This is a genomic window from Bartonella sp. A05, from assembly GCF_026930145.1.
Lineage (GTDB): Bacteria > Pseudomonadota > Alphaproteobacteria > Rhizobiales > Rhizobiaceae > Bartonella.
Genome location: NZ_JANHOJ010000002.1, coordinates 230,685 through 280,613, shown reverse-complemented (window position 1 = coordinate 280,613; position 49,929 = coordinate 230,685). Strand labels below are relative to the sequence as shown.

Genomic DNA, 49,929 nt, shown 5'->3' with positions numbered 1-49,929 from the left:
AGTTTTTTAATAAATTTGGCGGTGTTATTAAGAGTGTTGACAATAAAGTCACGCAAGTTGAGGGTGACGTTAAGGATCTTAATGGTAAAGTTACGAAAGTTGAAAGTGAAGTTCAGGGTATTCTCACTAACTCTATTAATGTCGTTATGAACTCGACTATTCAAGCAATTAAGCAAGATGCTTTATTATGGGATGAGGGGCAACGCGCCTTTGTTGCTGTTCATGGTTCAGTCGATAACAAAGGCAAGATTACGTCTATTCTAGATGGCCGTATAGCTTCTGATTCAAGTGATGTCATTACTGGTTCTCAGCTTTATTCAATGGGTACTGATCTTGCGCAATATTTTGGCGGTGGTGCAAAATATGAGGAAGGCAAATGGATCGCTCCGACATTTAAAGTTTTTCAAGTTAATGCTGATGGTATGATGGGTGAGAAGAAAGGCTATGATAATGTTGCTGCTGCTTTTGATAGTGTTAATAGCAGTCTGTCAGATCTCAATGACCGTATTATTGATGTCAAAAACACGGTAGAGAAGAAGGTAGATTTCGAGATTTTAGGTTGGAATGAGAAAAATAATGCTTATGATGCTTATTATAAGGGGAAAGCCAGTAAGATTGTCAATGTAGCACGTGGTACAACCGAAGAAAATGCTACTGATGTTGTCAATGGTGGTCAGCTTTGGGAAATTGACAAGCATATTTCTGATATCGAAAATAAGATTGATAATATAAATACCTTATTGAACGGTATTGATGGTGCTGTTAATAAACCTAATAATATGCCTGAGGAATTTGTTAACTACGATAAAAATACTGACAATACAAAGAATAATCATATAACTTTAAAGGGAGGCAATGAAAGTGATCCTGTAGTTATTGATAATCTTGCTAATGGCCATATTGAAAAAGATTCGAAAGAAGCAGTGAATGGTGGCCAGTTGCATGATTACACCCAACAGCAGTTGGATGCTGCTCTCAAAGAGGTGAATACCAAAATAGATAATACTTTTTCAAATGCTATCGGCTATAATAAAGGATATGTTAATGAACAATTTAACATTTTAAATTATAATATTGAGGATACACGAAAAGAAGCAAGGCAAGCAGCAGCTATTGGTTTGGCGGTATCTAATTTACGTTATGGTGATATCCCTGGGAAGTTAAGTCTTGCAGTGGGTAGTGGTTTATGGCGTAGCCAATCTGCAATTGCTTTTGGTGCTGGTTATACATCTGAAAATGGGAACATCCGTTCTAATGTGTCTATAACGAGTGCTGGAGGTTATGTGGGTGTGGGTGCAGGAATTAGCGTTATACTGAATTTATGATGAAAAACTGGAATATTTTTAAATATCTTTTATTTACCCTTGTTTTATTAGGTAAGAGTGAGGGTTTGGCTACTGAAAAAGACAGGGATTACACGGTGCATCCGCCGAAATTATCTGTTCCTGGTGGGGAAGCTGGTGAGACGCGCCGAGTTATTACGCAATTTCATAATTGGACTTTGATTTGCGATGAAAATCGAACGCTTAAGCAAGGTATATGTAATGTAACGCAGGCTATCCATGACGGAGATGATAATACAATCTTTAGCTGGTCTCTTGTGAGTACAAAAAATGGCCAACCGGTTATGCTCTTACGGACTTTGCCAGACGCTGATACCGATGTTCCTATCCAAGTTTTTGTAGATGGTTTAAAGAAGCCTGTTCTTATCCGTTATACGCAGTGCAATCACGCGGTTTGTTTAGCGCAAACGCCCGTAGGACCGATCTTCAGTAAGCAAATAGAGCAGAATAAAAATGTCCGCATTTCCTATAAAATTAAAGAGGGGGAAATATTTTCTTTTACTACACCATTTAAAGGGCTAAATGAAGCACTGACTTCCTTACAGAGATAGGTCAAAATTTATTAATACGTAAATTGCAAGAATGATCTGGATTCGCAGGGGTATTATTTAATCAGTCATTGTATTTCATTTTTTTCTTTGAATATTTAAGTTATGCTAGCTCTCGAAAAAAGAATGATACTTTTTAGAAGAAGTATTTTCTCATGTTCAATAAATTTCAAATTTTTACATGAGCTTAAAGGAGGTTATTTTCCCTTTCTTATTCATGAGAGCTAAAGTTATTTATATTGAGTTTCAATACACCAATTGTAGTTGATATATTTTCATCTTTTTATCTTTGTATATAAGACTTTATTGTTTATTAATTAAGAGTTTACTTTAATTATATTCTTATTTTTTTAGCATTTATCTTTGTATAACACTGTCCAGATAGTGAAAAATTAATATATTTTCTTGCTATTGGTCATGTGATGCTGCACTGTTATGTTGAGCTTTAATAATTAATAGAATAATTCTCGCGTTTACTTATTAGGGGGGAAACGCTTATAAGGATGAGGGAAAATGATCCCGTTAGATTATGGTTCAAACGAGCCAAAACGAGGGGAAGAGTACGATTTTAATACAGAGAAATCGTGCAGTCATCGCGGAGGGAAACACAATAATCATTCTATGTTGTTACAGACAGAGATGTATTCTGTTTCTGTTGGTAAGAGAAAACATCTACATAGAAAGCATTGGAAGCAGAAACAAGAATTTTTCCAATCGAATATAGCGTGTGAATTGTATGGTCAAGAGATTTTAAATATCAAACCCAAAAAAACAAAAACACTTTTTCTTTCACGTTTTTCTCAATTAAAGCCCTCACCTCTTTATGCGGCACTTGATTTAGGAACCAATAATTGTCGTCTTCTTATCGCCTCTCCTAGTAGGCCTGGATCGTTTCGCATTGTTGATGCTTTTTCGCGTATTGTCAGGTTGGGAGAAGGGTTGGAAAGTAGTGGCTTCCTTAGTACAGCAGCTATGAATCGTACAATTGAAGCTTTAAAGATTTGTCGTTGGAAGTTAGATCAAAAGCGTATTAAGCGTTATCGCTTTGTTGCAACGGAGGCTTGTCGCGCTGCTAAAAATGGTGAATATTTTATTCAGCGTGTTTTGAATGAAACGGGTCTTAAGTTAGAAATTGTTAGTCGAGAAACAGAAGCACGTTTTGCTGTTTCAGGGTGCGGTACGTTAGTTGAGCCGAATACCGATGCAATTGTGCTTTTTGATATTGGTGGTGGGTCATCGGAAATTGTGCTTCTTGATGTTTCCCAAAAGCGTTCTTTGCGTTTGGCTGAACAAATCACAGCTTGGACATCTCTTCCAGTTGGTGTTGTTACGCTTGCGGAACGTTTCGGGGGGAGGGATATTAGTTTAGATGATTTTGAAAAGATGAAAAGTTATGTGCGGGGGTTTTTAAATAATTTTTCAGATCGTTACAAATTAGGAGCGTTAGCTCAGGGATCGAAATTTTATCTTTTAGGGACTTCAGGAACGGCAACAACTTTAGCAGGGATATATCTTAATTTACAGCGTTACGATCGTCGTCTCATTGATGGTATTTGGTTGGATAATGCAGACATTACCCTTGTGACGAAGCGCTTATTGTCTTGGGATATAATAAAACGAGCAATGAACCCTTGTATTGGGCAAGAGAGAGCGGATCTTGTTTTAGCTGGTTGTGCTATTTTGGATGTTATTCGAGAAGTTTGGCCCAGTCAACGATTGAGGGTTGCTGATCGTGGGGTAAGGGAAGGCATTTTAACAGAGTTGATGTTGCGCGACGGTGTCTGGCGTTATCGTAAAAATAGAGATTTCAGACGCTAGCATCTATCACGACATGGAGGTGATAAGCAATTATGAAAAAAACGACGACAACATCAACAGGGGGACGTGGTGGCTCAGGGTCGCATGCATTATCTCAGAGAGTAAGGAAGAAAGCAGGGACCATTAAGGCGTCATCACGGCGATGGTTAGAAAGACATTTGAATGATCCTTATGTCCATCAGTCGAAAGTGGATGGTTATCGTTCTCGTTCTGCCTATAAATTGATCGAAATGGATGAGCGTTATAAGATATTAAAAAAAGGCCAAAAAATAATTGATTTAGGAGCAGCCCCAGGGGGATGGTGTCAAGTGGCAGCAAGTAAAGTTGGATCAAGTGATCAAAAGCCAAGCGTGGTTGGTATTGATTATTTGCATATGGATCCATTGCCTGGAGTTTTGATGCTGGAAATGGATTTTTTGCATGAAAATGCACCACAGAAATTGATTGATGCATTAGGAACACAACCAGATGTCATTCTTTCGGATATGGCAGCGCCAACAACGGGTCATCGCCAGACAGACCACTTGCGGACGATTCATTTGTGTGAAGCTGCTGCTGATTTTGCTATTTCGGTTCTCAAGCCTGGTGGACATTTTTTAGCAAAGGTTTTTCAAGGAGGAGCAGAAAATATTCTTCTTACGACCTTGAAACAGAATTTTAAAACGGTTCATCACGTAAAACCCCCTGCAAGTCGCGCAGAGTCCGTAGAACTTTATCTTTTAGCGCTTACATTTAAAGGAAAATCTAAGGCAGAACAATATCTTGTTCTGTAAAGGAGTTTAAAATTTTTTTTGAATGTCAGAATGTTCGAGACCGTTTTTAGGGATAGGATATATCGTTTTTCTTTTGTTAATGATGAAAAACTGGTAAAATCAATCTATTTTCTATAGAAGTGGGAATTCATTGATTCCTCTGTGAGCATTTCCATGAAGTTTCTTGATCAGGCTAAAGTTTATATTCGCTCTGGTAATGGTGGGGCAGGAGCAGTATCATTTCGTCGTGAAAAATTTATAGAATTTGGAGGCCCCGATGGAGGCAACGGAGGACGTGGTGGTGATGTTTGGGCTATCGTTGTTGATGGGCTTAATACGCTGATCGATTATCGTTATCAGCAGCATTTTAGAGCCAAAACAGGTGGTCATGGTAAGGGGCGTAATATGACGGGTGAAAAGGGGGCAGATGTTGTCCTTAGAGTACCGGTCGGAACGCAGATTTTTGAAGAAGATAATGAAACGTTGGTTTGTGATTTAACAGAAGTTGGTCAACGGTATCGCCTTGCCAAAGGAGGCAATGGTGGATTTGGTAATCTTCACTTTGTGACTTCTACGAATCGTGCACCTCGTCGTGCCAATCCGGGTTTGAATGGAGAAGAGCGTGCGATTTGGTTACGCTTGAAGCTGATTGCTGATGGGGGGTTGATTGGTTTGCCGAATGCTGGAAAGTCAACCTTTTTAGCGTCAGTAACGGCTGCAAAACCGAAAATTGCTTGTTATCCTTTTACGACTTTGCATCCTAATCTTGGTGTTGCACGTATTGATGCGCGTGAATTTGTTTTGGCAGATATTCCCGGTTTGATTGAAGGTGCTCATGAAGGCGTTGGGATAGGAGATCGTTTTTTAGGGCATGTAGAGCGTTGTCGTGTTTTACTTCATTTAATTTCCGCTCAAGAAGAAGATGTTATTAAAGCATATCGGGTTGTTCGTCATGAACTTGAAGCATATGGACATAATTTGAGTGATAAGACTGAAATTGTGGCCTTAAGCCAGATCGATACTCTTACTCTTGAGGAACGTAAAGTTAAACAAGAGGCTTTGCAAAGTGCAGTTGGCCGATCTGTTATGATGTTTTCTGCAGTCAGTCACGAAGGTTTGGAAAATGTGTTGCGAGCTATAGCGCAGGTTATTGAAATGGCACGCGCAGATGATATGCTTGAGGATGAGCAGGACTGATTGAAATGACAGTTAGATTGCAAGAACTTGCACAATATAAACGCATTGTGATTAAAGTTGGTTCTGCACTTTTGGTTGATTCGCAAACAGGTTTGCGCGTTGGATGGTTGCAAAGTTTGGCTAGTGATATTGCACAGTTGCGCCAAAAAGGAGTTGAGATTTTATTGGTATCTTCTGGGGCGGTTGCTTTAGGGAGAACATTGCTTCATCTTCCGAGTGGTACTTTAAAATTAGAAGAGAGTCAGGCGTGTGCTGCTTTAGGTCAAATTGAACTTGCCAAAGCTTATGGTGATGTTCTTGCTCAACGTGGATTGAGAACGGGGCAGATTTTGCTTACATTGTTTGATACGGAAGAACGTCGTCGTTATCTCAACGCGCGTGCTACGATTAATACGCTTTTGCGTTTTGGAGCAGTGCCTGTTATCAATGAAAATGATACCGTAGCAACAAGCGAAATTCGTTATGGTGATAATGATCGCTTAGCGGCGCGTGTTGCAACTATGATGGGTTCGGATCTTTTGATCCTTTTATCCGATATTGATGGTCTTTATACGAAATCACCCCATTTGGATCCAAAGGCTGAATTTGTTCCTTTTATCGAGTCCATTACGGGTGATATTGAAAAAATGGCAGGTTTTGCAGCTTCAGAGTTGTCACGAGGTGGGATGAAGACAAAACTTGATGCGGGAAAAATAGCAAATTCTGCCGGAACGGCTATGGTCATTACTTCAGGAAAGCGTATGAATCCTCTTGCGGCGATTGATCGTGGTGAACGCAGTAGTTTTTTTGCTGCCAGTAAAAAACCAGTAAGTGCTTGGAAAACGTGGATTTCTGGCCATTTAGATCCTTCAGGTATTTTGATGATTGATGAGGGGGCAGTTAAGGCGCTTGAATCTGGAAAGTCATTATTAGCAGCAGGTGTTATAGCGGTCGAAGGGATATTTCAGCGTGGAGATACGGTTGCAATTGTTGATAAACAAGGAGTCGAGATTGCGCGTGGCCTTGTAAGCTATGGTAAAGCTGAAGCGGTCATCATTATGGGGCGTAAAAGCGAAGAGATACAAGATATTCTTGGATACGCGCCGCGCTCTGCTATGGTACATCGCAATGATATGGTTTTACGCTGCTTGACCGATCAGTCTTAAAAAAGCTATTCTTTACGTTCTTTATTTCTTTTTTGGATTAATCATCGCATGACTTTGGAAGAACAAATGAAAGCCATGGGGCAAAGAGCGCGGATTGCTGCTTCAGAGCTTGCAATTATTTCTGCGGAACAGAAGAAAAATGCGTTAGAAATGATAGCTCTGAGTCTAGAGGATCAATCAACGGAGATTTTGCATGCGAATGATCAGGACTTGGCCCTTGCTGCTCAAAATAATTTGAAGTCGGCGATGATTGATCGGTTAAAGTTAGACCCATTACGTTTGCGTGCCATTATCGATAGCGTTCGTCAGATTGCTTGTTTGCCTGATCCTGTTGGGCAAGTGATAAGTGAGTGGAGACGTCCAAATGGTCTACATATAAGGCGTGTACGAACACCTCTTGGTGTGATTGGTATCATTTATGAAAGTCGACCAAATGTTACGATTGATGCGAGTGCTTTGTGTTTGAAATCTGGGAATGCGGCAATTTTGCGTGGTGGTTCGGATAGTTTTCATTCTGCGTATGCTCTGTATTCTGCATTTATCAAAGGACTGGAGCGGGCTGGTTTACCGCGAGATGTTGTCCAAATGGTTGAAACCACAGATCGTGGAGCTGTTGGCGAAATGCTCAAGGGATTGGATGGAGCTATTGATGTTATTATTCCCCGTGGTGGGAAAAGCCTTGTTGCGCGTGTTCAATCGGATGCACGTGTTCCTGTTTTTGCGCATTTAGAAGGGCTATGTCATATTTATATCGATCAATCGGCAGATTTAGAGATGGCACGTAAGGTTGTTTTGAACGCGAAATTGCGGCGTACTGGTGTGTGTGGAGCTGTAGAGACCGTTTTAATTGATCGTCGGGCATTAAAGAAGTTTCTTCCTGTTTTGATTTCTTTACAGGAGCAGGGGTGTGAAATTCGTGCAACAGAAGATATTGTTTTGCTTATGCCATCGGTTCAATTAGCCTCTGAAGACGATTGGTCACATGAATATCTTGATGCAATTCTTTCTGTTAAAACGGTTGATGATGTTGAGGGAGCCATTGCGCATATTAAGCGTTATTCATCAGGACATACTGAATCAATTATCGCTGAGGATATGAAGGTGGTGGAGATATTTTTTAATCATTTGGATTCGGCTATTTTACTGCATAACGCATCCACACAATTTGCCGATGGAGGTGAATTTGGTTTTGGAGCAGAAATTGGTATCGCAACAGGGAAAATACATGCACGTGGGCCAATCGGCGTTGAACAGCTGACATCATTTCAATATCATATTCGAGGAAATGGGCAGGTTCGACCTTGAAACAGTCGTTTTTTCAATTGGAAAATCGGATGCCGCATGTTGAAAAGTCCAATATTGTTGGTCTTTTTGGCGGTTCATTCAATCCTCCGCACGAGGGGCATCTTCTTGTCTCAAAGAGTGCAATTCAGCGTTTGTGTCTTAATCAATTATGGTGGATGGTTACTCCAGGTAATCCTTTAAAAGATTGCACAGAATTACCACCTTTACATGAAAGGATGCGATTAAGTATTGAGCTTATTCATCATCCAAAGATTCGTGTAACAGGTTTTGAGCGCGCTATGGAGAGCACAACGTCGGTAGAAACGGTTTTTCATATTCTAACACGCTATAGCGGAGTGCGTTTTGTGTGGGTTATGGGTGCAGATAGTCTAGCAACGTTTCATTATTGGCATCGGTGGCATGATCTTGTCTCCATGCTTCCGATTGCTGTTGTTGACCGCCCTTTTACAGGTTTTTCAGCACTCTCCTCTCCTATGGCACGAACTTATCGTTCTTTTCGATTGGATGAGAGAAAAAGTAAAATGTTGCCTTTTATGGATCCACCGGTTTGGACTTATTTGCATGGACCTTTGTCGTTTCAGTCTTCAACGAAGCTTCGTTTAAAGAAGAATGATTTTTCTTGAATATTGGATAATATTTTGCAACTTTACTTTTTAGAATAGCTTCTCTTTTTTTGTATTTCGAACAATAAGAAAGGATATCAATCTGGAAAATACTTCACAAAAGTGCGATCGTAATATCGTTTTAGTAGAAAAGGAATCCTTTTCTGTGGCGGATAGTCTTAATATTATTCTCAATAGTTTAGAAGAAACAAAAGCGGAAGATATTGTATCTATTGATCTTCAGGGAAAATCATTTTTGGTTGATTACATGATTATTGCTTCAGCCCGTTCGCAGCGTCATGTATCGGCGATCGCCGATACTTTGTTATACACTTGGAAAGATAGTGGACATGGTAAAGCAAGGGTAGAAGGGCTTGTTGGGGGTGATTGGGTGTTGATTGATACAGGCGATATCATTGTGCATCTGTTTCGTCCAGAAATTCGTGCTTTTTATAATTTAGAAAAAATATGGCTTGTTTCAGATTGAGATAATATAATCTGACTTGTGTTGGGAGGCAATTGAGATGCAAATCTCTTATTTAGCTTGTTTTTACAAGAACTAGAGCTGTGAGATTTTATTTTGTAGAGCAACAAATATATCAAATAGATGAATTTGGGAGATGCTGCGTTTGTTCGTGGAAAATTTTGTAAAAATTTGCTTTAAAAGTATTGATTTATTGTCTTTAATGAGCATGAAAAATCGTTTTTATTGTCTGTCGTCATTGAAAATTTGAAGATCCATTGTAGGATGCGATGGTCGCGTTAAATTGCGTATTTCGTATAAAAAAAGCTTGATAGGGCTGTCATTTTTTCGTCATTATCTTGCCCGTTGATTGATTCTTTCATGTGGTTTTTAGCATCTATTTGTGCACTTATTAATATTGTTTTAGATGATACCGTTTAAAGCATTCTGAGTTGAGGTGTTTGGGTTTTATAGTGAGACAAATGAAGTGGTTTCATTTATATAAGAGACATATGATGTCTGTGGTTCTGATGTTGAGCATGGGGGTTTGCTCGTCGGTATCATATGCGAGAGATATGAATAATCGTGAAGCAATGCATAAAGCGTTAACAGAAATTCGTCAGAATATTTCTGTATCCCGTGAGCAGGCTTCTTTTCTTGCTCGTCAAGTTGATAGTTTAAAAAAAGACCAACGTACTTTGACTGATGAATTAATCAAAGTAGCTAAAGCAGAACGTGACGTTGCAAATTATATTGCTGACAGAGAAAAAAAACTTAAGAAACTTATAGCACAGCAAGTGCAAGTACGCCAAAATTTAAAAAGCCGTTGTGTTGAGTTTTCAGAAGTGTTAGCTGTTTTAGAAAAGATGGGTTTGAATCCACCACCCGCTCTCATGGTTCGGCCTGATGATGTTTTGACTTCTATTCGCAGTTCTGTTTTGTTGGGGGCTATTATTCCTGAGATGCAAGAAAGAACTCTTTCTTTGATGGCGAATCTTAGAAAATTGACTAGTTTAAGCAATTCAATTACTGCGGAGTATACGGCTCTAAAAATTGAAGTGCAAGATCAAGCTAAACAACGAAAACATTTAGAGCTTTTACTAAACGAAAAAGCAAAATTACAAAAACGATCAGAAGAAGAACTTATAGAGCAGAGGCAAAGGAATATTGCTCTTGCTAAAAAAGCTCAATCGTTGGAAGAATTAATTTTGGAGCTTGATCATCAATCACGGTCTTATTCTCCAACGCAGCTGCAGAAGAATTTACAATTGTTTGAGCAGTTCGATTTTGAAAGTCGAAAAGGTCATTTGTTTTTACCTGTTGTGGGTAAAAGAATTAAAAGATTGAATAATAGTTCGCATGCTACACGTTTTGGTGAAATGATTGAAACAGAACCAGAAGCGGTGGTGACAGCACCAGCTGATGCTGTTGTTGCTTTTGCCGGCTTATTTCGTTCTTATGGGCAGTTAGTTATTCTCAATGTTGGACGTGGTTATCATATCATTCTTATTGGCATGGCTAAGGTTAATGTAACTCAGGGACAGATTGTTCTGTCAGGCGAGCCTCTTGGTACAATGGGGGCACAGTCTATTGCGAACACTGTTGCATTGGATATAGGCAAAAGTACTCCAGTGCTTTACATTGAATTTAGAAAGTGGGGGAAATCTGTGAATCCAACCCTTTGGTGGCGAACTGAAAAAACAAAAAGGAACCAAAATGATTCGTAAAGTTACTTTTTTGGTCGCTGGGGTATTGCTCGGCACCAGTACAATAATGGTGGCACGGTCTGTTGCTGCAAATGATGAAGGAGATATTTATAAGCAGATGTCCATATTTGGCGATGTTTTCGAACGCGTGCGTGAAAAATATGTGACAGTTCCAGATGATAAAAAGCTTATTGAAAATGCTATTAATGGCATGCTCTCATCATTAGACCCACATTCATCTTATATGGATCCAGAAGAAGCCAAGAGTATGCGTGCTTCTACGAAGGGAAAATTCGGCGGTCTTGGTATAGAGGTGACCATGGAGAACAACTTTGTTAAAGTTATTTCCCCTATGGATGATACACCTGCTTCAAAAGCAGGTATTTTGGCAGGGGATTTAATTTCAAAAATTAATGGCGTACAAATAAATGGTCAAACATTGAATGATGCCGTTAACAAGATGCGGGGTGAAATTGGAACACCAGTTACGTTGACAATTATTCGTTCTGGTGTTGATGAGCCATTTGAGGTTAAGGTTATTCGTGATATCATCAAGGTGAAGGCGGTTAAGCATCGCGTTGAAAGTGATATTGGTTATTTAAAACTCATCCAATTTTCTGAGCAGACTTTTAGTGATCTTCAATCGGCAATTCGAGATATTCAGACTAAAATTTCTAAAGATATTCTGAAGGGCTATGTTCTTGATTTGCGGCTTAATCCTGGTGGTTTACTGGATCAAGCTGTTAATGTTTCAAGCGCTTTTCTGGAAAAAGGAGAGATTGTATCGACACGTGGTCGCCAAAAAGAAGATGTGACACGATTTGATGCTAAGCCGGGAGATCTGATCAAAGGAAAGCCTCTTATTGTACTCATTAATGGTGGTTCTGCAAGTGCTGCTGAAATTGTCGCAGGTGCTTTACAAGATCATCGACGTGCTACAATTGTAGGCACACAATCCTTCGGGAAGGGATCTGTTCAAACGATTATTCCTTTAGATGACAAGGGTGCTTTGCGTTTAACGACAGCACTTTATTACACGCCGGCTGGCACATCAATTCAAGGTACTGGGATCACACCAGATATCATTGTAGAACAACCCTTACCTGAGAAATATAATGGTCACGATGTTAAAGTTGGTGAATCTGAGTTAAAAGGACATATCAAAGGAAACCAGGAAAGCGATAAAGGTTCTGGCTCAGCTGCTTTTGTTCCAAAAGATCCTAAGGATGATATTCAATTGAAAGTAGCCTATCAGCTATTACGAGGTGAAATGGAGAATGCGGCATTTCCACCAGATCCTAATAAAAATTTTTTGAAGTAAGAAGACGTTTTTGTAAGCTTATAATTTTTCATAGGATATGGCTCTTTAGGGAGTAATTACATGAATACAATCGTTGATTTTAATGCTCTTCCTTATCGGAAAGGCGTCGGAATCCTTGTATTTAACCATGAAGGCAAAGTTTGGATTGGACGTCGTCTGATAACAGATATTCATGACAACGTTGAGATATCTAAGCGCTGGCAGCTCCCTCAAGGGGGGATTGATAAGGGAGAAAAGCCATTAGATGCAGCACGGCGCGAACTTTATGAAGAAACAGGCATCCGATCAGTAAAGTTGATTAAGGAAGCACAAGAATGGTTTCATTATGATTTTCCACAAGAACTTGTTGGATATGTTTTAAACAATAAGTATCGTGGACAAATACAAAAATGGTTTGCTTTTCAGTTTGTAGGAGAGCTTTCTGAGATCGCAATTAATCCTCCACCAGGTGATAATATAGCAGAATTTGATCAGTGGAAATGGGTTGATCTGGAAACACTACCTTCACTTGTTATTTCTTTTAAAAAACATGTTTATATGAAAGTTGTTCGTGAATTTCAAAATAGTCTTAGGTATTTATGAAAATTACATTATTGTAAAAGATAATTTTTTTACTAGAATGCTTTATATTGTGCATCGTTGTTAGAAAAAAGTGATTCCATTTTATTTAAAGAACTAGGATATCAAATGAAAAAAATAGTAAATTTCTTTGTAATTTTTGCTTTCTTAAGCATTTCTTCTACAGCATTTGCACAGAATGCAAAACCCAATGCGGCCTCATTGCCAAATGGTGCTTCTTCTCTAACCGAGACTTATGGTTTGTGGCGTGTTCACTGTGGCTTACAGGAGGGGAAAAAGGTTTGCTCTATGAGCCGTCAGGAAGTGAATGATCAAAATCGTATTGTTGTTGCTGCGGAAATTAAACTCAATTCTGATGGTAGCGTTTCTGGTGATTTGCTCGTTCCTTTTGGCATTTTGGTTTCTAAGCCTGTTCATTTACAAGTCGATGATGGGAAGGCTGTTATTGAAACCGCTATTCGAACCTGTTATCCAGGAGGTTGTTTGGTTCCAATAGCATTTGATAAGAATTTTATAGCAGCTTTGCGTGCTGGTAAGCATTTAAAATTAGCTATGACGGTTGCTGTTTCAGGTGAACCAGCTCTAAATGATTTGTTTGTTCAGCTGAATGGTTTTAGCAATGCACTTAATCGTTTGGCTGCCTTGCAGAAATAATTTTTAAAGCAAGAGAAAAGCGGCTTCTCAAAAGCCGCTTTTAATTTAGTGCATTTTTGCAAAAAGTGATCATTGCGATAGCTAGAGAGTTGCGTGAGAGATATGCTCTCAGGCTTTTTAAGCTCTTTTTTCTTTTCGGTTCTTTTCCTCTGTTTTCTAGCGCGTTCCTTCTTTTGATATTTATCGTTAGTCTGCATTATTACGATACTGTAGCTTAAGGTTCAAATGCTTGTATTTTTTCTTGCTCGTAAAAAATAAGTTTTAATGCATAAGAGTATAAAGTCGTTTTTCAATAGGTTTGTTTTCATAAATACTTTATATACAATTTTCCATTCTGTTGATTGCTAAAGGAATAAAGAATGATCTATGCATTGTTTCGAATAATTGATTTTATGTTCGATATTTATATTTATATTTTGATCGCTAGTGCTGTGTTTTCTTGGCTGTATACATTTAATGTTGTGAATACTCGTAATCGTCTTGTTGCTGAGATAGGGAATTTTCTCTATCGCGCTACGGAGCCAGTTCTCGGTCGTATCCGGCGTTTTCTGCCCAATCTTGGTGCGATAGATATTTCACCTATTGTTGTATTTCTGATTATTTATTTTATTCGTATATTTATGTGGCGTGCTTATGAAGGTTTCTTGTTCTAAAAATAAACATATGATATCTGGTGATACGTGATGTTTCATTAAAAGGCGAAACATAATGTTTTATCAGATTGATGCCAATGGGTTACTGCTATTTGTACATCTTTCTCCCAAGGCTTCAGAAGACAGCATTATTGGAGTTAAAAGCAGAGACGACGGAAAGCAGCATTTGGCTATACGTCTTCGTGTGGTTCCTGAAGATGGAAAGGCAAATAAAGCATTAATTAAATTTTTGGCAAAACAATGGAAAATACCCTCTTCTTGTATTTCTCTGAGAAGTGGTGCAACATCACGCTATAAACAGCTCTATTTTTCAGGATATTTAAAAGATCTGGAGCAGATATTGTTGGCCTTAAGAGATCGTACCTCTATACAACACTATGCTCATCTCCAATCTTAAACCATTGCAAAATTAAGCATCTTCCTTCTTACTTCTACAAACTGGAAATTAATTCCTTAATCCCTTTCAGCATATCTATCAGTCATTCATAAGCTGTAATAACTAAAATGCTGATGCTCAGTAGCCTATAAACCATACGTATGATATATATACTTAACCCTTTTTAGCTTTTGCTAAGTACTTCAATGATAGTCAAAATCTTTACTATTTTGCATCTTTAATTCTTTATTTAATTCATAAAAATGTGAGGTCTAATAAAATTGGTTCACACATCATTTACGCCCCTCGCTTTCGCTATAGGGGTATACATACCCTCTTGGGCTTCCACTCTGTAAAACTTTTATTCTTACAGTATCTTATCTAATCTTTTAAAGATTTGGATTAGGTTTTGTTTAAGAGTTGGAACGAGGTTGTGTTCCATTTTTTTTCAGTTCGATTTCTAAGCGATTTTTAATTATTCGTTCATGAATGATAGCAGTCCTGATATAAGAAAAAGATAAAAGCCTATTTATTTAAGAAGCAGATTATTCTCCTCAATAGGCTTTGTTTACGTAAAGTATTATTTTTTTCCACGCTCAATAGCTTGCTTAATCAATTCACGTGCAATATCGTTATCACGCCAACCTTCAATTTTAACCCATTTCCCGGGTTCAAGATCTTTGTAATGTTCGAAGAAATGTTCAATTTGCTTTAATGTAATTTCAGGAAGATCCGTATAATTATGAATGCTGACATATCGTTTCGTTAATTTTGGAGTAGGGATAGCGATAATTTTTTCATCTTTACCACCGTCGTCTTCCATAACTAAAACACCGATTGGACAAACATTAATGACGCAACCGGGGATGAGCGGACGGGTATTACAGATAAGAACATCAATCGGGTCACCATCTTCTGACAATGTATGGGGAACGAAACCATAATTTCCAGGATAGACCATTGGCGTATGGAGAAAACGATCAACAAATAACGCTCCGGATTTTTTATCCATCTCATATTTTATGGGATGGCCACCAATAGAGACCTCGATGATGACATTGATGTCCTCTGGTGGATTATTGCCAATAGGTATTTCTTTAATATTCATGTAAATATCCTTTCCGAAATAAAGTTAGGCCAAATACGACGGAATATTTGGCCAAAGAAATCATCATCAGATTAACATTGATGAACGTGTTTTTTCAAACCGCTTGCGTTCATTTGGATCGAGATAGAGTTTACGTAGACGAATATTTTTAGGCGTTACTTCCACAAGTTCATCATCTTGTATCCAGGAGAGGGCACGTTCTAAGGTCATTTTGATGGGAGGAGTCAATTTAACGGCTTCATCTTTTCCAGCAGCACGCATATTGGTTAGTTTTTTTCCTTTTAAAACATTGACCTCTAGGTCATTATCGCGTGAATGGATGCCAACAATCATCCCCTGATAGACTTTAACGCCCGCATCGATCACCATAGGTCCACGATCTTCAAGATTGAAAAGTGCGTAAGCGACGGCTTCGCCATTATCATTTGAAATCATAACACCGTTGGTACGGCCGCCAATTTCTCCTTTATAGGGCTCATAAGCGTGGAAGAGACGATTCAATATTGCTGTGCCTCGTGTATCGGTTAAAAGCTCGGATTGGTAACCGATAAGCCCTCGCGTTGGTGCGTAGAAAACAAGGCGTACACGATTACCACCAGAGGGGCGGAGTTCCACCATTTCACCTTTGCGTTCTGACATTTTTTGAACAACGGTTCCAGAATATTCTTCATCAACATCGATTACAACTTCTTCGATTGGTTCAAGAGTTGTTCCGTTTTCATCTTTATGCATCACCACGCGTGGACGAGAAACACTCAACTCAAAACCTTCACGGCGCATATTTTCAATCAGAACTGCAAGCTGTAATTCTCCTCGTCCTGAAACATAGAAGGAATCTTTATCTGCTGACTCTTCAATTTTAAGAGCGACATTGCCTTCTGCTTCTTTCAACAAACGATCGCGAATAACACGGCTTGTTACTTTATCTCCTTCCGTTCCTGCAAGAGGGCTATCATTTACGAGAAAGCTCATAGTAACAGTGGGAGGATCAATGGGTTGTGCTGTGAGCGGTTCATTGACCGAAGGATCACAGAAAGTATCCGCAACGGTGCCTTTTTGTAGACCTGCAATTGCGACAATATCACCGGCACTACTTTCTTCAATGGGTTGCCGTTCTAGTCCACGGAATGCCAAAATTTTTGAAATACGTCCCGTTTCTAAAAGTTTTCCATCTTGTCCAAGAACTTTGACACTTTGATTGGGTTTTATAGATCCTGAATGGATACGACCTGTGATGATCCGCCCCAAAAACGGATCGGCTTCAAGAATAGTTCCGATCATACGGAATGGTCCTTCAACAACAGCTGGTGCAGGGACATGGCGGAGCACGAGATCAAATAAAGAACTTAGCCCTTGATCTTTTGGGCCTTCAGGGGATTCTGCCATCCATCCATCGCGACCTGATCCGTAAAGAATGGGAAAATCAAGCTGTTCATCGGTTGCATCAAGAGCGGCAAAAAGGTCAAAGACTTCGTTGATAACTTCATCTGCACGTGCATCAGGCCGGTCAATTTTATTAATGGCAACGATAGGACGTAGTCCTACTTTCAACGCTTTACCAACCACAAATTTGGTTTGTGGCATGGGGCCTTCAGCTGCATCAACAAGAACAATTGCTCCATCGACCATATTAAGAATGCGTTCAACTTCTCCACCAAAGTCAGCATGCCCGGGAGTATCAACAATGTTAATTCTCGTATCTTTCCAAACAACGGATGTTGCTTTTGCTAGAATTGTAATACCGCGTTCCTTTTCGATATCGTTTGAATCCATCATACGCTCGCTTGTGCGTTGATTATCGCGGAAGTTTCCTGATTGTTTGAGCAGCCCGTCTACTAGTGTTGTTTTGCCATGGTCAACGTGGGCAATAATGGCAATATTACGCAATTGCATAAATTTTTTCTTTTCGTTTAATGGAATCTCATGTGAGGCAAAGCTTTCATATTCTTCACCTTACGGTTCAAAGTCTTTTACGGTTTTTTATAAAAAAACTTTCATACGAAAAGCCTTTTACAGGTTTTTTTATAATTTGGGAAGGGGAAGAACTTTTTTTATAAAGAAGATATTTTTAAATTTTTTGCATTTGCTACAATTTTATTTTTTAGAAGTTTTGAAATGCGTTGTTTCTTTGAAATATAAGCTTATTACGGAGAATTTATTTTATTGTAGGGTATCATTTTGTATTGCTTGTATACTTCATATCAGAGTGTGCACTGAAAGAAATAAATCATGCAATCTGATTTCTGCATAGAAGAGATCAGGTTGCATTGAATGTATTTTTTGCGCATTAAAGGAGTGTTCCTGATAAAATGAGTGAAGCAACAGAAAAATAAATCACAATGCCCATGACATCCACTAAGGTTGCTACAAAGGGAGCTGATGCACTCGCTGGATCAAAATTCAGACGTTTAAGGATAAAGGGCAGCATAGAGCCTGCCAAAGAACCGAACATAACGATTCCTACCAACGCTGTTCCCACTGTTATAGCAATAAAAAACCAATGTTCACCATAGTCATAGATACCGAGCTGTTGCCAGAAAACAATGCGCATAATTCCTATGATTCCAAGTAAGAGGCCAAGAGATATTCCTGTTGGGATTTCACGAACGATGACTTTCCACCAATCTTTAAGTGTCAGCTCACGTAAAGCTAATGCGCGAATAATAAGGGATGTTGCTTGCGAACCGGAATTTCCTCCTGAACTCATAATAAGAGGGATGAATAATGTAAGGGCGATGGCTTTTTCGAGTTCTGTTTCAAAATATTGCATAGCGCTGGCTGTCAACATTTCGCCGATGAACAGTAAGGCGAGCCAGCCACCGCGTTTTTTCATCATTCCAAAAAAATTGATTTGCATATATGGCTTATTGAGGGCTTCCATACCCCCAAATTTATAGGCATCCTCACTCATTTCATCGACCATGGCATCGAGCACATCGTCAACTGTTACAATTCCAATGACATGATTGCTGTCATCAATAACTGGCACAGAGAGCAGATCATGGCGCTGAAAAAGGCGTGCAATATCTTCATGATCTGTGAAAGGGGATATGGTAACGGGTGTCTCATGTGTTGAGACATCTAGAATTTTATCGTCAGGTGAGGCGAGAATAAGGTTACGGAGTGAAACAGCTTTAAGAAGTGTACTTGTTTTAGGATCAATAACATAACTTGTGTAAACGGTTTCGCGTGTTCGTTCGACTTCGCGAATGTGATCTAGCGTTTTTTTGACAGTCCAGTTTGCTGGGATCGCTATAAATTCTGTTGTCATTAATGCACCAGCTGTGTGATCGGGATAACTGGTAAGTTTTTTTAGTTCGGTTCGTGTTAAGGGTTTGAGCAGGGCGTAAAGCCGTGTGCGTGTTTCTTGATCCATTTCTTGAAAGACATCCGCAGCGGCATCTGCGGACATACCATCAAGAATTTCGACAGAACGATGGATAGGAAGAAGCTCAAGAATAGCTGCTGGTTGTTCAAGTTCTGGCTTGTCAAAGAGTTCAATCGCGTACTCAAGTGGCAAAAGACTGAGAATGGTTACGCGTTCCATAATATCGAGATCATTGAGTACGTCAATTGAGTCCGCAAAATGACGATTTTTTAGTTCTTCAGCTATCGCTTCAGTAGATAAATTTGTGAAGTCGAAGGTTGTTTTGATTTCAGTCATGATGCAGCACCTTCTAAAGGACTAGGAAATTATGGATCCAGATATATGGATAAAATAAATCGGATAGGGGGTCACTTAAAATTTATAGAAAACTTAAAACAAATTCTTCTCAATTATATTTCTAATTGTTAATATTTTAAATAAAATCAAGGATAGATTACGAGCTATAAACAATTTCATTGGTTAAATAAATAGAGCTGTTTATCTTTGGTTTATCCTACTAGACTAATTTTTTGTTTTTAATTGTTTGTATCAAATATGGATTTAAAAAACTGCTTTGAGACACACGAGGTTATTTTAAAGTCTTATTAAACCGTATATCATCAATTTGTATTGAGAGGGGGTTGTTTCCTCTTAAAACTATAATGGAGACATAGAATATTATGACAAAATCAGCGGTGTTGGATTGGCAAGGCTTGTCAGGGTTTCCTGATTTTTCTTCAATAAGTGATGACGATTTTAAACCTGCTTTCGAACAAGCTCTTCAAGAAGCCGAAGCAGAAATCGAAGCAATTGCAGCTGTTGAAGAACAGCCAACGATTGACAACTTTTTACAGCCTCTTGAGCTTGTGGGCAAGGCACTCGATCGTGTGTGTTCAATATTTTTCTTGCTTACGGGTGTACAGAGCAATGCATTGATTCAGCAATTGGAACAAGAATTTGTTGTGAAGCTATCGCGTTATTCTTCAAAAATTATAATGGATACGCGGATATTTATGAAAATGGATGCGCTCTATACACAAGCGCAGCAGGGTGTATATGACAGTGAAACGACGCGTGTACTTGAATTGTGGTGGAAAAGGTTTGTTTGCAATGGTGCAAAGCTGGATGAAGTAGGCAAAAAACGTCTTATTGAAATCAATGAAAAGCTTTCTTTTTTAGGGGCTACTTTTGGTCAGAATGTCTTAAAAGATGAGGCTGAGTGGGTTTTGTTTTTAGAGCAAATGGATTTATCTGGTTTGCCGGATGATCTCATTGCTTCAATGAAGGAAACTGCCTGTGAAAAGGGACATAATGGAACCTATGCATTGACATTAGCGCGCTCGATTGTTGAACCCTTTTTGAAGTTCTCTCATCGTCGCGATTTGCGTGAGAGAGCATTTCAAGCTTGGGCTAAACGCGGTGAAAATAACAATGATAATGATAATCGAGCAATTATTGTGGAGGTTATCAAGCTTCGGAATGAAAAAGCTCAATTGCTGGGTTATCAATCCTTTGCAGATTTGAAGCTAGATAATACTATGGCTAAGAGCGTTGAGGCTGTTATGAATTTGCTTATGCCTGTATGGGAAAGAGCGAGAACCAAGGCTGCTAACGAACAGACTGAATTACAAAATTTTGCAGAACATCAAGGAAGAAATGAACCCTTAGCAGCTTGGGATTGGCGTTATTATGCTGAAAAATTACGTGCAGAGAAATTCTTTTTCGACGAATCCGAGATCAAACATTATTTCCAGCTTGATCGCATGATTGAAGCCGCTTTTGCGGTGGCAGAGAAACTCTTTGGGATTTCATTTGAAGAAAAAACCGCTTTGACACTTTGGCATCCTGATGCACGTTTGTGGGAAGTTAAAAAATCTGATGGAAGCTTGCTTGGGCATTTTATTGGCGACTATTTCGCACGTTCTTCAAAGCGGTCTGGCGCATGGATGAGCTGTCTACAATCTCAGCATAAGTTGGGGAATGGACAACATCCCATCATTTACAATATTTGTAATTTTGCAAAACCACCCAAAGGGGAGGTTGCTCTTTTATCTCTTGATGATGCACGTACACTTTTTCATGAATTTGGGCATGCATTGCATGGTTTGCTTTCTGATGTAACATGGCCATCTATTTCAGGAACATCCGTTTCGCGTGATTTTGTTGAACTTCCTTCTCAACTCTACGAACATTGGTTAACTGTACCAGAGGTCTTAAAATCTTATGCTACACATGTGAAAACAGGAGAGCCTATGCCGCAATCTCTGGTAGACAAGATCTTATCAGCACGGACATTTAATGCTGGTTTTTCTGCTGTTGAATTTACTTCATCGGCTTTAGTGGATATGGCTTTTCATAAAGGTATAACAGTGGCTGACCTAACAAAATTTGAGCAGGAGGAGTTAGATAAGTTGAAGATGCCAGAAACAATTATTATGCGTCATCGTCCTTCGCATTTTTTGCATGTGTTTTCGGGTGATGGCTATGCGGCGGGGTATTATTCTTATCTATGGTCAGAGGTGCTTGATGCTGATGCTTTTCAGGCTTTTGAAGAAACGGGTGATGTTTTTGATCGAGAGCTTGCGGATCGGTTGAAGTATTTTATCTACTCCGCTGGAGGGAGTCGTGATCCAGAAGAACTTTATAAAGCATTCCGGGGGCGGTTGCCCTCCCCTGAAGCAATGATTCAAAAACGTGGATTGTAAAGTATAAGCGGTATGGATGATACTGTGCCGCTTTTTAACAATTAGACTTTATCTTTTGCAAAGATGTTATGGATAAGAAAAATTATCGGCTCTATTAATTTGGTGGCCATTTTTGCGCAACCACGGTTTTTGTATTAGACTCTGATCTATTTTGTAAAGTAAATGAGTATCGTGTTTCGCCATATCAGCAAGTTTCATTGGTGGTTGGCGTTCAATATTATATGGTTTTTGTGATATATTTTGGGTTCTGACATTGGTTGGACGTATATTTTCATAGGAAAATATGGAAGCGTTTAGAATGGTGTCTAATGGTGTGCTTAAATAGAAAACAAGTTTTTGTTTTCCTTGAGGGGTAAAGTTAATGCCGTCATCGGTGCGTAATCTGACGGTTTCTTTATTTAAATTATAACCTGAAAGAGAAAATTGGCCTTGTGCGGAAATAAATCCATCCCAAATATCGACGAAATATCCTCCTGCTGCTTCTGTTTCTTGCTTATAGAGTTTATTAAAGATTTGCATTTGTTGTGTTAAGCTTTGATTTTTCAAAGCAGGTTGTCCCATCCATATCCATGGTTTTCTGGTATGATGAAGAATTTTAACAATTTCGATAATTCTTTGCTTATAGATGCTTATCCATTCTGGCTGAACAGGACTTAATAGGCCGTTCGATGTTGCAATTGGTTGATTATCATTTGCGCCTATCATGATAACAATGGCGTCAGGTTCATTCTGATCGATGATTTTAGGCAGATCATTTTTCCAAGAATAGTAATCAGTTCTAACTAAGCCAGATGCAGGTACTGCATTGTTTATAATGTCTATATCAGTCTTATCAGTAACACGTTTTTTAAGTTCAACAGCAACGATAGAAGCTACAAAATCTCCTATGATGAGAACTCGTTTTACATTTTCTTTTTTTTGTAGAGTTTTCTGCGCTACAGTCTTTTTTTGTGGCTGATATATTGTGTGGTCTATAATTTGCGGTTGTTGCTGTGGTTTCTCCTGTTTTTTATTGAACAAAAATTCAAAAAAGTTTTGTGCCTGGCTTGGTGGTGGTGGTATAACAATAAAGGCAAGAGTAGAAAAAAGCAGGCAAATCAAATACATTAGGTGAAAACGGTTCATGGAATTTACTCCAGATTATTGTTTTCTCAAAAGTGAAAGAACTTCAGGGGTTGGGTATCCATTTGCTTCTAAGCCATGACGAAGCTGAAAAGCTCGAATTGCTTTTTGGGAAGCGGAGCCAATTTTGCCATCAATTTCGCCTTTATAATGACCAAGTGCCGTTAAACGTGATTGTAATTCTATACGCTCTTGGAAAGTAATAGGTTTAAATGGTCGATTCCAGTTTTGAACCAATTCGGGATGTCCAGAAAGACGATCAGATAGAAGAGCAACAGCGAAAGCATAGCGATCTGCATTATTATAACGTTTAAGAACAAAGAAATTTTTTGTTACCAAAAATATAGGTCCATTTGGCCCATCGGGAAACTTTAATATTGCTTGTTCAGATGAAAAAGGAAAAGGTTTACCACGTGCATGTTGCACACCCAGTTCTGTCCATTGTTTAAAGGAAAGCCATTCTTTAGGGAGTTTTTTCCCCTGTGGTAATTTGACTTCAAATCCCCAAGGAAGATTAGATTTCCAACCATTCATGTGGAGCAGGTTAGCTGCTGTAGCGAGCGCATCTGGAATTGATGTCCAAATATCGCGGAATCCATCTCCATCTATATCAACAGCATAGGCAAGATAACTACTCGGAATAAATTGCGTATGCCCTAATGCACCGGCCCAAGATCCGATGAGTTGCGAGCGATGAATTTTACCATTTTGTAGAATTTTCATGGCTGCAATAAGTTGTGTGTGCGCATATTTTTGACGTTTCGGATCAGCATAGGCTAAGGTTGCTAGTGAGCGGATAATGTCGCGCATCATACTTTTATTGGTTAGGATTTTTCCATAGTTGCTTTCCATTGACCAAATAGCAAGAAGGATATTGCGGTTAACACCGAAACGTTTTTCAATTTTGTGTAGCCATTCTTCCCAGTTTTTATGTTGGCGTTGTCCTTCCATAATTGCGATATCATGAACCCGATTGTCAAAATAGTGCCATGCTGGATCAACAAATTCTGGTTGATATGCTGCTCTTTCTAAAACTTCTGGGTCAATTTCGTTGATGGTTTTAAAAGCTATGTCAAATGTAGAAGATGAAATATCGTTGGCTAAGGCTATTTTTTTAAATTCATTAATCCAGCGTTTAAAGCCATCATCGGCGTGTGCAAGCGAGATAAAAAGCATTGAAGAAACAGAAAGAATAGATACTACGCCAATAATAACTATTCTCCAGTTTATTCTTTTTTTGAAAGGGGAGAATACATTAAAGTCCATTTTTTTCATTTTTTGATTTCCATCAATGTTCAAGTGCTTGGATGTTCAATAATTTTACCTTTGTATTTGGTTTAGCAGAGTTTGTTATCAAGTTAGATAGAAAGGTTGGATTGTTTGCAATGGAGAAGTATTCTGACCAATGTATATTTTATTGCATCCTTTTCTTGTCTGTTATAATAGCAATTGAGATCATAAGATATTTTTCTAACTTTTAAGTAAAGAAATATGATCAATTGGGCTAGAAGGTCTCATAGAGTTTGTGGGGGTAGTAAGAGTGCATAAAATCCGTAAAGCAGTATTTCCTGTAGCAGGCCTTGGTACTCGTTTTCTTCCAGCCACAAAAACAGTTCCAAAAGAAATGCTGACTGTTGTTGATAAGCCTGTTATTCAATATGTTGTCGATGAGGCACGTGAAGCAGGCATTGAACACTTTATTTTTGTCACTGGACGTAATAAAGCGGTGATTGAAGATTATTTTGATGCTCAGATTGAGCTATATACAACACTTGCTGAACATGGCAAAAAAGAAGAACTTGAGCATTTACAAGATTTGCAGCCTCAACCAGGTATGACTTCTTTCACGCGGCAACAGCAACCTTTGGGGCTGGGACATGCTCTTTGGTGTGCGCGTGAGTTAGTGGGAAGGGAGCCTTTTGCTTTATTATTACCAGATATGTTGATGCAAGCTGAAAAAAGTTGCCTTTCTGAGATGATTACTCTTTATGAAAAAACAGGTGGGGGAAATATTATTGCGGTTCAGGAATGTAATCCGGAAGAGGTTCATAAATACGGTATCATTGGAAAAGGAAAACAGGTTGCAAATGGTTTTGAAATCATAAAAATGGTAGAGAAACCAACAAAAGACACTGCTCCATCTAATCTATACATCAATGGACGTTATATTTTACAGCCAGAAATATTTGATATTCTTTCCAAACAAGAACGAGGAGCTGGGAATGAAATTCAGTTGACAGATGCAATGATGCAGCTTTCAAATAAGCAGGATTTTTTTGGTTTTCAGTTACGAGGACACACTTTTGATTGTGGTTCTAAAGCTGGTTTTATTGAAGCTAATGTTGCATTCGCTCTTGCGCGTGCCGATATGAAGCAGCAGGTTTCTGTTTCATTGAAAAACTTACTTGAAACTATTGAAGTCGAGAGATAATATAAATCTATCGTGTAATTTTATTGACCAAGTTTTGTTCTGATGATTCAGTTTTCTAATCTGTTAGGTGCGGTCTTACGTTAGCAGTAAGAGCTATTATTAGCAAAAAAAGAGGTTGAAGGTCTTGAACACCTCTTCTTATGTATTTTTCATTCTCTTTTAGTTTGTGCAGCCGTTCAAATCATTAAGAATGCTATAGGTCATCTAGCGATTACTGGTTTTGGTAAAGGAGCGCTTATATAAAGGTACAAAAATTACTGCACCTTTAGCTTCGATTAGAGCGGCGGCCTTTTTTGTGTATGCTGTAAAAGCTAATCATGGTCATTTTTGTATGATGAGTTCTGATGATGTCATTGCTGTCTATGTTTTATAGAACAGAGGCTTTGAGACCTTATTTATAAGTGTTGCGTTGAAGGAAAAATTGCAACCCCGAACGTGATGTACAGAAAAGTTGTGTTTTATTATTTGATGTCGTACAATGTACCAGAGATATTGTTCCACGGAGAATTGAGCGCATCTCAATTTCTACATGGTGATCATCGGTATAACGGTAAGAACCTTCGGATAGTCTTTCATTTGTATCCGCTGCTCGCGTTTCAAAAATGCCATTGCGGAAAGAAGAAATAATACCGTTTTCATCAACCCATTCACCATCAATTTTAATCGATGTATTTTGTACCGGTAGGTATTGTTCACTATATTGCGAAAATTCACACGCGACTAATGCTATCGCGACGACTATAAAACACAAACTACGGCAGGTATTTCTCATTTATTCACTCTATCTGTTTTTCTGTACTGTCCAATTTTAACTTTGTTCGGTTTCGCCATTAGTCAATATAAAACTTTTGATGAAAATCAACGCAAAATCAAAAAATTATAAAAAAATGCCTTAATGTTGTATTTTAATAACAATCAGACAGAGGCAGTTTTTCATGCACAAGAGGTAAAATGTATTCTTATGGTTTGCAATGCCACCCATATTTGCAGTGATACCCATATTAATGGTGCCGACATTTGTGTGCTTAGTAGTCTCAAAGGAGATTATTGACATTATGATTGGTCCCATTCTTGTTGCAGGTGAAGACCACGGTAGGCGTGTAGAGCTTACGGATACGCTTCGAGGTCTTGGTTACCGAGTTATTGAAGCAGAAAATGGTTTACGTACGATTGATCTTTTACATAGACGTAAAAGTATTGTGCTTGCGTTGCTTGATGTTGTCATGAGCGATTTTAGTGTGAGTGATGTAATCAAAACGATTAAATCTGCAGGTGTCTCTGCCCCTATTATTGTTATTGCAAAGCAAGATAATCAAGATTTGCTTCAAAGGGCTTTAAAAGCTGGAGCTATTGATTATTGGGTTTATCCAGTTACACCACTGCGATTGAGAGTTACCCTGAATAATCTCGCTCGTATTTCAGCATTGGAGCGTGAGGTTCATTATATCCGGCGACATAGTGAAAATCATTTACGATTTGCTGATCTTTATATGAAAAGCCGAGCAATGCAGGTGGTTTTAGAGCAATCAAAAAAAGCCGCGACTTCCTTACAGAATCTTTTGATAGAAGGTGAAGTAGGAACGGGTCGTGAGACGTTAGCGCGTATTATTCACCATGAAGGTTTGTTATCAGAAGGTCCTTTTATCCGCTTTCAGTGCTTGGCTAGTGTTGATCCAGAAGAAGAAAACCGCTTGTGGTTTGAAAAATTTTTGCCATTGGTTTCTTCTCTTGACAAGGGCACACTTTGCCTTTGTGATATTGATCGACTTGAGCCTCTACAACAAAAGCGTTTTGCGCATTATCTTGAAGAGAGAGCAAAGGCTACAAAGGAATCGAAACCGTCTTTTCGTATCATTGCCATTTCGACATCGCGGCTTGCCGATTTAGTTGAGGACAACTTTTTTTTGCGCAGTTTATTTGAGCAGTTTTCCCAATTGTCCATCAATGCTCCATCTTTGCGAGACTTGAGAGATGATCTCCCAGAGATTTCACAATGTTTGATTGACCGCATCATTACTGAAACAGGGCGATCACATGTGCATGGTTTGTCAGGTTCAGCTATTGCATTGCTTATGCAATATGATTGGCCTGGTAATCGTAGCGAACTTGAGAATTTGTTGTTTCGTGCGGTTTTACTTAGTGAGGGGCCATTGTTAACTGTTCGGGATTTTTCACAATTAATGGGGCATCCATTCGTTGGTAAAACAAATGTTATCTATAGTGATGTTCAAGAGAACTATGAAACACAATCTATACAATTTTTAAATGCTGATGGTCATGTTCGTATGTTCTCTGATATAGAGCGTGATATTATTGAAAAAGCGGTTAAGCATTATAAGGGACATATGAGTGAGGTGTCTCGGCGTCTTCATATAGGGCGTTCTACGCTTTATCGCAAAATAGCCGAATTAAAGGCGGTAAATATTCCAGACCGGAAGTGAAAAATCTGCGACAGATCCACATTCATAAGAAATATGCTTCTCAGAGAAGGAGAATAGCTTTTGATCCATCACTTAAGGGATTTCAATTTCAAAGAGAATATTGTTTGTTATAGCATTTAAGCGTTTTTGGTTATTTTTTCAGGTGATATTTTTTTACATTCAATGTGTGTAATATTTTCTGATGGTACGTCACTCAGCTCTATTCTCTTGTGAGGATTTTGGCTCTTTGATTTAGATTGTACTGACATATGATAGGAATAACACTCACATTCTTTATCATCAGATTCAGAATTCTAGATATATGAATGCTATGTTTATGGTTTTTTAAGTGAAAGGTAGCTTTCTGTTTTTTATGTAATTTGGAATGGTGAGACCATTGATTTTAATAGCGTGGTTCGTATTTATGGGAAGTGTGATGGTTTAAAATAGAAAGTTTATCTTTTTGACTCTGTTCCAAATTGTTATCAGTTTTACCCTATTTTTTTTTGTAGCGTCTACGTTTGCAATTTATACTTATGGTCGTTTTGCTCAAAGTGCTAGAGGGGAATGTTCTTATGCATTTCATGTTCAGGAAAATGAAACTAAGCTTGATCGTATAGTGTGTCAATTGGCAAAAGAGACAAATGGTCTAGGGGTTGATAAAGATGCTCTGTCGCTCATTGTCAATAATTTAGATGCGTTTTATGTTCGTGCGATGAGTGCAGCACAGGCAGGACGTAGTCTAGATTTAATGTATTACATATGGGATGATGATTTAACGGGGCGGTTATTACTCAGTGAAATAGTGGAAGCAGCTGATCGTGGTGTGCGGGTGCGCCTTCTTTTGGATGATATTCATGCGCAGGGGCGTGATCCTGCTTATGTTGCACTTGATAAACATCCTCATATTGAGGTTAGAATGTTTAATCCAGGTCGAGCACGTAATGGCAGGTTCCGCCGCGGTTTAGAAATGATATTGCGCGCAATTATTGTGACGCGTAGAATGCATAATAAAGCTTTTATTGTAGATGGGCGGATAGCTTTTGTCGGGGGTAGGAATCTTGCAGATTCTTATTTGGGTGCAGGTAAAAAATCGAGTTTTCGAGATTTAGATCTTATGTTAATTGGTCCATCGGTTAAAAAAGTGGAAACTATCTTTGATAGCTTTTGGAATAGTGCAGTTGTTTTACCAATTCGTACTTTGGTTGTTCCAAAAAATGCAAGTGATCTTGGAAAGTGGAAGGATAAATTACGGACATTTCGTAATTCCAATGTTGCAAGAAGCTATTTGGATTATATCAACCAGCACATTCATTTTGAATATTTTATTCAGGCTGGAAAGCGATTATTTTTAGCGGATAAAGTTGATGTTCTTTCTGATCCTCCGGAAAAGGCATTGCGCAAGAAAGCAGGGAATTGGTTACTGGAAGCACTTTCACGGGTTATTGGGAGCGCTCAAAAAACGATACAGATTACATCTCCTTATTTTGTTCCTGGTAAAGTGGGCACTCAAAATTTAAGAAATTTGGTATCAAAAGGTATTGATGTAAAGATTCTGACTAATTCTTTGGCGGCTACGGATGTTGCAGTTGTGCACAGTGGTTATGTGCCTTATCGCAAAGAGTTGTTGAAAGGTGGCGTTAAGCTTTATGAATTAAAACCAGAAGGGGGATCACATCGATTTCGGTTGTTTCGATCCAGTAGGGCAAGTTTACATACAAAAGCTTTTTTAATTGATCGAAAAACGGCTTTTATTGGATCTTTTAATTTTGATCCTCGATCAGCTTCGCTGAATACAGAAATGGGCATTCTTTTTGAATGTGCACCGCTTACTGCTCGGTTAGATTTACTTTTTTCTGAAGAAACAACAGGTGAAATGAGTTATCATTTACGTCTTGGTGATAATAATCGTGTTTATTGGGATTTTACCGAAAATGAAAAACAGTACAGTGTTGATTGTGACCCTGAAAGCAATTTGTGGCGTCGCGCATTTACAAAAGTAATCAGTTGGCTGCCTATTGAATCACAGCTATAGATTGTATATCGGGAAAAATATTTATTTCTCTTTTCATTTTATTTATAGCGTGGCATAATCTATCGTTAATTCACAACTTATAAGAACTGTACTATGAGGACCGTAATTGCATCTTAGAAGCTATTTGCGGTATTTTGCTGTTTTAAGGAACTTAGAGCTATGGCAAAAATTATTGAAACAAGAACGGGTGTATTAGCATTGACATTTGATGATGTGCTCTTACAGCCAGGTCACTCTCTTGTTATGCCTAGTCAAGTGGATCTTAGAACACGTATCGTAGCTGATATTGAACTGAATTTGCCATTACTTTCTGCTGCAATGGATACCGTGACAGAATCGCGTTTAGCGATTGCTATGGCTCAAGCTGGTGGTCTCGGTGTTATTCATCGCAATATGTCTCCTGCAGAGCAAGCAGAAGAAGTCCGTCAGGTTAAAAAGTTTGAATCGGGCATGGTTGTTAATCCAGTCACTATTGGGCCAGATGCTACACTTGAGGAGGCAAAAGCTTTAATGCGTTCTCATGGTATTTCGGGCATTCCAGTTGTGGAAAATGATTCTCATGGTGGAATTACTGGTCGACTTGTTGGCATTTTGACCAATAGAGATGTCCGTTTTGCTTCAGATCCAAAACAAAAAATCTATGAGCTGATGACACATGAAAATTTGATCACAGTACGTGAAAATGTTCAAATGGATGAAGCGAAGTATCTTTTACATTATCACCGCATTGAAAAGTTATTGGTTGTGGATGAACAAGGTCGCTGTGTTGGTTTAGTGACGGTTAAAGATATTGAAAAGGCACAATTAAATCCAAATGCTGCCAAAGATTCTCAAGGTCGCTTGCGCGTAGCAGCTGCAAGTAGTGTAGGAGATGATGGAATTGAGCGAGCTGAGCGATTAATTGATGCTGGTGTTGATCTGTTGGTGATTGATACGGCTCATGGGCATTCTCAACGTGTGTTAGAGACAGTCGAACGTATCAAGAAAATGACGCTATCTGTTCCTGTCATTGCAGGTAATGTGGCGACTCCACAAGCAACACAGGCATTGATTGATAGTGGTGCAGATGCGGTGAAGATTGGTATTGGTCCTGGATCTATTTGTACAACGCGGATTGTGGCTGGTGTCGGCGTACCTCAGCTCGCAGCCATTATGGGAGCTGCAGAAATTGCTGATAAAGCGGGTATTCCTGTTATTGCAGATGGTGGGATCAAAGCTTCTGGCGATTTCGCCAAAGCTTTAGCAGGTGGGGCAAGTGCTGCTATGATCGGTTCTCTTTTAGCGGGAACAGAAGAAAGCCCCGGTGAGGTTTATCTCTATCAGGGGCGGTCTTTTAAAGCATATCGTGGTATGGGGTCGATTGGTGCTATGGCGAGGGGATCAGCAGATCGCTATTTTCAGGATGAAGTCCGCGATGAACTTAAATTGGTCCCTGAAGGTGTTGAGGGGCAGGTTGCATATAAAGGTCCTATAGCATCAGTTCTACACCAGCTGGCTGGTGGTTTACGTGCTTCGATGGGTTATGTCGGGGCAAAAAATTTACGTGAGTTCCATGAAAAAGCAACATTTGTTCGTATCACAAATGCTGGCCTTCATGAAAGCCACACACATGGTGTTGCCATTACGCGAGAAAGTCCGAATTATTGTGGTCCCGTTAAGATGTAAAATTTAGAGTTATTGTTCATTGGAATGAAAAATTTTTTTTAAAAATAATATAGAAAGACGCTATGGTTTTTTAAAAGCACCCCTCTATATAGCTATTTTAGACATGCACAAGGAAAGAATTGGAGTATCAATATCCAATTCTTTCCAGAATTTTTTAAGGAAGTAGTTTAGCGTTTTGTATATACAGGATTAGTTTTTTGTGCTCGTTTGTTATCGTTAGCATAGTCACTATGGCAAGATTTTTTTCGAGTATTTGAAGGCATTTTAGGCTGACTGCTTTTGGAAGAAGCCATTTTCCCATTATTATGATTATTCATTATTTTCTCCTTTTTAATTATTTGGCATGTGCCAGTACGGAAAAAACGATTGTGCTCAAGAGTAGTTCCAATAATTTTTGAAAAAGTTCATTGATGTTTTGAAATAATGAAATGCATTGATATAATATTTGCAGGCATGTTTTTTCAGGAAAATAGTGTGTTATGTGGTGTTAGCCATTTTATGTTGAGAGCTATTTATTAAGCTTGCTAAATGCAGTTTTACGAATGCGAAGTGCCTTATAATGCTGTGTTATCATCACTAAAAAGGGTGTGATGATCGATGATGATTTAAGTTTTGAGATTAAATAAAAGATGCGCATTTGGAAAGATGACAAACGCGTTTATGAGTAGGTACTGAGGTTAAGTTGTGGATGATGGTAAGCTATGAAAAATCATTTCTCCAAGCTTTGTTCCTATACGTATACTGACCAAAGCGTTGTTCATGTAGATTTCACGGTTTAAGGTTGTACACAGTTTTGCATAAATTTAAGAGTGCATAGGGATTTTGTTATTGTATTATATCTTCATATTTTTTTCGTATAATTATTCAGAATCTTTGTGAACAGCGACAGATTATAGAGATAATGGTTCATAGTGTTCAATTATAAAACATTCTCAATTACAGCATTCGAATTATTTTGTTTTTAATATTTGAAATATCTTTAAAATGATCGTTTGCAGTGAAAAAAGTAATTTTTGCTTGTCTGGTAAATTATTCAGAATCTTATAGACAAATTGAATAGGAGAAATAGATGCAATTGGGTGGGCGTTTGCGGGCGGCAGTAGATGTTCTAGAAGAGATAGAGGTACGACATCGTCCTGCAAGCGAAGCTTTGAAAGATTGGGGAATTTCCCATCGTTTTGCTGGATCGCATGATCGTGCAGCTATTGGTACAATCGTTTATGACGCTTTAAGGCGACGCTATTCATTGCAATGGCGTATGGATAGTGGTGATAGTCGGGATATTGTTTTTGGCACTTTATTAGATTTTGGAGCGATGACAATTGAACAGATTGATCGTGCTTTAGAAGGAGATCGATTTGCTTTACCGTTATTAGGGGCTAAGCAGCGACAATCATGGCAACACCGTCAGTTAGAGGATGCACCAGATTATATTCGTGCTGATATTCCTCAATGGTGTGAAGCTCATCTACAGCCTTTATTTGTTGACAATTGGGTTGTTGAAGCTGCTGCTTTAGCAACACGTCCTCCTTTAGATTTACGTGTGAACAGTTTGAAGGCAACACCAGAGAAGGTGCTCAAGGTACTAGCAAAACACAATGTTGAGTCTTTTTCATGGTTTCAACAAGCATTAAGGATCGCACCGATTGAAAAGCTTGATCGTCATCCCAATGTTCAGGTTGAGCTTTCTTTTCAAAAGGGGCATTTTGAAATACAGGATTTGGGGTCTCAAATTGTTTCTCATCTTGTAGAAGCAAAAGCAGGTATGCAGTTATTGGATTATTGTGCAGGCGCTGGCGGAAAAACATTGGCTTTAGCTGCTCAGATGGACAATCGGGGGCAAATTTATGCTTATGATGCGGATAAAGCCCGTTTGGCTCCTATTTTGGATCGTCTTCGGCGGGCTGGTGTTCGGAATACACAGCCGCGATTGCATGAAGAATTAAAACCGTTAGTCGGTCAGATGGATATCGTTTTATTGGATTCACCATGTAGTGGGACAGGAACCTGGCGTCGTCGCCCAGATGCGAAATGGCGTTTGACACGAGAACAGGTGAAGCGCCGTCAAGCAGAGCAAAGTGATATTTTAAATAAGGCATTGGTTTATCTTAAACCGGGTGGGCGTTTAGTCTATATTACATGTTCTCTTTTTCATGATGAGAATGAAGAGCAAATGTTGCGTTTTCTTCAACAACATTCCAATTTCTATCCAGTAAATATGTACGCACTTTGGCAGCGACATTTTAGTCTTTCGACTGTACAGCCTACCTTTTCAAATTATGGGTTGACTCTATCACCGGCAACAACAAAGACAGATGGTTTCTTTTTAGCGATTCTGCAAAAGAAGCATTGATGCACATTTTTATGCTTTTTATCTCGTAATTTTATGAGAATAACATTTTTTTATGCTTATAGGCTTGTGAAAAAATAATGATTGAATAATAAACCTTATTAGATATTGGCTACGCAATTATTGATTGGTTTTCTATGAGCACATTGCATTCAGACACTGTTCTTATCATTGATTTTGGTTCACAAGTGACACAGCTTATCGCGCGTCGTGTACGCGCAATGGGTGTTTATTCCGAAATAGTTCCTTTTCAATTGGCTTTAGAGGGGATGAAGCGCGTTCAGCCTAAAGCGATTATTTTATCAGGCAGCCCTTATTCAACGGTTGATGAGGGGTCTCCACGTATTCCGATGGACATTTTTGAAGTGGGTCTTCCTATTCTTGGCATTTGTTACGGCGAACAAGTGATGTGTGTTCAACTTGGTGGAAAAGTTGAGGCCGGGCATGAGCGTGAATTTGGACGCGCTTTTTTGGATGTCAAAGAAGAGAGTGCTCTTTTTGATGGTGTTTGGGAAAAGGGATCGCGCTATCCGGTATGGATGAGCCATGGCGATCGTGTAACGGCTTTGCCAGAAGGTTTCCAGGTTATCGGAACATCACAAGGTGCTCCTTATGCTGCGATCGCTGATAAGAAACGGCGTTTTTATGCCGTTCAATTTCATCCTGAAGTAGTTCATACACCTGATGGTGAACAACTTTTGCAAAATTTTGTTTATAAAATTTCTGGCATTAAAGGCAATTGGACAATGGCTGCTTATCGGGATCAGGCTATTGCAGAAATCCGCAAGAAGGTCGGAAAAAGTCGTGTGATTTGCGGTCTTTCTGGGGGGGTTGATTCATCGGTTGTGGCGATATTATTGCACGAAGCAATTGGCGATCAACTGACATGCGTTTTGGTCGATCATGGATTAATGCGTAAGAATGAAGCTGAAGAAGTTGTTACATTATTTCGCGATCATTATGATATAGAGCTTATTCACGTGAATGCTGCTGATCTGTTTATTAATGCGTTGGAAGGTGAAACGGACCCAGAGAAAAAACGCAAAACGATTGGTCGCCTTTTTATTGAGGTTTTTGAAGAGGAAACCAAAAAGATTGGTGGTGTAGAATTTTTAGCGCAAGGAACGCTTTATCCAGATGTTATTGAAAGTGTTTCAGCTATTGGGGCAGCGGTCACAATTAAAAGCCATCATAATGTGGGTGGATTGCCGGAACGGATGAATTTAAAACTGATAGAGCCATTGCGTGAATTGTTTAAGGATGATGTCCGCGCTTTGGGAAGAGAATTAGGATTACCTGAGCAGTTTATTGGCCGCCATCCTTTCCCAGGACCGGGCCTTGCTATTCGGTGTCCGGGTGCTGTTACGCGTGAAAAATTAGCAATCTTGCGTGAAGCGGATGCTATTTACCTTGATGAAATTCGTAAAGCTGGCCTTTATGACAAAATTTGGCAGGCTTTTGCTGTTCTTCTTCCTGTTCAGACGGTTGGTGTTATGGGCGATGGGCGTACGTATGAATTTGTCTGTGCTCTCCGTGCTGTAACTTCTGTAGATGGTATGACGGCTGATTTTTATCCCTATGATATGGAATTTTTGGGCAAGGCAGCCGCACGTATTATTAATGAGGTGAGGGGGATCAATCGTGTTGTTTACGATATCACTTCAAAGCCTCCCGGCACCATTGAATGGGAATAAGAATTTAGCTTTTATTAACTTCTGATAAGTCTCGTTAACTCGGTTATATTAATAGATTAACTGGATTTTTTTAATAAACAAAAATCGATAATGAACTATTCATTTATGCCGAAAGGAATATAAGCTACAAAATAACGGTAAAAGAACATTCTACTATAGTGTGTTCAACGGCTTCATTCATCTATACGAAAACAAACTGTAGATTACCAGCGGAATCACTTTTTTGGAATTTTGATATTCAAAATAAAAATATATGAGATTTTAAACGATGTCGACAAAAAACGATGGTATCCATAGGATGCTTTACTACCAAACTCAGTGATTGTCTAAACAGTTCTCTTGTTAAGATGGCAATGACATTGATTTGTTTACATGTTTTTTTCTGCTTCAGAGATTATAAAACCAATCTTCTCAAATTTCTCTTTTTGTTTTTCGATTTCGATATTATTGCCCATTTTCTTTCTCTCAAGAAGAATTATTAACTGACTTCTTGCCCTTGAACACCCTACATAGAATAATTTATAAGCCTGAAATATGCTTTCTAATGGCTTTGTTGTAAAGCATGACTTTGAATTATCAACATTTGGTTTCTTTAAAAAAGAATCGTATTTTTCAGTATAAATTTTACTCCAAATATCATTTTTTCCAAATATATTTTGATATTCTTTTGCTTTTTCAACTAATAGATCTTTGTGTTTAGCAAACGATTCTTTTTTTAAATCTGTTACCTTACAGTTGAATTTTTTTTCTAACTCTTTGATTGCAATAAAGTAAGGAGAATATAATTTTTGAAAATGTTTTAATGATAAATTAATTTCGCTCCAAAATTTTAAAAAGTCATACATGTTCACAGATAGATTCGCGTTATCGTCAGCAACAAAAATAACATTATTGTGACTTTCACCCTTAACGCCATGCTGAGTTGATACTTTTGGATTGTTTAAATAGTCATTCAACAAAATAACTTTACTAATAGAGACATTAAGAACTTTTTTATATTCGTTTTCTTCTTTTATTTTCTCAATATAGTCTTTTCTGATGATAGAGTTTACACACAATATATTAAGTAATTGGTCAATAGAACCTTTTGATTTTAAAATAGAAAAAGCTTTTTCTAAACGTTCACGCAATTTTAGTTTATCTGTATGTTTTTTTATATTCCAAGCTTCAGGATCAAAAATTTTATGGTATTTTTTCATTTTTTGAATAATAAAACCATAATGTTTTTTATCGTAGTTATCAGAGAGATTTACTATTAAAAATAGTAATTTCATAAGTATATCTGGATTATCTGTATAATGTGATGTTAATACATCTACAACACTGTTCTTTTTCCCAAATTTATAATTTTCCATGTTGGTAAAAGCACTGAAAAGATCTTCTGTTCCAATTTTACTAAATCTTTCTCTATTCAATAAATATAATACAAGAAAATCTTCCCCCGTTTTTTGTAGTTCTTCTCTTTTTGTGTTAACATCATCACAAATAATCACTTTGGGCTGAATATCTTGTGTTATATCTTTTTTATTTTCCGGTGTTTTTTGTTCATTATCAGTATCATTACATATGTTGTTCAGTAATTTAATAATGGTCGTTGAAGAACGAAAATTGGTTTTTAATTGCAGACTTCTATTAAAATATTTTAATTTGTTCTCGAAAGAGCCATCGTAGTTGTTATAAATTTGCTGCATTCTATCGCCAAATAAATAAAGATTGGTATTAGAATTTTGGACACAATCATAAAACAGACGGAGTACATCAGCGCTAGTATCTTGATATTCATCAATAAAAATTAATTGGTATTTTGATGCAATTCGTTTTCGTATAATCGGAAATTTGTCTATAATCACTTTTGAAAAACGGATTAAGCTATCATGTGATAATCCACCATTGAAAAGAGAGTTGAAGGATGATTCATTGTAATATAGCTTAGTTAAATTCTGTCGAATTTTTTCAGGAGTAAGTTCTTTATCGCTAAGTTTCTCTATATATTTGTTCCTACTTTCGATTATGTTAGGATCGTGACTATCAATTCTTCTTTGAATTTCCTCTGCATATTGGTCACAATACAAGTCCAATACTTCTTTAGAGCTAAAATGTGGGGATATAAATTTATTCAAAAATGAATGAATAGTACTAATAAAAACATTTTTGGAAGAAATATCTTTTAATAGCTCATCAGCTGCACGGTTAGTGTAGGTGATACATAGAATATTATCTTTTGGATGAACACTAGTGTGCTCTTTGATCATTGCTTTTATTTTTGTCGTTTTGCCACTTCCTGCTGGAGCATTCACTAAAAAGCACTCTTTTTTTACTTGGCAAGCCATTCTAATGCCTCCTCAATATAGTTTGGAAGCATATTTTCAATACTATCTTTATGTTTAGGTTCCAATTGAGAATTCAATAAAACAGAATACATAAAATCTGTTTTCTTAAATGATTGACTATTAACTATATCTCTAATACTCAATTGTTTTTTCTGTGGGATTGAAAATTTAAACTTGTTCTTTTCTTTAATTTTTTTCCATTCATCTTTGTTTTTCATGTCATAAACATTAATCGTTGATTTATGAGTCTGCTCATATAATTTAGCCAATATAGTTTCTTCTAATGTTCTGGAATAATGATCTTTTTCTCCCTGGAAAGCTAAGTAAGTTAAATCATCAATAATGATTCTCTTCTGATTTTGTTCAGCAGACTTTTTTTGCCAATCATATAGCTCAGAAATTGTTAATTCTTTTTTTTCTAAATGTTGTTTTGCAAAAAAATTAATTGTTGCATTTGTAGTTTTAGATTTTTTAATTGTATCTAAATCATTAGCACATTTTTCATAGTCAATGTCAGTTATGATGGCCGTTTTTATTTTTAAAAACTCTATTAAGTTTTTATAACTATGTGCGTATGCGCCACCAACTTGAACAAAACTAATGTACTGTTGCCTTAATGACTTAAACTTTTCAAGTAATAATAAACGATTTATAAACATTCGTTCTGTATCGCCTTCATACATTAGAATTTTGTCAGCAAAAATCATATCGGGGAAATTGATAGTGAAAAAGAAATTATAAAATGCAATTAAATTTTTAGCGTCTTTTTCATCTATCTGCGAGGAAAGTGAAGTACAGAATTTTTTTAAATCAAAAAAGTTACAGCTAAATTTATCTTTTTGACGCAAAACTCTTAATTTGGATATTTCCGTTGCACCCCGGACTACTTCAGTTGAGTGAGTAGTAATAATGTACTGGATTTTTTGTGTGCCACAATACATGCGTAGATAATCTGTAAAGACATTTTGCATTTGAGGATGCATATGTGCTTCAGGCTCTTCAATCATGAAAAAATTTACTTTTAGAGGATCAATTGATTTCTTATATTTTTCAATTTGTAAAATAATATAAATAAGATTACTGTATCCTAATCCCTGCGATGATTCATCTAATTGACAATCATTTAGTTTATATTGAGCGTGAATAATATTTTTAATAAAGCCTCTTATAGCGTTTTCAGAAATGTCTGTTTCTAAAGATAATTCACCAGTATGACCACCATTAGTTTCTGATATTGTATTTATTGCTTCTTTCAATAAGTTTAAAGAAGTTTCTTGAATGATGTCTTCAATTTTAGTTTCTTGAAGGGATTCAAATATTTTATCTGCCAGTTTAGGCGTTTTTTGATCCCATTTATTATCTTCACTGGCAATAGCAATCATATTTTTGCTAAGTGTTTTATTTTTATCTGTATTTGAATCGTCTAATATACGATTAGCAAATATGTTGCAGTAATTAAATAGTCTTTGAAAGTCTGGTGAGTTGGGGTTTTGATTATCGTTGTTGAGGTTTTTGTTATAGCTACCATCAGAATAATATGTTTTTTCTTTTAAGGAAATTGAAAAAATCCATGATAAAAATTTATTAAGTGCATTCTTTCCATCATTTTTATTTTTATAGTATGTGAACTTAGAAAGTAACTTAGTATATTGTTTTTCTAAATTTTTATTGAACAACGTTTCATCAATAGAACATTCGTAGATGAAGAAAAAACTGCGCTTATTTGAATCAAGATCCATCAAATAATCTGAAAAATTGCGAATATCATCAGAATCTTCATAATCAACTTGAATCTTAACGCATATAGAAGGAGGTATAGAATTTTTAGTATCTGTTTTTGGAAAAATATGCTTACCAATTATAGTTAGATTCTCTTGTTTAATTTGATGTTTTTCTTTTTCAGTTAAATTTTCTTCTTTATTATCTGTGATATCCAACTCGTCCCAAATCGATGAAAATATGTGATTATGCCAGTCTGTGCGTTCACGAATAGAAAAGTCGTCATAACTCATGTTCTTTTTGCCAAAAAGAATATCAAATAATTCAACTAAGGATGTTTTACCGCAATTATTCGCTCCAGCGATAAAGGTAATATTATCATCCATACTGAGTTCAATATCTTTTAATCGTCGATAACCTAAAATATGTATTTTTTTTATTTTCATTAAGGCATTCCATTAGGCTTCAAGAACATAGAAATTTAGATAATCAAAAAATGGCCACATTCAGCGGCTATGTCTGAAGCTAAATTGATAAATTTTAAAAATTGATTTGCTGTACTATTTTATATCTCTTTGATATTTTTAGATGCAAGCTTTTTTACAAGAAAAGCTAATATTTTAGCTTGCGTGTGAGCTATTTTTTCTAGAAATCTTTTTTCTAATCGGGCTTAATTATTTGATAAATATGAGCATATCTTAGGGTTTTTCTCATTGTTTTAAATTCAAGATGTATTGTTTAGCCATTATGGTTAGTTTGATTACGGAAGTTTTTACGGTATAAATTCTTTTCAAAGAATAACTTTTTGATTCATAAATAAAAATTGTTGTATGCAATAATTGAGTGGTAGACTAAAATTAAGTGCAAGCGTTTTAAAATATAGCTGTGTTTGGGATTTGAGCTTCAAAAGAATTGTAAGAAGAGCATTTGTACAAATGTACAAATAGGATTGTTATGGATTTTCAGTGGGATTCTAAAACAAGTCATTTTACACTTGTTATAATTGATATAATTTGGCCTTTGGAAATAAGGAATATACATGCCTAAGCAAAAAATTGTTGCTCATCGTGGTGGGGCTAGTCTGCGTGCTGAAAATACGCTTTCGGCGTTTCGCAATGCAATTGCTTTGGGAGTTGATGAAATCGAATGTGATGTTCATCTCCTTAAAAGTGGTGAAGTTGTTGTTTTTCATGATTTTGGTCTTGAGCAATTGGTTGGGCAAAAAGGATATATTCATGATATCGATAATGAAACGCGCAAACAACTCCGCGTAAAAGGGAGCACAGAAGCGCCTCCTTTATTAGAAGAAGTTCTTGATCTTTTAGCGCCAACCAATGTTGATCTTCATCTTGAAATTAAAACCTGTGGTGAGGTTGAGCGCGAACTCATATTATCTCAAAAAGCTCTTGAGCTCATCAATAGTCGGGATTTCGCAAAACGCGTTTCTGCAATTAGCTTTGATGCAACTTGTCTTCGCCCCTTTATTGAAGCAGGAATACCTTCTGGTCCCTGTGTGGATAGCTTTGAAGATGACATATCTCATCGTTTATCCGAATGGAAAAAATTAGGGTATTCTGATTTGAGTTTGTATGGCTCTATTGCACCGACAAACTTCATTGAAGCTGCACTTGATGCGGGTTTTACTGTCGGTGTGTGGACCATAAATGGGGCGGCACGTTTATCGCATTGGCTTGATATGCCCGTCCATTATATTACCACAGATCAACCTGATCTTGCTTTACAATTACGTTCACAAAGATAAGAGCACTATCGATTTATATAGATAAGATTGCATAGTTAAACAAAGGCAATATTCAGTAAGAAGACAAAATTACAAGTCTGAAAACTGTACAATAAGTTACATCTTTCCGCTGATTTTCTCAGTGGAGAACAATGAGGGTATATTAACTTGAATTTTAATGTTTCCAGTTTACGCACTTTTTGATTGGCTATGTGCGTTTCCCCGTTGTTTTGTTAAAAGTATGAAAACTCTGATAATCGACTGTGAAGATTAATTCTGGCCCATAGTCGTTTGTAAGGCGTTCTTTTACTTCAATGGTGAAAATAACATCATTCCATCGTGTTAAAACGTGGCATCCTGTTCCTATAGGCTTAATGAGTTCAATTTGCGTATGAAAAACAGGGCCTTTATCGGGATATTCACCCAATAAGACTGCTTCTGGTCTAAATGCCAAAAGATCCGTTTCAGCGCTATAAGCAAGAGAATTACTTAAATGTTGTTCTAATATCTGGCGATCAAGAAAATTAATAGAGGGCGAACCAATGAAGTCGGCAACAAAGGTTGTTGCTGGGTAATCATAAATGTCCATTGGAGTACCAATCTGTTCGATACATCCTTTATTCATGACGACTATTCTGTCAGCTAGTGTCATAGCTTCTAGTTGATCATGTGTAACATAAATGCTGGTTGTTCCTAATGAGCGCTGTAGTTTTTTGATCTCAATACACATTTGAGCACGCAATTTTGCATCAAGATTTGAAAGTGGTTCATCAAAAAGAAAAACACGTGGTTGGCGCACGATAACACGCCCCATTGCAACTCGCTGGCGCTGTCCTCCCGACAATTGCCGCGGTTTACGGTCAAGAAAAGGCTCTATTTCCAAAAGTTTTGCAGCATGTGCGATACGCTTATTAATTTCATCTTTGGGGGTTTTACGATTTTTAAGGCCGTATTCCAAATTTCCACGAACTGTCATATGCGGATAAAGCGCGTAATTTTGGAAAACCATGGCAATGTCGCGATCTGCTGGTTCACGATTATTGATGCACTCATTATCAAGAGAGAGTTCACCTGAAGTGACTTGCTCGAGTCCAGCGATGATACGTAATAATGTTGATTTTCCACATCCCGAAGGACCGACAAGAACAAGAAGCTCCTTATCGGCAACAGTTAAATTCAGATCTTCAAGAATCACAACGCCATTGTCATATTGTTTTTTTATATTTGATAACTGGATTGTAGCCACGGTTATTTCTCCGCTTCGATGAGGCCTTTGACAAAAAGCCGTTGCATGCAAATGACGATTAGAACGGGTGGTAGCATGGCAACAACTGAGACTGCCATTAGAATATTCCATTGAGGTTCATGTTGAAGTGATTCAACTATAAGTTGTTTTAAGATTACGAGAATAGTTTGATGATTTTGATCTGTTGTTACAATGAGAGGCCAGAGATATTGTATCCATCCATAAATGAACATAATAATAAATAAGGCGGCAATATTGCTTTTACTCAGAGGCAGAAGAATATCTTTAAAAAACTTAAATGGTCCTGCTCCATCAACGCGTGCTGCTTCTAAGAGTTCATCAGGTACAGTTAGAAAAAATTGACGAAATAAAAATGTAGCGGTTGCTGATGCAATTAATGGGATAATCATTCCACCATAGCTGTTTATCATTCCCAAATGTGCAACGACTGTATATGTCGGTATGATGCGAACTTCAATGGGCAGCATCATTGTGACAAAGATAAGCGCAAAAGCAGTTTTGCGAAAAGGAAAGCGCATATAGACGATTGCATAAGCAGAAAAGAGAGAAATAATAATTTTTCCAATACTAATACCAATAGCCATAATAAATGAATTCATTAAGAGCGGCCAAAGACGTGGAAGGCCAAGTTGTACAAGACCATCACCAAAGATTGTTTGATAGTTTTCTAAACCATATTTTCCAGGGAGGAGAGGAATGATCCCTGAGCTAAATTCAGATGAGCTATGGGTTGAGGCAATAATAGCAACGTAAACCGGAAAACAGATAATGATAATACCGACAATCAAAATGAAATGGGTTAGAAACTTCAAAAAGGGACGGTTTTCAACCATGATCCTCTCCTAATATTGTACACGGCGTTCAATCCAGCGAAATTGGATAAATGTTAAAACAATAACCATCAGCATTAATATGACTGATTGTGCTGCTGATGCACCGATTATTTGATTTTTAAAGCCATCTTCATACACTTTGTAGACGAGTGTATTTGTTGCACGTGCTGGTCCCCCAGAGGTTATGTTATCAATGATACCAAATGTATCAAAAATGACATAATGAATATTTACGATAAGAAGGAAAAAAGTTGTCGGTGAAATTTGCGGAAAAACAATGGTCCAAAATCGTTTAAAAGGGCTTGCACCATCGATTGCTGCTGCCTCTATTTGAGAGCGCGGAACAGATTGAAGACCCGCAAGAAAAAAAAGAAAATTATATGAAATTTGTTTCCAGCTGGCAGCAATTACAATAAGAATCATTGCTTGAGTCCCACTGACACGATGGTTCCATATAACACCTGTTTTTTCAAGGAGAAAAGGAAAGATACCAATGGTAGGATGGAAAATAAACAACCATAATACTCCGGCCAATACAGGAGCAACTGCATAAGGCCAAAGCAAAAGGATTGTATAAGCTTTTTTCGCGCGGATGATACGATCAACAGAAACAGCTAAAAGAAGCGCTAATGCCATTGAAACAGCAGTAACGGAAACAGAAAATATTATAGTTGTAAGAAGTGACTCTATATAAGTTGGATCAGATAAAACAGTTACATAATTTTCAAAGCCAGTAAAGGTTGTCGTAAAGCCAAAAGAGTCTTCACGTTCAAAAGATGATTTGACTGCTTGAATAGCGGGCCAAAGGAAAAACAAAAAAGTTATGGCGAGTTGAGGGAAAAGCAGCAGGTAAGGGAGAGTGCTATTCTCAAAGTATGCATGTTTTTTTTGCATTTGTTAGGCTATTTAGTAGGAGTCTTGAATGATGGTTGGAAGAACTTGAAAAAATCAACAGATAATAATCACGAAGTCTTACTTACTGATTAGCTTTTTCAAATTCACGTAAGAGTTTATTCCCACGTTTAACTGTTGCATCCAATCCATCTTGGGGTGTTTTAGAACCATTGAGAACGGCTTCTAATTCTTGATCAAGAATGGAACGAATTTGCGGTAAGGTACCAAATCTTATACCTTTTGAATAAACTGTTGGTGAGTTGAGATTGATCTGTTTAATAGCAATGTCTGCTCCTAAGTTTTTATCATAGAAATGTTGTTCTTTGCTTAGCTCGTAGGCCGCTTTTGTTATAGGAAGATAGCCTGTTGTCTGATGCCATTTGGCTTGATTTTCTGGTTGTGAGAGAAATTTAAGGAAAGCTGCTGCACCTGCGTATTCTTTGGGCGTATGACCTCTTAAAGCCCAAATAGAGGCACCACCAATAATTGAATTTTGCGGTGCACCCTTTTCATCAGCATAGTAGGGCAGCATGCCAAAACCCACTTCAAATTTGGCTTCTGACACAATTCCAGTAAGCGACCCTGAAGATTGCATAAATATTGCGCAGTCTTGCGCCATAAACATTGGTGTAGAATCTAATGCTCCAGCTGGGCCGCCATAGCGGAAGATACCTTGATCAGACCATTTTTTGAGATCAGTCCACATGCGGACTTGCAAAGATCCATTAAATACGAGTTCTGAATCAAGGCCACCAAAGCCATTTTCTTTGGTTCCAAAAGGAACATTATGCAATGCTGAAAAATTTTCTAGACCAATCCATTGGGAAGCATAAGCCATTGTAAAACCGCAGCTTGCTGCTTTACTGTCAATAATTTTTTTTGAAATATTTTCAATATCTTGCCATGTTTTTGGTGGTTGTTCTGGATCAAGTCCTGCTTTTTTAAAAATATCTTTATTATAATAAAGGATGGGTGTTGAAGCGTTGAATGGCATAGACAACATTCGTCCTTCAGAATCAGAATAATAGTTGCTAATAGCAGGTAAATAGTCGGTAGAGCTGAAATCTTGATTTGTATCATTCATCAGTTGGTAAATTGGGTAAACTGCACCTTTTGCAGCCATCATAGTTCCCGTGCCAATTTCATAGATTTGAGCAAGAACCGGTTGTTGTTTTCCGCGAAATGCTGCAATAAGTGAGACTATTCCTTCTTCATATGTCCCGCGAAATGAAGGAACAATTTTGTAGTCAGATTGGCTCGCATTAAAATCGCTAATGAGTTTTTCGGTTTGCTTGCCTAGATTACCACTCATAGAATGCCAAAAACTGATCTTTGTTTGTGCAAAACCCGCTGTTGTTGCGGTCATGGCAATTGTAAATGCTATCGTAGAAAGATGAAAGCAGTTCATAATTTACTCTCTTTGGATTGATGGAATGCAAGTTTATCTTGATTATCCTATTACTCATGAATATGTCATGATAGCTCTGTTTTAGAAATAATTTGGTTCATTTAAACATGAACCATGAAAAGGTCAAATAAATTTGTTTCGACTTATCAGTTTTACTGTTTTTTAGCCATTCTATGTTGATGGAAATGAATATAAACAGTGAAAAATAGAACTGAGAACATGGAAAAAAGAGAAGTTGCAAGAATTAAGATGGAAACAATGAATGTTTTTCTGATAGGTTGTACAGTATTAAATTTGTTATCTTCAGTTTTAAGTTAGTTGATGTCTTGGTGGGGTTTGTCTTATAAATTTTGAATAAAAGTGTTAAAAAAAAACGTTCGCATGTCCGTTATAATTGTGGATTTTTCTGTTCTGTTATTGCAGTGATGATGGTATTGACATTGTGTTTCATCATATCAAGATATGTTGCAGCAGAGCCATTTTTTTCTGATAATGCATCGGCATAAAGTGTGCCACTTATTTTTAAACCTGTTTCTTTTGAAATTTGCTTGATAAGACGAGGATTAGAGATATTTTCAATGAACAGTGCGGATACTTTATTGTTTTTAATTTGTTTTATAAGTTTTGCAACATCTGCTGCAGTGGCTTCGGATTCTGTAGAAACACTTTCAGGTGCAAGGATGGTGAAACCATATTCGTGGGCAAAATATCCGAAAGCATCATGAGATGTGATAAGAATACGCTTATCTTTTGGAATGGTAGCAATCTGTGTTGCAATGGTTGTTTGCATTGCATTTAGCTTTTGAATGTAGTTATGAGCGTTTTTGTTATAGCTTTCGCAAGATTGTTGGTCGATCTGACATAAAGCCGTAGCAATATTTTTGACATAAATTGCAACATTAGGGATAGCGTGCCAAGCATGGGGATCGACACTGCTATGAGAATGGTATTTGGCGCTCTGTTTTTGGTTTTTTATTTTGAGGGGAGAAATATTTGCACTAACTTCAATAAGAGGTGCTTTTGTGCCCGTTGCAGTGGCTAGCCGATTCATAAAACCTTCTAAATGAAGCCCATTAATGAAAATAATATGGGCATTTTTAAGCGTTTTAGCATCACGGGGCGTAGGTTCATAAATATGTGTGCTTGCATTGGGGCCAACCAAAGTGGTTATAGAGATATGATCTTTTCCTACATTTTGCACCAAGTCTGCGAGAATTGAAAAGCTTACGACGGTTTTGATTTTTTGATGTGCGGTGGCAGAAAATGGAAAAAGGGGCAGAAGGAGGAGAGAGCCAAGGAGAATAAGTTGTTTCACACATTTATACATATTATTGTTTTACGATGAGGGAGAAATACAAAAAAAGCGAGGAAACCGAGCTGCAATAAGCCCACGTGGGCTTGTCAAACAAGAGAGAAGATAGATAAATCCTGCAACGATAATGATAGCAGGGCCAGAAGGAAGGGACATATGAAAAGAAAGCAGTAGGCCAAATACGCTGGAAATGATTCCAAAGATGATGGATAATATACAAATAAAGCCTAGATTTGAGAACCAAAAACGGGCAGCGATGGCTGGAATCATCATAATGCCAACCGATAGCAAAGTTCCCAGTGATTGAAAACCGCCAACCAGATTTAATACCGTGAGTCCAAGCAGTAAGATATGGATATATTTCCCTAAGGGTGAAAGCGATCTAAACAGCAATGGATCAAGGCTTTCCAGAACAAGAGCACGCCAGAAAATGCACAGATTGCTCACTGTTATCAACATTATAGTGGTTGTCAACCAAAGAGCTTGTGTATCAATAGCAAGCACTGAACCAAATAAGAGCTGAAGCAGATCAATCTGTGATCCTTTATATGAAACAATGATAACACCTGTTGCTAGAGCAATAAGATAGAACACTGCCATTGATGCATCTTCTTTTTGAAAGCTATTTCGTGAAATTAAAACGGTTGCAAATACAACAAGAATTCCAGCTAAAAAACCACCAATTGTCAAAGATATAAAGGAAACGCCGCAAAAAAGAAAAGCTGTAGCAACACCCGGAAGAATGGCATGAGAGATAGCATCACCTGTTAAGCTCATTCCACGCAGCATCAAAAATACACCAATGGGGCAGGCACTTATTGCGAGCAGAACCGAACAGATTAACGCGTTTTGCATAAATTGGAAATCAATGAAGGGTGCAAGGAAAAATTCGTACACGTTTTATAATCCAACTTGTATTGGAAGACATTGCTTATGTGAGTTGATATGAGGTTTATATGAGTCGATATGGGAAAAACGAGGCATGAAAGCCGGCGTAATATGACGATCGTTGGCGTTGAGAAATAGAGTTGTTTCTCCATAAAAAGCACATTGTTTATTGATATGAATCATGTGTGGGAAATGTTCTTGGATCATGAAAAAGTCATGTAGCGCCATGACAATTGTTCGGCCTTGCTGTTGCCAATGTATGATCAGTGCGAGAAGGTCTTTCTGAGTTCTAGTATCTACACCGTTGAAAGGTTCATCGAGCAATATAATATCAGAATCCTGTACAATGATACGTGCGAAAAGTGCACGTTGTAATTGGCCACTTGATAGGGTATCAAGCGGGCAATGGACCTGCTCGGCAAGTCCTACCATTTCTAACGCATTTTGAATTTTTTTATGATAAAGGCGATGTTTTTTCCACAATCCACAGAAAGTCCATAGTCCTGTCTTGATGAGTGATTCTACATTGATCGGGAATGTTCGATCGATATTGCATTGTTGAGCAAGATAAGCGATACGATTCCCTGTCGGTTTTATGATTTTACCGCTGATAGGCTTAAGCAATCCGGCAATAGCTTTAAGCAGTGTTGATTTTCCAGAACCGTTGTTTCCAGTTATTGCAATGAGTGAGCCAGATGCTACTCTCGCTGAGAAGTTCTTTATCGCAATTCTGTTTGTGTACCCTACTGTTACATCGTCGAAATGTAAGCTCATAATATATACCATCTTCCGATTTTTCTAAAGATGTTATGTTATAATATTACATTTGTCAATAAAACGTAAAATTGTCACATATGTTTTGAGAGTTTTTCATTTCTGTGAAATGAGTGTGGAAAAAGAAAAATAATGTTGAATCTTTCTTGACGAAATGGCCTATGCGTATACTATATATAGTATCAGAATGATTGGTGCTTCTAGATAATTCGTAATATCAGAAAATATGATGTATCTTAGTTTTGATGCTAAAATCATTCCCATAATACGACAACAAGCAAGCTGTATTGGTATGGCAGAGTGGCTATAGAGCAATTTTACTGAAGTATCTGTTGTAGGGGTGGTCTTTTATTTTGTGGTCAAGTTTTCGTGAATTCAGGTCAATATTGAGTGGTCGGAATGGAGTTTTCTGTGCACATTTATTGTTTGAACGAAAATATAATTGCGCATGTTGTGCGTAAAATTGCTGATTTTTATTTTGTAAATATGAAACGTTAGAATTAATCTTCCACTGGGTTGATTTTTTGAGATATGAAAGTTTAGGATATGTCTATCACTATTTATAGTAAGCCATCGTGTGTCCAATGTAATGCGACTTACCGTGCATTTGATGCTAAAGGTGTTGATTATCGTGTTGTGGATATTTCTTGTGATGAACAAGCCTACAGTTTTGTGCAGTCTTTAGGATATCGTCAGGTTCCGGTAGTTGTTTGTGGTGAAAGCCATTGGTCAGGTTTTAGACCAGACATGATTAATGGTCTCTGTAGGTAATGTAGCGGTCGTTGTTGGCAATGGGACTTATTGTTTATTATTCTAGCGCAACGGGGAATACCGAGCATTTTGTTTCTCAGTTGAGCCAACGGCTTTTCAAAATTGATAAAAAGAAACCCTCTGCGTTAGTTTATGAACCTTACGTATTAGTTGTGCCCACTTACGCAGATGGTGAAGGCAGAATGGCTGTACCGAAAGCAGTCATTCATTTTCTTAATGAGGTAGATAATCGCAAATTCATTCGTGGCGTTATTGGTGGTGGGAATCGTAACTTTGGTTGCTATTATGGTTTGGCTAGTAAAATTATTTCTGAAAAATGTTTTATACCTTGCCTCTATCGCTTTGAAATGCGCGGAACTGATGAAGACGTCATTTGTGTTACAAAAGGATTGGAAAAATTTTGGAAACAATTAAGTATATGGAAAGTTTTATAAAATTTTAGCGAAGTTTTATATGGGGGGGAATTGCAGTTGGTCGTGAATGGAGAAAGTGCGTCCACAGAAATGAGATTAACGATGTCGTATGCACAAATATGTAGGATATTGTTTCAAACTGTGGTACCCGCAGCGAAAAAAGTTGTGATTCTCACAGAAATGTAGTGTTTAAAAAGTTGTGGGCTAGATTGTGAAGACA

The 49,929-nt window shown here is 37.7% G+C and carries 41 protein-coding genes; 25 read left to right on the top strand and 16 right to left on the bottom strand.

What is annotated here, in order from left to right; genetic code table 11:
* The 15 genes from NPX98_RS03580 to NPX98_RS03510 all read left to right on the top strand — a co-directional run.
* The coding region (locus NPX98_RS03580; protein WP_269022701.1) for a YadA-like family protein at positions 1 to 1,325 on the top strand (1,325 nt) is incomplete at its 5' end.
* The gene (locus tag NPX98_RS03575) at positions 1,322 to 1,894 is read left to right on the top strand and encodes an invasion associated locus B family protein (protein ID WP_269022700.1); all 573 of its coding nucleotides are present in this window, start codon (positions 1,322 to 1,324) and stop codon (positions 1,892 to 1,894) included. The genes NPX98_RS03580 and NPX98_RS03575, both read left to right, overlap by 4 nt.
* 510 nt (positions 1,895 to 2,404) lie before the next feature.
* The gene (locus NPX98_RS03570) at positions 2,405 to 3,709 is read left to right on the top strand and encodes a Ppx/GppA phosphatase family protein (protein WP_269022699.1); all 1,305 of its coding nucleotides are present in this window, start codon (positions 2,405 to 2,407) and stop codon (positions 3,707 to 3,709) included.
* A gap of 32 nt (positions 3,710 to 3,741) precedes the next feature.
* Entirely contained in the window at positions 3,742 to 4,482 is a 741-nt protein-coding gene (locus tag NPX98_RS03565) for an RlmE family RNA methyltransferase (RefSeq protein ID WP_269022698.1), read from the top strand.
* 153 nt (positions 4,483 to 4,635) lie between these two features.
* A complete protein-coding gene (gene obgE / locus NPX98_RS03560) occupies positions 4,636 to 5,658 on the top strand; it encodes a GTPase ObgE (protein WP_269022697.1) in 1,023 nt (340 codons plus the stop codon).
* A gap of 5 nt (positions 5,659 to 5,663) precedes the next feature.
* Positions 5,664 to 6,803 (top strand): glutamate 5-kinase, encoded by a 1,140-nt coding sequence (gene proB / locus NPX98_RS03555; protein ID WP_269022696.1) that lies wholly within the window; start codon positions 5,664 to 5,666, stop codon positions 6,801 to 6,803.
* A gap of 48 nt (positions 6,804 to 6,851) precedes the next feature.
* A complete protein-coding gene (locus NPX98_RS03550) occupies positions 6,852 to 8,108 on the top strand; it encodes a glutamate-5-semialdehyde dehydrogenase (protein WP_269022695.1) in 1,257 nt (418 codons plus the stop codon).
* A 29-nt stretch (positions 8,109 to 8,137) separates the two neighbouring features.
* Positions 8,138 to 8,731, top strand: a complete 594-nt coding sequence (locus tag NPX98_RS03545) for a nicotinate-nucleotide adenylyltransferase (RefSeq protein ID WP_269022694.1) — start codon at positions 8,138 to 8,140, stop codon at positions 8,729 to 8,731.
* Positions 8,732 to 8,795: 64 nt separating this feature from the next.
* Positions 8,796 to 9,197 carry a ribosome silencing factor gene (gene rsfS / locus NPX98_RS03540; protein ID WP_269022719.1) on the top strand — a complete coding sequence of 134 codons (402 nt, stop codon included), beginning with the start codon at positions 8,796 to 8,798 and terminating at the stop codon, positions 9,195 to 9,197.
* Between the two features lie 488 nt (positions 9,198 to 9,685).
* On the top strand, positions 9,686 to 10,900 hold the full coding sequence (locus tag NPX98_RS03535) for a murein hydrolase activator EnvC family protein (protein WP_269022693.1): 1,215 nt from the start codon (positions 9,686 to 9,688) through the stop codon (positions 10,898 to 10,900).
* The gene (locus NPX98_RS03530) at positions 10,890 to 12,200 is read left to right on the top strand and encodes a S41 family peptidase (RefSeq protein ID WP_269022692.1); all 1,311 of its coding nucleotides are present in this window, start codon (positions 10,890 to 10,892) and stop codon (positions 12,198 to 12,200) included. Before NPX98_RS03535 ends, NPX98_RS03530 begins: the two co-directional genes overlap by 11 nt.
* Positions 12,201 to 12,260: 60 nt before the next feature.
* Positions 12,261 to 12,782, top strand: a complete 522-nt coding sequence (locus NPX98_RS03525) for an RNA pyrophosphohydrolase (RefSeq protein ID WP_269022691.1) — start codon at positions 12,261 to 12,263, stop codon at positions 12,780 to 12,782.
* A 105-nt stretch (positions 12,783 to 12,887) separates the two neighbouring features.
* Positions 12,888 to 13,433 carry an invasion associated locus B family protein gene (locus tag NPX98_RS03520; protein ID WP_269022690.1) on the top strand — a complete coding sequence of 182 codons (546 nt, stop codon included), beginning with the start codon at positions 12,888 to 12,890 and terminating at the stop codon, positions 13,431 to 13,433.
* Between the two features lie 359 nt (positions 13,434 to 13,792).
* A complete protein-coding gene (locus tag NPX98_RS03515; RefSeq protein ID WP_269022689.1) occupies positions 13,793 to 14,086 on the top strand; it encodes a YggT family protein in 294 nt (97 codons plus the stop codon).
* A gap of 55 nt (positions 14,087 to 14,141) precedes the next feature.
* Complete coding sequence (locus NPX98_RS03510) at positions 14,142 to 14,483, top strand: DUF167 domain-containing protein (protein ID WP_269022688.1); 342 nt, start codon at positions 14,142 to 14,144, stop codon at positions 14,481 to 14,483.
* A 559-nt stretch (positions 14,484 to 15,042) separates the two neighbouring features.
* Here NPX98_RS03510 and ppa read toward each other — a convergent pair.
* From ppa to mgtE, 3 genes are all read right to left on the bottom strand, one after another.
* Positions 15,043 to 15,570: an inorganic diphosphatase gene (gene ppa, locus NPX98_RS03505; protein ID WP_269022687.1), complete on the bottom strand. Its 528-nt coding sequence runs from the start codon at positions 15,568 to 15,570 to the stop codon at positions 15,043 to 15,045.
* A 66-nt stretch (positions 15,571 to 15,636) separates the two neighbouring features.
* Positions 15,637 to 17,463, bottom strand: a complete 1,827-nt coding sequence (typA, locus tag NPX98_RS03500; protein WP_269022686.1) for a translational GTPase TypA — start codon at positions 17,461 to 17,463, stop codon at positions 15,637 to 15,639.
* A 394-nt stretch (positions 17,464 to 17,857) separates the two neighbouring features.
* Positions 17,858 to 19,234: a magnesium transporter gene (gene mgtE, locus NPX98_RS03495; RefSeq protein WP_269022685.1), complete on the bottom strand. Its 1,377-nt coding sequence runs from the start codon at positions 19,232 to 19,234 to the stop codon at positions 17,858 to 17,860.
* 383 nt (positions 19,235 to 19,617) lie between these two features.
* Between mgtE and NPX98_RS03490 the strand changes: the two genes are divergently transcribed.
* Entirely contained in the window at positions 19,618 to 21,642 is a 2,025-nt protein-coding gene (locus tag NPX98_RS03490; protein ID WP_269022683.1) for a M3 family metallopeptidase, read from the top strand.
* A gap of 66 nt (positions 21,643 to 21,708) precedes the next feature.
* Here NPX98_RS03490 and NPX98_RS03485 read toward each other — a convergent pair whose 3' ends face one another.
* Positions 21,709 to 22,767, bottom strand: coding sequence for an SGNH/GDSL hydrolase family protein (locus NPX98_RS03485; RefSeq protein ID WP_269022682.1), 1,059 nt, complete (start codon positions 22,765 to 22,767; stop codon positions 21,709 to 21,711).
* A 15-nt stretch (positions 22,768 to 22,782) separates the two neighbouring features.
* Positions 22,783 to 24,039 (bottom strand): lytic murein transglycosylase, encoded by a 1,257-nt coding sequence (locus tag NPX98_RS03480; protein ID WP_269022681.1) that lies wholly within the window; start codon positions 24,037 to 24,039, stop codon positions 22,783 to 22,785.
* 265 nt (positions 24,040 to 24,304) lie between these two features.
* On the opposite strand from NPX98_RS03480, the gene galU reads away from it, so the two are divergent.
* On the top strand, positions 24,305 to 25,195 hold the full coding sequence (gene galU, locus NPX98_RS03475; protein WP_269022680.1) for a UTP--glucose-1-phosphate uridylyltransferase GalU: 891 nt from the start codon (positions 24,305 to 24,307) through the stop codon (positions 25,193 to 25,195).
* A gap of 391 nt (positions 25,196 to 25,586) precedes the next feature.
* Here the strand turns inward: galU and NPX98_RS03465 are convergent, their stop codons facing one another.
* The gene (locus NPX98_RS03465) at positions 25,587 to 25,967 is read right to left on the bottom strand and encodes a hypothetical protein (protein ID WP_269022679.1); all 381 of its coding nucleotides are present in this window, start codon (positions 25,965 to 25,967) and stop codon (positions 25,587 to 25,589) included.
* Between the two features lie 283 nt (positions 25,968 to 26,250).
* On the opposite strand from NPX98_RS03465, the gene NPX98_RS03460 reads away from it, so the two are divergent.
* The 3 genes from NPX98_RS03460 (at position 26,251) to guaB (ending at position 31,315) form a co-directional block, all read left to right on the top strand.
* A complete protein-coding gene (locus NPX98_RS03460) occupies positions 26,251 to 27,636 on the top strand; it encodes a sigma-54-dependent transcriptional regulator (RefSeq protein WP_269022677.1) in 1,386 nt (461 codons plus the stop codon).
* Between the two features lie 442 nt (positions 27,637 to 28,078).
* Positions 28,079 to 29,650 carry a phospholipase D family protein gene (locus NPX98_RS03455; protein ID WP_269022676.1) on the top strand — a complete coding sequence of 524 codons (1,572 nt, stop codon included), beginning with the start codon at positions 28,079 to 28,081 and terminating at the stop codon, positions 29,648 to 29,650.
* A gap of 159 nt (positions 29,651 to 29,809) precedes the next feature.
* The gene (guaB, locus tag NPX98_RS03450; RefSeq protein WP_269022675.1) at positions 29,810 to 31,315 is read left to right on the top strand and encodes an IMP dehydrogenase; all 1,506 of its coding nucleotides are present in this window, start codon (positions 29,810 to 29,812) and stop codon (positions 31,313 to 31,315) included.
* Between the two features lie 167 nt (positions 31,316 to 31,482).
* Here the strand turns inward: guaB and NPX98_RS03445 are convergent, their stop codons facing one another.
* A complete protein-coding gene (locus NPX98_RS03445; RefSeq protein WP_269022673.1) occupies positions 31,483 to 31,632 on the bottom strand; it encodes a hypothetical protein in 150 nt (49 codons plus the stop codon).
* Positions 31,633 to 32,384: 752 nt separating this feature from the next.
* On the opposite strand from NPX98_RS03445, the gene NPX98_RS03440 reads away from it, so the two are divergent.
* Both NPX98_RS03440 and guaA read left to right on the top strand, forming a co-directional pair.
* Positions 32,385 to 33,668, top strand: a complete 1,284-nt coding sequence (locus NPX98_RS03440) for an RsmB/NOP family class I SAM-dependent RNA methyltransferase (RefSeq protein ID WP_269022672.1) — start codon at positions 32,385 to 32,387, stop codon at positions 33,666 to 33,668.
* Between the two features lie 134 nt (positions 33,669 to 33,802).
* The gene (gene guaA / locus NPX98_RS03435; protein WP_269022671.1) at positions 33,803 to 35,359 is read left to right on the top strand and encodes a glutamine-hydrolyzing GMP synthase; all 1,557 of its coding nucleotides are present in this window, start codon (positions 33,803 to 33,805) and stop codon (positions 35,357 to 35,359) included.
* A gap of 368 nt (positions 35,360 to 35,727) precedes the next feature.
* On the opposite strand, the gene NPX98_RS03430 is transcribed toward guaA, so the two are convergent.
* Together NPX98_RS03430 and NPX98_RS03425 are read right to left on the bottom strand one after the other, a co-directional pair.
* Entirely contained in the window at positions 35,728 to 37,689 is a 1,962-nt protein-coding gene (locus NPX98_RS03430) for a UvrD-helicase domain-containing protein (protein WP_269022669.1), read from the bottom strand.
* Complete coding sequence (locus NPX98_RS03425) at positions 37,674 to 39,854, bottom strand: AAA family ATPase (RefSeq protein WP_269022668.1); 2,181 nt, start codon at positions 39,852 to 39,854, stop codon at positions 37,674 to 37,676. The genes NPX98_RS03430 and NPX98_RS03425 overlap by 16 nt, the downstream gene beginning before the upstream one ends.
* A gap of 593 nt (positions 39,855 to 40,447) precedes the next feature.
* Here NPX98_RS03425 and NPX98_RS03420 point away from each other — a divergent pair.
* A complete protein-coding gene (locus tag NPX98_RS03420; protein ID WP_269022667.1) occupies positions 40,448 to 41,170 on the top strand; it encodes a glycerophosphodiester phosphodiesterase in 723 nt (240 codons plus the stop codon).
* A gap of 187 nt (positions 41,171 to 41,357) precedes the next feature.
* Here the strand turns inward: NPX98_RS03420 and NPX98_RS03415 are convergent, their stop codons facing one another.
* The 7 genes from NPX98_RS03415 to NPX98_RS03385 all read right to left on the bottom strand — a co-directional run bounded on the left by NPX98_RS03415 (position 41,358) and on the right by NPX98_RS03385 (position 48,525).
* On the bottom strand, positions 41,358 to 42,395 hold the full coding sequence (locus NPX98_RS03415) for a sn-glycerol-3-phosphate import ATP-binding protein UgpC (RefSeq protein ID WP_269022666.1): 1,038 nt from the start codon (positions 42,393 to 42,395) through the stop codon (positions 41,358 to 41,360).
* 2 nt (positions 42,396 to 42,397) lie between these two features.
* Positions 42,398 to 43,249 carry a sn-glycerol-3-phosphate ABC transporter permease UgpE gene (ugpE, locus tag NPX98_RS03410; RefSeq protein ID WP_269022665.1) on the bottom strand — a complete coding sequence of 284 codons (852 nt, stop codon included), beginning with the start codon at positions 43,247 to 43,249 and terminating at the stop codon, positions 42,398 to 42,400.
* A 9-nt stretch (positions 43,250 to 43,258) separates the two neighbouring features.
* Positions 43,259 to 44,143, bottom strand: coding sequence for a sn-glycerol-3-phosphate ABC transporter permease UgpA (gene ugpA, locus NPX98_RS03405; RefSeq protein ID WP_269022664.1), 885 nt, complete (start codon positions 44,141 to 44,143; stop codon positions 43,259 to 43,261).
* Positions 44,144 to 44,225: 82 nt separating this feature from the next.
* The gene (gene ugpB / locus NPX98_RS03400; RefSeq protein WP_269022663.1) at positions 44,226 to 45,551 is read right to left on the bottom strand and encodes a sn-glycerol-3-phosphate ABC transporter substrate-binding protein UgpB; all 1,326 of its coding nucleotides are present in this window, start codon (positions 45,549 to 45,551) and stop codon (positions 44,226 to 44,228) included.
* A 388-nt stretch (positions 45,552 to 45,939) separates the two neighbouring features.
* A complete protein-coding gene (locus tag NPX98_RS03395) occupies positions 45,940 to 46,878 on the bottom strand; it encodes a metal ABC transporter solute-binding protein, Zn/Mn family (protein WP_269022662.1) in 939 nt (312 codons plus the stop codon).
* A 9-nt stretch (positions 46,879 to 46,887) separates the two neighbouring features.
* Positions 46,888 to 47,760 carry a metal ABC transporter permease gene (locus NPX98_RS03390; RefSeq protein WP_269022661.1) on the bottom strand — a complete coding sequence of 291 codons (873 nt, stop codon included), beginning with the start codon at positions 47,758 to 47,760 and terminating at the stop codon, positions 46,888 to 46,890.
* A gap of 3 nt (positions 47,761 to 47,763) precedes the next feature.
* Complete coding sequence (locus NPX98_RS03385; RefSeq protein ID WP_269022659.1) at positions 47,764 to 48,525, bottom strand: ABC transporter ATP-binding protein; 762 nt, start codon at positions 48,523 to 48,525, stop codon at positions 47,764 to 47,766.
* Positions 48,526 to 49,071: 546 nt separating this feature from the next.
* Here NPX98_RS03385 and nrdH point away from each other — a divergent pair.
* The gene (gene nrdH, locus NPX98_RS03380; RefSeq protein ID WP_269022658.1) at positions 49,072 to 49,296 is read left to right on the top strand and encodes a glutaredoxin-like protein NrdH; all 225 of its coding nucleotides are present in this window, start codon (positions 49,072 to 49,074) and stop codon (positions 49,294 to 49,296) included.
* 20 nt (positions 49,297 to 49,316) lie between these two features.
* Positions 49,317 to 49,730 (top strand): class Ib ribonucleoside-diphosphate reductase assembly flavoprotein NrdI, encoded by a 414-nt coding sequence (nrdI, locus tag NPX98_RS03375; RefSeq protein WP_269022657.1) that lies wholly within the window; start codon positions 49,317 to 49,319, stop codon positions 49,728 to 49,730.
* Positions 49,731 to 49,929: the final 199 nt, after the last annotated feature.

Bases quoted from the DNA above. Each gene is read 5' to 3' on its own strand.
- NPX98_RS03535 (WP_269022693.1), top strand. From the start codon at position 9,686: ATGATGTCTGTGGTTCTGATGTTGAGCATGGGGGTTTGCTCGTCGGTA.
- NPX98_RS03515 (WP_269022689.1), top strand. From the start codon at position 13,793: ATGATCTATGCATTGTTTCGAATAATTGATTTTATGTTCGATATTTAT.
- NPX98_RS03510 (WP_269022688.1), top strand. From the start codon at position 14,142: ATGTTTTATCAGATTGATGCCAATGGGTTACTGCTATTTGTACATCTT.
- typA (WP_269022686.1), bottom strand. From the start codon at position 17,463: ATGCAATTGCGTAATATTGCCATTATTGCCCACGTTGACCATGGCAAA.
- ugpE (WP_269022665.1), bottom strand. From the start codon at position 43,249: ATGGTTGAAAACCGTCCCTTTTTGAAGTTTCTAACCCATTTCATTTTG.
- ppa (WP_269022687.1), bottom strand. From the start codon at position 15,570: ATGAATATTAAAGAAATACCTATTGGCAATAATCCACCAGAGGACATC.
- NPX98_RS03575 (WP_269022700.1), top strand. From the start codon at position 1,322: ATGATGAAAAACTGGAATATTTTTAAATATCTTTTATTTACCCTTGTT.
- NPX98_RS03570 (WP_269022699.1), top strand. From the start codon at position 2,405: ATGATCCCGTTAGATTATGGTTCAAACGAGCCAAAACGAGGGGAAGAG.
- NPX98_RS03425 (WP_269022668.1), bottom strand. From the start codon at position 39,854: ATGAAAATAAAAAAAATACATATTTTAGGTTATCGACGATTAAAAGAT.
- NPX98_RS03525 (WP_269022691.1), top strand. From the start codon at position 12,261: ATGAATACAATCGTTGATTTTAATGCTCTTCCTTATCGGAAAGGCGTC.
- NPX98_RS03440 (WP_269022672.1), top strand. From the start codon at position 32,385: ATGCAATTGGGTGGGCGTTTGCGGGCGGCAGTAGATGTTCTAGAAGAG.
- NPX98_RS03385 (WP_269022659.1), bottom strand. From the start codon at position 48,525: ATGAGCTTACATTTCGACGATGTAACAGTAGGGTACACAAACAGAATT.
- ugpB (WP_269022663.1), bottom strand. From the start codon at position 45,551: ATGAACTGCTTTCATCTTTCTACGATAGCATTTACAATTGCCATGACC.
- nrdI (WP_269022657.1), top strand. From the start codon at position 49,317: ATGGGACTTATTGTTTATTATTCTAGCGCAACGGGGAATACCGAGCAT.
- NPX98_RS03545 (WP_269022694.1), top strand. From the start codon at position 8,138: ATGCCGCATGTTGAAAAGTCCAATATTGTTGGTCTTTTTGGCGGTTCA.
- NPX98_RS03480 (WP_269022681.1), bottom strand. From the start codon at position 24,039: ATGAAAAAAATGGACTTTAATGTATTCTCCCCTTTCAAAAAAAGAATA.
- NPX98_RS03420 (WP_269022667.1), top strand. From the start codon at position 40,448: ATGCCTAAGCAAAAAATTGTTGCTCATCGTGGTGGGGCTAGTCTGCGT.
- NPX98_RS03430 (WP_269022669.1), bottom strand. From the start codon at position 37,689: ATGGCTTGCCAAGTAAAAAAAGAGTGCTTTTTAGTGAATGCTCCAGCA.
- ugpA (WP_269022664.1), bottom strand. From the start codon at position 44,143: ATGCAAAAAAAACATGCATACTTTGAGAATAGCACTCTCCCTTACCTG.
- NPX98_RS03465 (WP_269022679.1), bottom strand. From the start codon at position 25,967: ATGAGAAATACCTGCCGTAGTTTGTGTTTTATAGTCGTCGCGATAGCA.
- guaA (WP_269022671.1), top strand. From the start codon at position 33,803: ATGAGCACATTGCATTCAGACACTGTTCTTATCATTGATTTTGGTTCA.
- guaB (WP_269022675.1), top strand. From the start codon at position 29,810: ATGGCAAAAATTATTGAAACAAGAACGGGTGTATTAGCATTGACATTT.
- NPX98_RS03490 (WP_269022683.1), top strand. From the start codon at position 19,618: ATGACAAAATCAGCGGTGTTGGATTGGCAAGGCTTGTCAGGGTTTCCT.
- proB (WP_269022696.1), top strand. From the start codon at position 5,664: ATGACAGTTAGATTGCAAGAACTTGCACAATATAAACGCATTGTGATT.
- NPX98_RS03520 (WP_269022690.1), top strand. From the start codon at position 12,888: ATGAAAAAAATAGTAAATTTCTTTGTAATTTTTGCTTTCTTAAGCATT.
- mgtE (WP_269022685.1), bottom strand. From the start codon at position 19,234: ATGACTGAAATCAAAACAACCTTCGACTTCACAAATTTATCTACTGAA.
- NPX98_RS03395 (WP_269022662.1), bottom strand. From the start codon at position 46,878: ATGTATAAATGTGTGAAACAACTTATTCTCCTTGGCTCTCTCCTCCTT.
- NPX98_RS03485 (WP_269022682.1), bottom strand. From the start codon at position 22,767: ATGAACCGTTTTCACCTAATGTATTTGATTTGCCTGCTTTTTTCTACT.
- obgE (WP_269022697.1), top strand. From the start codon at position 4,636: ATGAAGTTTCTTGATCAGGCTAAAGTTTATATTCGCTCTGGTAATGGT.
- NPX98_RS03550 (WP_269022695.1), top strand. From the start codon at position 6,852: ATGACTTTGGAAGAACAAATGAAAGCCATGGGGCAAAGAGCGCGGATT.
- NPX98_RS03565 (WP_269022698.1), top strand. From the start codon at position 3,742: ATGAAAAAAACGACGACAACATCAACAGGGGGACGTGGTGGCTCAGGG.
- NPX98_RS03530 (WP_269022692.1), top strand. From the start codon at position 10,890: ATGATTCGTAAAGTTACTTTTTTGGTCGCTGGGGTATTGCTCGGCACC.
- NPX98_RS03460 (WP_269022677.1), top strand. From the start codon at position 26,251: ATGATTGGTCCCATTCTTGTTGCAGGTGAAGACCACGGTAGGCGTGTA.
- nrdH (WP_269022658.1), top strand. From the start codon at position 49,072: ATGTCTATCACTATTTATAGTAAGCCATCGTGTGTCCAATGTAATGCG.
- NPX98_RS03445 (WP_269022673.1), bottom strand. From the start codon at position 31,632: ATGAATAATCATAATAATGGGAAAATGGCTTCTTCCAAAAGCAGTCAG.